This is a genomic window from Pseudomonas medicaginis, assembly GCF_965119365.1.
Classification (GTDB): domain Bacteria; phylum Pseudomonadota; class Gammaproteobacteria; order Pseudomonadales; family Pseudomonadaceae; genus Aquipseudomonas.
Genome location: NZ_OZ221631.1, coordinates 4,576,535 through 4,634,205, shown reverse-complemented (window position 1 = coordinate 4,634,205; position 57,671 = coordinate 4,576,535). Strand labels below are relative to the sequence as shown.

Below are 57,671 nucleotides of genomic sequence, written 5' to 3'. Positions count from 1 at the left end.
GATTGCGGTCCAGCTCCGCCAGGTCGTCTGCCGCGAGCTCATCGTCGAGATTCACCACCGGCACGGCGTGCTCAGGCAGTGCGCCCAGGCACGTCGGTTGCGCCAGCAGTACGACCGGGGTGCTGTCGTCCAGCAGGTAGCCGAGTCGTTCGGCGGGGTAGGCCGGGTCCAGCGGCACATAGGCCGCACCGGCCTTGAGCACCGCCAGTACCGCACAGACCATTTCCACGCCGCGCCGAGCCAGGATCGCCACCCGGTCGTCAGGGCGCACGCCCTGGGCCAGCAGCGTCTGGGCGATGCGGTTGGCCCGGCGATTGAGGGCCTGGTAGCTCAGTTTCGTTTCGCCAAAGACCAGGGCAATGGCCTGGGGCTGGGCGGCGGCGAGTTGTTCGAAGCGCTGATGAATCAACGGTTGCGGGGTGAACACGGCCTTGGGCGGCAACGCCGCTGGCGAGGCCTGGCGCTGTGCAGGACTGAGCAACGGCAAGCCAAGCGCGGGCTGTTCGACATCCGTCACCATGGCTTCGAGCAGGGTCTGGAAATGCTGGGCGAAACGCTCCACGGTGGCGCGGTCGAACAGGTCGCTGGCGTATTCGATCACGCCGGACAACGTGCCGCCGTCATTGCCCAGGGTCAGCATCAGGTCGAACTGCGAGGTTTCATGGGCCTGGGCCACAGGCACCAGGGTCAGGCCGGGCAGGCTCAGTTCGCCACCGCCCGGGGTGTTGTCCAGCGACAGGGCGACCTGGCACAGCGGGTTGTGGCTCAGGGAGCGGGGCGGCTGTACGGCTTCGATGACTTGCTCGAAGGGAATGTCCTGGTGTTCGTGGGCCGCCAGGGTGGTCTGTTTGATCTGCTCCAGCAGTTGCGTCACGCTCGGGTCCTGCGTCAGGTCTACGCGCAGGGCGAGGGTGTTGACGAAGAAACCGATCAGGTTTTCGGTCTCGGTGCGGCTGCGGTTGGCCGTCGGTACGCCGATGACCACGTCCTGTTCGTTGCCCAGGCGCGCCATGAGCACCGACCAGGCACTGAGCAGCGCCATGAACAGGGTCACGTTGTGTGCCTGGCAGAAGTGCTCCAGGCGCTCACGCAATGCCGGGGCGATAGTCACCGCAACGTCGCCGCCCCGATAGCTTTGCATCGCAGGACGGGGACGGTCGGTGGGCAGGGACAGCAGGGACGGCGCGCCTTCCAGGTGCTCTCGCCAGAACTCGGCCTGGCGATTGAGCCGTTCGCCGTCGAGGGCCTTGTGCTGCCAGGCGGCGTAGTCGGCATATTGGATCGGCAATGCGGGCAGGGGATCGGGCTGCTGCTGGGCGAAGGCCCGGTAGAGGGCGGCGAATTCCCTGACCAGCACACCCACCGACCAGCCGTCGGAGATGATGTGGTGCTGGGTGATCAGCAGGATGTGTTCGTCATCGGCCAGGCGTAGCAGGCGTCCGCGAATCAATGGCCCTCGGCTCAGGTCGAACGGCGCCAGGGCCTCGGTGTTGCCGATGCGCGATGCGCTGAGGCTGGCCTGTTCATAGGACAGTGCGCGCAGGTCCTGTTCGGCCAGGGCGAAGCCACAGTCCGCAGGAGCGATGACCTGCACCGGCTGTTCGCCGTGGCGTTCGAAGGTGGTGCGCAGGCTTTCATGCCGGGCCACCAGGCGATCCAGCGCGGCCTTGAGGGCCGCACGGTCGAGATCGCCACGCAGCAGCAAGGCGGCCGGCATGTGATAAGCGCTGCCGGCGCCGGAATCGAGCTGGTCGAGGAACCACAAGCGTTGCTGGGCGAACGACAACGCCAGCGGCCCGTTGCGGTCGACCAGGCCGATGGTCTGGGCCAAGGCGGTGTGCGGGTGACCCACCACCCGTGCCAGTTCTTCCACGGTGGGGTGGCTGAACAGTTCGCGCAGCATCAGCTCGCAGCCCAGTTGCTGGCGCACCCGAGAAACCAATTGCGCGGCCAGCAGGGAATGCCCGCCCAGTTCGAAGAAACTGTCATGGCGACCCACGCGGTCCAGGCCCAGCAGCGCCTGGAAAATCTGCGCCAGGGCGGTTTCGGTGGCGCCCTCGGGGGCCGTGTAGCCGCGCTCGGACATGGCGCCCAGGTCCGGTTCGGGCAAGGCCTCCTGGTCGAGTTTGCCGTTGGCCGTGAGTGGATAGGCGTGCAGGCTGACGAAGGCCGTCGGGATCATGTAGTCGGGCAGGGTCGCGCCCAATTGCTTGCGCAAGGCGGCCACTTCCAGCACCGCGCCCGAACGGGGAATCAGATAGGCGATCAGGCGCTTGCCCTGGCTCGCGTCCTCGCGGGCCAATACCCGCGCTTCACGCACGCCCTCGCAGGCCAGCAACTTGGCTTCGATCTCCCCCAGTTCGATGCGGAAACCGCGAATCTTCACCTGGGCGTCGATCCGGCCCAGGTGAACGATTTCGCCGTTGTCCAGCAGCTTGCCCAGGTCCCCGGAGCGATACAGCCGTTCGCCGGGACGGAACGGGTCGGCAATGAAGCGTTCGGCGCTCAAGGCCGGACGGTTCAGGTAGCCCCGGCCGACCCCCAGTCCGCCGACGCAGATCTCACCGGCCACGCCCACCGGCAGCAGCCGTTGCCGGGCATCGAGCACGTAGGCCACGGTGGTCGGAATCGGCCGGCCGACGTTGGAGATGCCGGCGGCGATGTCCGCCTCGTCAATGGCTTTGTAGGTGACGTGGACGCAGGTTTCGGTGATGCCGTACATGTTCACCAGGGCCACATGCCCGAAGGCACGGTGGAAGGCCTCGAGCTTGCCCAGCTCCAGACTTTCCCCGCCAAAAATCACGTAGCGCAGGTGCGCCAGGCGCACGTCCGGCGTCGCCAGCGCGGCGGCGCTGAGTTGATGGAACGCCGAGGGGGTCTGGTTCAGCACGGTCACCTGTTCGTGCTCGAGGAAGCCCAGCAGCGCTGCCGGATCCCGTCTCAGGGCCTCGGGCACCAGGCTCAGGCGCGCGCCGTAGAGCAGGGCACCGAAGATTTCCCAGACCGAGAAATCGAAGGCATTGGAGTGGAACAACGACCAGACATCGTTGGCGCTGAATTGGAAGTCCAGTCGATTGTTGTGCAACAGGCGCACGACGTTGCGGTGTTCCAGCAGCACGCCCTTGGGTTCTCCGGTGGAACCCGAGGTGTAGATCACATAGCAGAGGTGGTCCGGGGTGTTGACGTGGGTCGGGTTGGCGACGCTGGCATCGACGTTGCCGAGGGTCGGATCAAGGACTTCGATACCCAGCGCCAGCAGCGCCGGCGCCATGTCCTGGCACGCGATGGCCTTGCGGGCGCCGCTGTCGCGCAGTACGTAGGCAATGCGCTCGTGGGGCGAGGCCGGGTCGATGGGCACATAGGCGCCGCCGGTCTTGAGCACTGCCAGGGTGGCGACGATCATCTGCACCGAGCGCTCCAGCGTGATGGCCACCAGTTCCTGGGGCCGCACACCTGCGGCGCGCAAGCGGTGGGCGAGGCGGTTGGCCTGTTCGTTGAGCTGGCGATAGCTCAGCTGTTCCTCGCCGAGGTTGACGGCAATGCGGTCCGGGGTGTGGCGGACCTGCTCCTCGAAAATTTTCTGCAGGGTCAGGGTGTCGGGCCAGGCCGCTTCGCTGTCGTTGAAGTCGATGATCTGCCGCTGCCGCTCGGCGCTGTCCAGCAGGGGAACATCGTCGACGCGCTGTCGGGCATCCTCGACAAAGGCTTCCAGCAGGCGCACGTAGTGACGCATCAACTGTTGGATGAACCCGGCGTCGAAGAACTCCGCGTTGTACACCACATGCCCGGCCCAGCGTTGTTCGCCAGCGCTGATCAGCAGGTGCAGGTCGTTCTTGCCATAGCCCAGGTTGCTTTCCAGGGTACTGACCGCCAGCCCCGCGACCAGCGTGCTGGCGTCGGTGTCGTGCTGGAAGTTGAACAGCACGTCGAACAGCGCCGTGCGGCTCATGTCCTTGGCCGGGTTGAGGGCCAGTACCAACTGGTCGAACTGCATGTGGCGATGGCGCAGGGCCTGGGTCAGGTTGTGGCTGGTCTGTTCCCAGAGCTGTTGCAAGGTGGTGTCGCTGTCGCAGAACCCGCGCATGACCAGCAAGTTGTCCAGCGGCCCGACGACGTCGGCCAGGCCGGGCTCACGGCAGGCGGCCGTGGTGCCGATCACCAGTTCATCGTGGCCGGCATAGCGGCGCAGCAACGCGGTAAAGGCGCTGAGGGCCAGGCTGTCGGTACTCACGCCGACCTCTCGGGCCAGGGCGTCGAGGCGGCGTACCAACGGCGTTTCGAGGGTGAAGGCGTGGGTCGCTTCGGCGAACACATGCACGGCCATGCGCGGGCGATTGAGCGGCAGCTCCAGGGCTTGCAGCTTGCCGCGCAACTGATAGCTCCAATAGGCCCGCAGGTTCTCCAGCACGGCGGCCGGGAGCTGGCGTTGCCAGGCGGCAAAGTCGCCATAGCCCAGGGGCAGGGGCGGCAGTTCGGCGTTGCGCTCGGCGCAGGCCGCGGCATAGAGGGCCAGCAGGTCGCGCTTGAGCAATTGCATGGAGGTGCGGTCGGCCAGCAAATGATGCGCGGCAATCGCCAGCACGGCGGTGCGTTCGTCCGCTTGCACCAGGCTGGCGCGCACCAGGCTGCCACCGTTCATGGCCAGCGGCCGACGGGTCTCGGCCAGGGCCTGAGAGGCGAGGGTGTCCGGGTGACCCTGGATCCGTTCAAGGGCCAGGGTGGCCGGCCCGTCGAAGCACTGCCAGGCACTCGCACCGTCGCTCAGTACCCGGCAACGCAGGATGTCGTGACGGGCCAGCAGGCCATCGAGGGCGGTTTGCAGGGCCGGTTGGTTGATCTCGCCGGTCAGTTCCAGTAGCAATGGGATGTTGTGATAGACCGGGTTGGCGTCGTACAGGTAACCGCTCTCGAAAGTGTCGACGAACCAGAGCCGTTCCTGGTGATAGGACAGGGGCATGCGCTCCGGCATTGGCGTCAGCGCGGTGATTGCCGGCAAGACCAGGGTCGGGTCCAGTTCCAATGCACCGATGCGGGTGTCCGGTGCTTCGGTGAAACATTGCAGCAGGCGTTCGAAGCGCGCCGCGAGGCGCTCGACGGTGGCGGCGTCGAACAGCGCGGTGGAATAGGACAGGCTGCACGACAGGCTCGGGCCACCTTCGTCGATGTGCAGGGACAGGTCGTGCTGGGTGTTGTCCTTGCGCGACGGCAGGAACTCCAGGTCCAGCCCCGGCAGGTGCAACTGGCCGCCGGCCCCCCCAGCGTTGGTGTAGAGCATGGTCTGGAACACCGGGCTGTAGCTGGCGCTGCGTGGCGGCTTGAGGGCTTCGACCACCAGCTCGAACGGGGTGTCCTGGCGACTGGAGGACTCCAGCATCAGGTCCTTGATCTGCTGCAGCACCTGCTCCAGCGTCGGGTTGGCTTCCAGGCGGATGCGCAGGGCCAGGGTGTTGACGAAGAAGCCGATCAGCGACTGCACATCCTGGCGGTCGCGGTTGGCGGCAACGGTGCCGATCACCAGGTCCTGCTGGCCGCTGATCCGTGCCAGCAACACCGCCCAGGCCGCCATCAGGGTCATGAACGGCGTCGCCGCGCGGGACTGGGCGAACCGGGCGATGGCAGCGGACAGTGCGGGCGGCAGGTCGAAGCCCAGGGTTTCACCCCGGTAGCTTTGCACCGCCGGGCGTGGCCGGTCGGTGGGCAGCGCGAGCAACGCCGGGGCGCCGGCCAGGTGGGCGCGCCAGAACTCCACTTGCTGGTCGAGGCGCTCGCCCTGCAGATGACGGCGCTGCCAGGCGGCGTAGTCGGCGTATTGCAGGGCCAGCGGCGGCAGGGGATCGGGTTGGCCGGCACTGAATGCCTGATACAGCGCGGCGAATTCCTTGACCAGCAGGCCAATGGACCAACCGTCGGAGATGATGTGGTGCTGGGTGATCAACAGCCGATGCTCATCGTCGGCCAGGCACAGCAATGTGCCGCGGATCAGCGGACCGTGCAGCAGGTCGAACGCTCGGGCCGCTTCCTCTTCCGCCAGCCGGGCCGCTTGCCGCCCGGCCTCGTCCCGAGGCAGGTGGCGCAGGTCCTGTTCCAGCAGGTTGAAGCCACAATCGGCCGGGGCGATCACTTGCATCGGTTGTTCGCCGTCGCGGCGGAAGGTGGTGCGCAGGCTTTCATGCCGCGCCACCAGACGATCGAGGGCACGCGTGAGCGCAACTCGGTCGAGGGCGCCGCGCAGCACCAGCGAGGCGGGGATGTGATAGGCGGCGCTGGCCGTCGGGTCCAACTGGTCGAGAAACCACAGCCTTTGCTGGGCGAACGACAGCGCCAGCGGCGCGGCGCGGTCGACGGGAGCCATGTCGTCGGTAACGGTTTCGATGACCCGCGTTGCGCCACGTTGCTTGAGCAGTCGCAGCAGGGCGGCACGTTTCAACTGGTCGAGACTATCGTTATGTTCGTTCAATTGTTAAGCATCCTTGGAGACGATAGCGAGCAGTTCGCTTTCAGACAGCGAAGCCATTTCTTGTTGCAGGTCGAGCAATTCATCCGACTCGTACTGCGCCAGTTGCAGGGTATTGATCAGGTCGGCCAGGGCCAGCAGCGACGGGTGTTCGAACAGCCCCCTGAGGGGTACTTCGACGCCGAAGGTTTCCCGCGCCCGGAGCGTGACTTGCACCGCCAGCAGGGAGTGCCCGCCGAGTTCGAAGAAGTCGTCGTGCCGGCCGATCCGTTCCAAGCCCAGCAAGTCGCTCCAGATCTGCGCCAGCAGCGTCTCGGTTTCACCGTTGGGCGCTTCGTACTGGCGGCGGGCGAAGTCTTCGTTGCCGGGCGCGGGCAGGGCACGGCGGTCCAGCTTGCCGTTGGGGCTCAGCGGCAGCCGCTCGACCACCACGAATGCCGCCGGGACCATGTAGTCCGGCAACTGCGAGGTGAGGTAAGGCCGCAGCGTGCTGCTGGCATTGCGACCGGCCAGGTGCGGTTCGACGCTCAGGTAAGCCACCAGGCGCGTGGCCCCCGGTGTGTCTTCGCGAGCGATGACCGCGGCCTCGCGCACCCCCGGCAGGGTCAGCATCAATGCCTCGATTTCACCGGGTTCGATACGGAAACCGCGGATCTTGACCTGTTGGTCGTTGCGCCCGAGGAATTCGACGACCCCATCGGCGCGCAGGCGCACCAAGTCGCCGGTGCGGTACATCCGTGGCTCATCGCCCGGGGCGAACGGGTCGTCGAGGAAGTGCTCGGCGTTCAGCGCCGCCCGGTCCAGGTAGCCTCGGGCAACCCCCGCGCCACCCACGTAGAGTTCGCCGGGCACGCCGAGCGGTACCGGCTGGCGCTGTTCGTCGAGCACGTACAGGCGGCTGTTGGGAATCCCCCGCCCGATGGGCACCGTGTCCACGTCCTCGGCGGTGCAGCGATGCACCGTGGTCCAGACGGTGGCTTCGGTGGGGCCGTATTCGTTGTACAAGGCGATCGCTGGTTCCAGCCCGGTGCATGCCTGCACCAACTGAGCGGGGCAGGTTTCGCCGGCGACGATCATCTCTTGCAGGCAGCCATGGCCGTTGCCGCTGGCAAGGCTTGCCAGCACCAGGCGGCCCAAGGAGGGCACGCACAGCAGCGAGGTGATGGCCCGTTCGCCGATCAAGCGGGCGATGGCGTCGGGGTCGCGGGCGGTCTCGGCATCGGGGATGCACAAGGTACCGCCACTGACCAGGGTACCGAAGACCCCAGCCACGGAGCTGTCGAAGGCAATCGACGACAACAGCAGGAAGCGCTTGCCGGTCGCCGGTCCATACACCGTGCCCCGGGCCAGGGTGGAACTCACCAGGTTGCGGTGTTCGATCATCACGCCCTTGGGCTTGCCGGTGGAGCCGGAGGTGTAGATCACATAGGCCAGGTGCTCTGGGGTCAGGCCGAGGCTATCGGGTTGAGGATCGCGATTGTTCGACGACGTCGCCAGCGCCCGCTCGATGGCCAGGTAGCGAGTGCCTTCGTGCAATGTGCCCACGGCCGCGCGCCCGACCGGATCGGCCAGCAACAGGCGCGGCCTGGCATCCTCGATGATCGCCGCCAGGCGCTCGGCGGGATAGGTCGGGTCCAATGGCACGTAGGCGCCCCCGGCCTTGAGAATCCCCAGCAGGCCAGTGATCATCGCCACGCCGCGTTCGACGCAGATGGCCACCAGATCCCCCGGCAGCACGCCAGCGGCGATCAACTGCTGGGCGAGGCCGTTGGCCTGGGCATTGAGCTCGGCATAGCTGAGGGATTGACGGTCGTCGAGCGATGCACAGGCGTTCGGTGTGCGGCGGACCTGTTCTTCGAACAACTGCTGAATGCACAGGCCCGTCGGGTAGTCCACTTCGGTCTGGTTAAAGGTCTCCAGCAGCAGGGTGCGTTCCTGTGCAGGCAGCACGTCCAGTTGCGTGAGGGGGATCCGTGGCGTGTACATCAACGCCTGGGCCAATTGCTCCAGTGCCCGTTGCATCAAGGCGCAGATGCGTTGCGGGTCCACCGCCTGCACGCTTTGCACGGTCAGGCCGAGGGCATCGCCGTAGTCGTTGACCGACAGGGTCAGCGGGTAATTGGTCCGCTCGGCGCTGTCCAGGATGCGCATCCCTGGCCATTGCAGTTGGCTGTCGTCGCGCTGGTGCCGGTAGTTGAGCAAGGTGGTGAACAGCGGCAAGGCACTGGGCACGCCACTGCAACGTTGCGCCAGGGCCAGGGAGGCCTGTTCGTGATCCAACAACTCGACCAGGTCGCGGTGAGTGGCCAGCACCTGTTCGTTGGCGCCCGCAGTCAATGCCACGCGCACCGGCAGGGTGTTGATGAACACACCCAAGGCCCGTTCTGCGCCGGCCGAGCCTTGCAGGCGACCGGCGACCACGGTCCCGAACACCACGTCGTCGCGGCCGGTGCAGCGGGCCAGCACTTGCGCCCAAGCGACATGGAACAGCGTCGCCGGGGTGATCCCCCGTTCCCGGGCCAGGGCCCGCAGGCGCAGGTTGAGCTCGACGCTCAACGTTGCATGGGCTTCCTCGATGTGGCGGCCGTCGCCTTGCACCTCCAGCAGATCGAAGGGCGCGGTGGGTGCATCCACATCGGCCAGGCGGCGGCTGAAGTAAGCCTCGTGGACCTCGGCGGGAATGGCCTGGGCCTGGGCTATGAAGTCACGATAGGGCTGCGGTGCCGCCAGATGCTCGCCTTGGTCATGAAGGATCCCGTGGATTTCTTCCAGGACGATTTCCAAGGTCACGTGGTCGCTGGCCATATGGTGGTTGAGCAGCGCCAGCATCCAGCGTTCGGCGTGCGGGTCCTGGGCGATGCAGGCACGCATGAGCGGCGCCTGGCGCAGATCCAGCCGCAGTTGCCGGGGATCGCTCAGGGCTTCGAGCTGGCTGAGCGGGTCCTGGTGGCCGTCGAGGGACACGCTGTGCACCGGCAACTTCGCCTGACGCTGGACGACCTGCACCGGTTGCGGCAAACCGTCCCACTGCACGCAGGTGCGCAGGATGTCGTGGCGATCGATCACCTGCTGCAAGGCGCCGATGAAGGCGTCGAGGCGCTGACGGTTGTCGAACTCGAGCATCGAGCGCACCAGATAGGCGTCGCCTTCGTGTCCGAGCAAGTGATGGAACAGGATGCCTTGCTGCAGCGGGGCCAGGGGATAGATGTCCTGGATGTTCGCGGCACCGCCGGGTACCGCAGCGACGATGCGCTCGAGCTGATCCGCCGTCAGGTCCACCAGGGGCAACATGTCCGGCGTCAGAGCGGTGCAATCGGCCGGGATACGGTTGGCCGGGGCCTGGAAGGCCGTACGGGGGGCGTCGGTCAGGGCCGAGGCGAGGTCCCGCAGGGTCGGTGCGCCGAAGACGCTACGCACGTCGGCGTTCAGGCCGTGTTCGCGCAGGCGTTCGATCAGGCTGACCGCCATCAGCGAGTGACCGCCGAGCTCGAAGAACCCATCGTGACGGCCGACTTGTTCGAGGCCCAGCAGTCGTTGCCAGATATCGGCGATGGTCCGCTCCACGGTGCCTTGCGGTGCCTCGTAGGCCTGGCTGGCGTAGGCGTCCTGATCCGGTTCGGGCAGGGCGCGGCGGTCCAGCTTGCCGTTGGGGGTCAGTGGCAGGGCGTCCAACACCACGAAGGCGCTGGGCACCATGTGCTCGGGCAGGCGGCCCACGAGTTCGGCGCGCAACGCTGTGGCGGCCGCCGGTTCGCCGCACAGGTAGGCCACCAGGCGTTTGCCGGTCTGGTGGTCGCGGGCAACGATGGCTGCTTCGCGGACACCGGCGAGGGCGGCGAGGGCGGCTTCGATTTCCCCCAACTCCACGCGCAGGCCACGGATCTTCACCTGATCGTCATTGCGCCCCAGGTACTGCAACGTGCCGTCAGGCAACCAGCGGCCGATGTCGCCGGTCTTGTACAGGCGGGCTCCGGCCCGCTCGCTGAACGGGTCGTCAATGAAACGTTCGGCGCTGAGTTGCGGCAGGTTGAGGTAACCCCGCGCGACACCGACACCGCCGATGTGGATCTCGCCGGGCACGCCCAGGGGCAGTAACTGGCCGTGGCTGTCCAGTACATGCAGTTGCATGTTGCGGATTGGCCGGCCGATGGGGATCGGGCGGGTCCGGTAGGTGTCCAGGTCGGTATCGGCGGTGTGCCAGGCAACGACGTCGCTGCACTCGGTGGGCCCGTAGCTGTTGATGATCGCTGGCCGTGGCAGCGGCAGTTTTTCGAGCATGGCGAGCTGGATCGGCTCGCCGCCCAGCACCACCCGTTTCAGGCAGGCCAGAGCCGCGTGCCGGTCGGCATCCACCAGGGCGTGGAAGGCGCTGGGGGACATATTGAGGTGGGTAATCCCCGCCTCGGCGATCTGGGCGACGATGGCGCCCGGGTTGAACGGTTCTTCGGCCAGGTGCAACGAGGCGCCGACCATCAGTGGGGCGAGGATGTTCTTCTGGGTCAGGTCGAAGTTATAGGACGAGGCCAGCAGCACCGCGTCGCCGGCATGGAAGGCCAGGTCGTCGAGGTACCAGTCCAGCAGGTTGCGCAGGCCGCGATGTTCGACCATCACTCCCTTAGGCAAGCCGGTGGAGCCGGAGGTGTAGATCACGTAGGCCAGGTGGCCGAGATTCAGTTCGCTCACTTGCGGGTCATGGGCCGCGTTCTGCAGCAGCGCCGGGCTGCCCAGTTCGAGGGTGGCCAGCCCTTGGGGCACCGGCACTTCGTCCAGGCCTTGCTGGCGCACCAGGGCCCGCGGCGTGCTGTCGGCGAGCATGTGGGCCAGGCGTTGCGCTGGGTACTGCGGGTCCAGCGGCACATAGGCCGCCCCGGCCTTGAGGATGCCCAGCAGGCCGATGACCATCTCCGGGCTGCGCCGGGCACAGAGGCCGACGGTGTCGTCAGGCCCCACGCCCAGGGCGATCAAGCCGTGGGCCACGCGGTTGGCCTGGGCATTGAGTTCGGCGTAGCTCAGGGTTTGCCCGGCACCGACCAGCGCCACGGCATCCGGTGTGCGATCCGCCTGTGCGGCGAACACCGCATGGGGGAAGCGGCTCGGGCTTTCATCCAAGGCGACGAGGGCAGGGTTGAACGTCTCCAGCAATTGCCGACGTTGCACATCGTCCAGCAAGGGCAGGGTCGCCACCGGTTGCGTGGCGTCGTCGAGCATCCCATCAAGCAGGTGCAGCAGGTGCTGGCCCCAACGGGCGATGGTGCTTTCGTCGAACAGGTCGGTGGCGTACTCGAACTGGCCGCTGATGGTTTCGCCGTCGTCATTGAGGGACAGGCTCACATCGAACTGGGTGGTGCCGGTGGGTTGCGGCAACGGGCTCAGGTTCAAGCCTGCCAGGGCCAGGGCCTGGTCCTGTGGCGTGTTGCCCAGCACCAGCATGGCCTGGAACAGCGGGCTGTGGCCGAGGCTGCGCTCCGGTTGCAGGGCTTCGACCACCTGTTCGAACGGCAGGTCCTGATGGCCGTAGGCGTCGAGGGTGGTGGCCTTGATGCGTTCGAGCAACTGCTCGACGGGACTATCGGCCTGCACGTCGATGCGCAGGGCCAGGGTGTTGACGAAGAAGCCGATCAACGCCTCGGTTTCGCGCCGTGGACGGTTGGCGACGGGCGTGCCGACCACGACTTGCGCCTGATTGCTCAGGCGCGACAGCAAAATCGACCAAGCCCCCAGCAGGGTCATGAACGGCGTCAGGCCACGCTGCTGGCTGAAGCGCCGCAGGCGCGCGCTCAACGGTGCGGGCAGTTGCAGCGCCAGTGCCGCGCCCTGGTAGCTCTGCACCTGAGGCCGTGGGTGGTCGGCCGGCAGTTCCAGCAGCGCCGGGGCACCGGTGAGATGCTCTTTCCAGAATTGTGTCTGGGCGTGCAGGCGTTCGCCTTGCAGGTGCTGTTGTTGCCAGGCGGCGTAGTCGGCGTATTGCAGGGCCAGGGGCGGCAGCGGATCTTCGCGGTCCTGGCTGAACGCGGCATACAGCGCATTGAACTCACCGATCAGCACCGCCACCGACCAGCCGTCGGAGACGATGTGGTGCTGGGTCACCAGCAGGATGTGCTCGTCCTCGGCCAGGCGCAGCAGGCGTCCGCGGATCAGTGGGCCGGTGCTCAGGTCGAACGCGGCGCGGGCTTCTTCCCGGGACAGTTGTTCGACGGCCGGTTGCCGGGCCGCGGCGTCCAGGGCTTGCAGGTCATGCTCCACCAGGGCGAAGCCGATGTCGGCCGGGGCGAAGCGTTGGCGCACTTCGCCGTCCTGGCGCTCGAAGGTGGTGCGCAGGCTTTCGTGGCGGGCGACGATGCGGTTCAGGGCCCGTTGCAAGGCGTCTCGGTCCAGGCTGCCGCGCAGGTGCAGGGCGGCGGGCATGTGGTAGGCGACGCTGGCGGCATGGTCCAGTTGATCGAGGAACCACAGGCGCTGCTGGGCCAGGGACAGTGGCAGCGGTTGGTCGCGGGAGACCACGGTAATCGACTGGAGCCGGGATTGGCCGACCTGTTCGACGTGTCGGGCCAGTTCGCTCAAGGAGGTCTGGGTGAACAGGGTGCGCAGGTCGATATCGGCGCCGAGGTCCTGGTGCAGGCGGGCTTGCAGTTGCACGGTCAGCAGGGAATGCCCGCCCAGTTCGAGGAAACCGTCATGGCGGCCGACCTGGTCCAGGTGCAGTAAACCTTTCCAGATCTCGGCAATGGCGATTTCGGTATCGCCCTGGGGGGCCTCGTAGGTTTTGCTGGCCAGGGATTCCAAGCCGGGCTCGGGCAGGGCGCGGCGGTCGAGCTTGCCGTTGGTGGTCAGGGGCAGGCTGTCCAGGTGCACGAAGGCGCTGGGCACCATGTACTCGGGCAAGTGCTTGAGCAGGGCGCTGCGCAGTTGTTCGGCACTGGTTGGTTCGCCACACAGGTAGGCCACAAGGCGATTGTCGTCCCGGGCAATGACCACGGCTTCGGTGACCCCGGCACAACTGAGCAGCACGTTCTCGATCTCACCCAACTCGATGCGGAAACCGCGGATCTTCACCTGGAAGTCATTGCGCCCCAGGTATTCGAGCGTGCCATCGGCCAGCCAGCGACCGAGGTCGCCGGTCTTGTACAGGCGGGCGTTCGGCTCACCGCTGAACGGATCGGCGATGAAACGCTCGGCGCTCAATTCCGGCCGGTTCAGGTAACCCCGGGCCACGCCGGCACCGCCGATATGGATTTCCCCGGCCACCCCCAACGGTGCCGGTTCGCCACGCGCATCCAGCACGTGGACCTGGACGTTGGCAATCGGCCGGCCGATGCTCGGGCGTTCGCCGAGGTCGCGGATCAGGTCGATAGTGGCGTCCACCGTGCATTCGGTAGGGCCGTACATGTTGTAGAAACGGATGCTCGGGCAGTTGCGCAACTTCGTCCAGGTCGCGGCATTGATCGCCTCGCCACCGAGCAGCACGCTCACCGGCTGATAGCTGCTGCGTTCCAGCAGGCCGGCGGTGAGCAGGGTGTCGAGCTGCGACGGGGTGGAGTCGAAGGCGTGCACCTGGTGCTGTTCGAGGAAGTCCAGCAACTCATGGCCGCTGGCGCGGATCAGTTGCGGGATGATCACCAGGCGATGGCCGGAGAATAGCTGGGCGATGCCCTTGATCGACATGTCGAAGAAGAACCCGGCGTTCAGGGCCACGGTGGCCGGGGCCGGGCAGTGTTGGTGGGTGGTGCGGGTCAGCACGTGCCAGAAGTTGAACACCGAACGGTGCTCGACCATCACGCCCTTGGACTGGCCGGTGGAACCGGAGGTGTAGATCACGTAGGCCAGGTGTTCCGCGCTCAGGCCCGGTACTTGGGGATTGGTATCGAACGCCGAATCGTCCACCGCTTGCAACGATTCCAGGGCGTCCAGCAGCAACACCGGCAGTTCCCCGGACGGCAGGGACAGCGCCGATTGGGTCAACAGGGCCCGGGGCTGACTGTCCTGGAGCATGAACGTCATGCGCTCGGCCGGGTGGGCCGGGTCGATGGGTACATAGGATGCGCCGGCCTTGAGCACGCCCAGCAGGCCGACGATCATGTCCAGGCTGCGCTCGGCGCAGATGGCCACGCGTTGATCGGGTTGCACGCCCAGGGCGAGCAGTTGCCGGGCCAGGTGGTTGGCGCGGCGATTGAGCTGGCGGTAGGTCAATTGCTGTTGTTCGCAAACCAGGGCCACGGCGTCGGGGTTGGCGTGCACCTGGGCTTCGAACAGCTGGTGGATCGGTTGCGCCGGGCCGAAATCGCTGGTGGTGCGGTTGAAGTCTTCGAGCAGCAACTGACGTTCGCTGGCGGGCACGACGTCCAATTGACTGGCGAGGCGTTCCGGGGCCTGTTCAAGGGCCTCGACCAGCGCGGCGACGGCTTGGACCAGGTAGGCGGCGATGCGTTGCGGATCGATGCCGGCGATAGCCTGGGCGGTCACGGAGAAATCATCGCCTTCATCCGCCACGGCCACTTCGATCGGGTAGTTGGTGCGGGCTTCGTTGCTCAGGAAGCGCACACCGTCCCAGGCCAGCACCTGATCGGTGTTGGCCAGCGAGCCGCCGTCGGTTTGATGGCGGTAGTTGAGCAACGTGGTGAACAGTGGCAGGCCGGGGCCGACGCCACTGCAGCGCTGAGCCAGGGCCAGGGAAGCCTGTTCGTGGTTCAGCAGTTCGCTGAGGTCGCGGTAGGTTTCGTCCACCAGCGCGGCCACCCCGAACCCGGCCAGTCGGACCCGCACCGGCAAGGTGTTGATGAACACCCCCAGCGCCCGATCGGCACCTGCCGAGCCTTGCAGGCGACCGGCGACCACGGTGCCGAACACCACGTCGTCACGATCGGTGCAGCGCCCGAGCACCTGGGCCCAGGCGATGTGGAACAGCACGGCGGGCGTGACGCCGGCCGCACGGGATTGTGTACGGATCCGCTGGCTCAGGGCGTGATCGAGGCGCACGCTGGTTTCGGCGACTTGGCTGCCGTCACCCTGGACGTCCAGCACACCGAACGGGGCGGTGGGTTCGTCGACCGTGCCCAGGCGTTGGCTGAAATAGGCTTCATGGGCCTGGGGCGGCGTCGCGAGGACCTGGGCGACGAATTCCCGATAAGGCATCGGCGGCGGCAGGCTGTCGCCCTGGCCTTGCAACAGGGCCTGGACTTCTTCGAGGACGATGCCCAGGGACACATGGTCGCTGATCATGTGGTGGTCGAGCAGGGCCAGCAAGCAGCGTTCGGAGTGCGGAACCCGGGCGACGCAGGCCCGCATCAGCGGCGCCTGCTGCAGGTCCAGGCGCAGGTGCCGGGGATCGCTCAAGCGTTCCAGTTGAACGCGCGGGTCTTCATCGGCGGCCAGGGCGATGTGCTGCAGCGGCAGCGTGGCCCGGCGTTGCACCACCTGTACCGGCTGCGGCTGGCCGACCCACTGCACGGCGCTGCGCAGGATGTCGTGGCGGTCGATCACTTGCTGCAAGGCACCGATAAAGGCTTCGAGACGCGCATGGCTGTCGAATTCGATCAGCGAGCGGACCAGGTAAGCGTCGCCTTCGTGTCCCAGCAGATGATGGAACAGGATGCCTTGCTGCAACGGGGCCAGCGGGTAGATGTCCTGAATATTGGCGGCCCCGCCCGGTACGGCGGCGACGATGCGTTCGAGCTGGGCCTCGGTCAGTTCCACCAGGGGCAACATGGCGGGTGTCAGGGCGGTGCAACCGGCCGGAATCCGGTTGGCCGGCGCGAGGAACGGCGTGTCATGGCTGCGGCTCAGGGCCTGGGCCATTTCCCGCACGCTGGGGGCGGTGAACACGGTGCGCACGCTGGCGCTCAGGCCATGCTGGCGCAAGCGGTCGATCAGGCTCACGGCCAGCAGCGAATGCCCGCCGAGTTCGAAGAAGCGGTCGTGACGGCCAACTTTCTCGATGCCCAACAGGTCTTGCCAGACGTTTGCAACGATCTGTTCGATCTCGCCTCGTGGTGCCTCGTAGGCCCGGCTGGCGAACGCTTCCTGACCCGGCGCGGGCAGGGCGCGGCGGTCGAGTTTGCCGTTGGGGGTCAGCGGCAGCGTTTCAAGCTGGACGAAGGCGCTGGGCACCATGTACTCGGGGAGCGCCGCCAGCAGCGCGACACGCAGTTGCTCCACCGGTACTGGCTCACCGCACAGGTAGGCGATCAGGCGCTTGCTGTCGGATTGACCCGGTTTGCTTTCCTGGGCCACCACCACGGCTTCGCGGACCCCGGCGCACCCGGCGAGGACGGCTTCGATCTCCCCCAGTTCCACGCGGAAACCGCGGATTTTCACCTGGTCGTCGTTGCGTCCCAGGTACTGCAGGGTGCCGTCGGCGCACCAGCGGCCAAGGTCGCCTGTCTTGTACAGGCGTGCGTCCGGATCGGTGCTGAACGGGTCGGCGATGAAACGCTCGGCCGTCAACTCGTGGCGATTGAGGTAGCCGCGAGCGACACCGACGCCGCCGATATGAATTTCCCCGGCGACGCCCATGGGGACCAGGTCGCCGAGGGCATCCAGCACGTGCAGTTGGGTGTTGCGCAGCGGTTTGCCGATGGAGCGGAAATCGTCGTGGTCGCTTTCCATTCGGCGGATCGAGGCGTTTACCGTGGCTTCGGTCGGGCCATAGGCGTTGAACAGCGCCGGGCGATGGCCGGCCCGGGCGAACCACTGGCTTACGGCCTGCTTGCCCACCGCTTCGCCACCGATCATGAATTGACGCAGGCAAGCGGGCAGGGCGACGTGGGCGTCTCGGGCGACCTGTTGCCAGAACACGGTCGGCAGGTTGGCGACACTGATTGCATGCTGTTCGCAGAGTGCGGCGAAGGCGGCGGTGCCGGCGATCCAGGCGTCGCTGCGCAGCACCAGGGTGGCGCCGGACAACAAGGCGCCAAAGATCTCTTCCACCGACATGTCGAAGGTCATGGTGGCAAATTGCAGGATGCGATCCTGGGGGTTGAGGCCGTAGCGTTCCTGCAAGGCGCCGACCTGGTTGCACACCGAGCGATGTTCGAGCATCACGCCTTTCGGCTTGCCGGTGGAGCCGGAGGTGTACATGACATAGGCCAGGTGACGGGAGGTCAGGCCCTCGACCCTTGGGTTGCTGTCGTCCCCGTCAGCCGGGTCGTCGAGCAACAGCTGCGGCATGTGCAGCGCCGGCAGTTGTTCGGCCATTGTTTCGATCAGGTAACCCTGGGTGAGCAGGACGCGCGGTGTACTGTCGTCGAGCATGTGCTGCAAGCGATCCTGCGGATAGTTCGGGTCCAACGGCACGTAGGCGCCGCCGGCCTTGAGAATGGCCAGTATGCCGACGATCATGTCCGGGCTGCGTTCCACCAACAGGGCGACCCGTTCATCGGGGCGCAAGCCCGCGGCGATCAGGCGATGGGCGATGCGATTGGCCCGGGTGTTGAGTTCGGCATAGCTGAGACGGAGCTCTTCGGCCTGCACGGCGATGGCTTGGGGACGCTTCTGGACGTGCTGTTCGAACCAGTCCTGCAGCAGCATGCCTTCGGCAAACGGTGCGTGGGTCTGGTTGAAACCGCCGAGCAGTTGCCGGCGTTGCTGGTTATCCAGCAAGGGCAGGGTCGCCACCGGTTGCGTGGCGTCGTCGAGCATCCCATCAAGCAGGTGCAGCAGGTGCTGGCCCCAACGGGCGATGGTGCTTTCGTCGAACAGGTCGGTGGCGTACTCGAACTGGCCGCTGATGGTTTCGCCGTCGTCATTGAGGGACAGGCTCACATCGAACTGGGTGGTGCCGGTGGGTTGCGGCAACGGGCTCAGGTTCAAGCCTGGCAGGGCCAGGGCCCGGTCCTGTGGCGTGTTGCCCAGCACCAGCATGGCCTGGAACAGCGGGCTGTGGCCGAGGCTGCGCTCCGGTTGCAGGGCTTCGACCACCTGTTCGAACGGCAAGTCCTGATGGCCATAGGCATCGAGGGTGGTGGCCTTGATGCGTTCGAGCAACTGCTCGACGGGACTATCGGCCTGCACGTCGATGCGCAGGGCCAGGGTGTTGACGAAGAAGCCGATCAACGCCTCGGTTTCGCGCCGTGGACGGTTGGCGACGGGCGTGCCGACCACGACTTGCGCCTGATTGCTCAGGCGCGACAGCAAAATCGACCAAGCCCCCAGCAGGGTCATGAACGGCGTCAGGCCACGCTGCTGGCTGAAGCGCCGCAGGCGCGCGCTCAACGGTGCGGGCAGTTGCAGCGCCAGTGCCGCGCCCTGGTAGCTCTGCACCTGAGGCCGTGGGTGGTCGGCCGGCAGTTCCAGCAGCGCCGGGGCACCGGTGAGATGCTCTTTCCAGAATTGTGTCTGGGCGTGCAGGCGTTCGCCTTGCAGGTGCTGTTGTTGCCAGGCGGCGTAGTCGGCGTATTGCAGGGCCAGGGGCGGCAGCGGATCTTCGCGGTCCTGGCTGAACGCGGCATACAGCGCATTGAACTCACCGATCAGCACCGCCACCGACCAGCCGTCGGAGACGATGTGGTGCTGGGTCACCAGCAGGATGTGCTCGTCCTCGGCCAGGCGCAGCAGGCGTCCGCGGATCAGTGGGCCGGTGCTCAGGTCGAACGCGGCGCGGGCTTCTTCCCGGGACAGTTGTTCGACGGCCGGTTGCCGGGCCGCGGCGTCCAGGGCTTGCAGGTCATGCTCCACCAGGGCGAAGCCGATGTCGGCCGGGGCGAAGCGTTGGCGCACTTCGCAGTCCTGGCGCTCGAAGGTGGTGCGCAGGCTTTCGTGGCGGGCGACGATGCGGTTCAGGGCCCGTTGCAAGGCGTCTCGGTCCAGGCTGCCTCGCAGGTGCAGGGCGGCGGGCATGTGGTAGGCGACGCTGGCGGCATGGTCCAGTTGATCGAGGAACCACAGGCGCTGCTGGGCCAGGGACAGTGGCAGCGGTTGGTCGCGGGAGACCACGGCAATCGACTGGAGCCGGGATTGGCCGGCCTCTTCGACGTGTCGGGCCAGTTCGCTCAAGGAGGTCTGGGCGAACAGGGTGCGCAGGTCGATCTCGGCACCGAGGTCCTGGTGCAGGCGGGCTTGCAGTTGCACGGTCAGCAGGGAATGGCCGCCCAGTTCGAGGAAGCCGTCGTGACGGCCGACCTGGTCCAGGTGCAACAGGTTTTTCCAGATCTCGGCGATAGCGATTTCGGTGTCACCTTGCGGCGCCTCGTAGGCTTTGCTGGCCAGGGCTTCCAGGCCGGGCTCGGGCAGGGCGCGGCGGTCGAGCTTGCCGTTGGTGGTCAGGGGCAGGCTGTCCAGGTGCACGAAGGCGCTGGGCACCATGTATTCGGGCAAGTGCTTGAGCAGGGCACTGCGCAGTTGCTCGGCTGGAATCGGTTCGCCGCAGACATAGGCCACCAGGCGCTTGCTCTCGGGTTGGCCGGGCTGGTCTTCCCGGGCAATCACCACCACTTCGCGAACACCGGGGCACAGCGCCAGGGCCGCTTCGACTTCGCCGATCTCGATGCGCAAGCCGCGGATCTTCACCTGGAAGTCATTGCGGCCCAGGTACTCCAGCGCCCCGTTGGCGAGCCAGCGACCCAGGTCACCGGTCTTGTACAGGCGTGCGTCCGGCTCACGGCTGAACGGATCGGCGATGAAGCGCTCGGCGCTCAGTTCCGGCTGGTTCAGATAGCCCCGGGCAACGCCGATGCCGCCGATGTGGATCTCGCCGGCGATCCCCAGCGGTTGCGGTTCGCCGCGAGCATCGAGCACGTGCATCTGGATGTTGGCAATCGGTTTGCCGATGGGCACGCTTTCACCGGGATCGCTGGGGCGGCAGTGCCAGGCGGTCACGTCGATGGCCGCTTCGGTCGGACCATAGAGGTTATGCAGTTCAACGCCCGCCAGTTGCCGTTCGAAACGCCGTTGCAGAGCACGGGGCAGGGCCTCACCACTGCACAGCACACGGCGCAGGGCGGGAAAATCCTGGCTGTCGCGGTGTTCCAGGAACAGGTCGAGCATCGACGGCACGAAGTGCAACATCGTAATGCTCGCCTCGCGCATCACCCGGGCCAGGTAATCCGGCTCCTGGTGGCCACCGGGGCGGGCCATGACCAGCTCGGCGCCGGCCAGCAAGGGCAGGAAGAATTCCCAGACCGACACGTCGAAACCGAACGGGGTCTTTTGCAGGACTCGGTCGCTGGCGTCGACGCCGTATTCGTCACGGGCCCACAGCAAGCGATTGACCACGCCGAGGTGTTCATTCATCACCCCCTTGGGGGTGCCGGTGGAACCCGAGGTATAGAGCACGTAGGCCAAATGCTTCGTTGTCAGGCCCAGGGCCTGCGGGTCCGGGTTGTGTTCGGGTTGTGCGACACGCGCATCGTCATCGAGCAGCAGCACCGGGATCGCCAACGCCGGCAACCGCTCCAGCAGGGTACGGCTGCTCAGTACGGCACGGGGATGACAGTCATCGAGCATGTAGGCCTGGCGTGCGCTTGGCAGGTCCGGGTCGATGGGCACATAGGCGCCTCCGGCCTTGAGAATCCCCAGCAGGGCGACGACCATTTCCGGGCCGCGCTTGAGGCTCACGGCCACCCGGTCATCCGGTTGGACCCCCAGTTCGATCAGGCGATGGGCGAGCTGGTTGGCCTGGCGGTTGAGCTGTTCATAGCTGACCAGCGGCCCGCCGTCGCCACGCACGGCACAGGCGTGGGGACGTTGCTCGGCCTGCTGTTCGAACAGGGTGTGGATCAACACATCCCGCGGATACTCGCGGGCGGTGGCATTGAACTCGATTTGCAGGCGCTGGCGTTCGGCCGCGCTCATCAGCGGGTAGTCGCCCACCGGCGTGTCATGCCGCTCAAGTACCGCTTCTAGCATCGAGACGATGCGTTGTTGCAGCAGACGGGCTTCTTCCACGCTGTAATAGGCGGTGTTGAAGTTGAAGTCCAGGTGCACGTCTTCGAACGGGTGGTAGTCACGCACGAAGATCGCCATGGGCGTCTGTTCGTAGCCGTTGTCCATGGTGATGACGGTGGATGAGGTGCCGCCGAACTGGTCGTCACCGTCCAGGCTTTCGAATGACAGTGCAACGTCGAACAATTGCCGGCGCCCAGCCTGTGGGAGGCGCAGGATGCGGTTGAGTTCGGCAATCGGGAAGCGCTGGTGGCGGTAGCAACGGCGCAGTTGGCCGCCGGCGGCGTGCATCAGGTCCAGCAGCGAGGCGTCGAGGTCGACGGGCAGGCGAATCGGGCTCACCGAGGAAAACATCCCTGCGGTTTCCTTGGTGCGGGCGTTCGTGCGGTTGTGCACGGGCATGCCGATGACCATTTCATCGACGCCCACGGTACGGCAGAAATACGTGGCGACCACGCTGATCAACACATGGGCCACCGACAGGCCGCGTTCGCTGGCGAACTGCGTGAGGGTGTTGTAGAGCGCCCGCGGCAGCATTGCCTGGACTTGAGCGCTGGGGGCCAGTTCATTGGCCTGGCCGGTCTTGAAGTCGGCCCGGCGTTGCAGCAGCGACGGCGGCAACTGTGCGTAGGTTTCCTGCCAGAACTCGCGGTCGCGCTCGTAGCGTGACGATTGCAGGTAGGCGCGGTCATCTTCCAGGAACGACAGGTAGGAATGACCTTGGGCGACTTCGTCGTTGCCGGCCAGCAAGCCGTTGTAGGCGGCCCCCACGGCATGGCCGATCAGCGCCACGCCGATCCCGTCGGTGACCAGGTGGTGGTAACGGTTGAGCCAGTAGTGACGGTTCGGGCCACAACGCACCATGCGCGCTTCCCAGAGCTGGCCGGTCAGCTCCGGGAACGGCTGGCGGAAGGCGCTGCGCAGGTATTCCATCGCCAGTCCGGCATCGGCTTCGGCCTCGGTGAACTCCACGATGTCCAGCTTGACCTTGACCTCGGGCAAGACCCGTTGGCGGCCGATGCCGCCTTCATGGCTGAAGCTCAGCCGCAGGGCGTCATGGTTATTGGCGACCAGCTCGATGGCTTTCTCGAACAGCGGGATGTCGATTTCGCCCTTGATTTCCAGGGACATGCCGATGTTGTAGTAGGGCAGGTCCGGGTGCGCGATCTGGTCGAGCCAGATGCCCTGCTGGACGGAGGCCAGTTCGTGGGTGGCGCAGTCTTGCGTGGGCAGCTTTTCGGTCGACGAATCCATTTCGGAGCACCTGCAGGCAGAATCAATTGAGGTTTGTCTCCGTTCGAATGGCGGTGCATGAGGCCTGGGCGACTGCCAATCGGCGGATGCAAATAGTCGTGGAGAGGGACATCGGGGCCGAGGGCAGGCGCCTGATGCGAGGGGGGCGTCGGGGGGCTGTGGTGCGGCTGTCGATGGGCCGTCCTGCCGTCCGGGCACGCCTGATGTCCCTTCACAAGGTGGGGAAAAATTAGAGGATCCGCATCCCGATGTCTGTCATGGGAAGCAGGGACAACGGCGGGAAACGCGGCTTTGCGGCGCTTGGGCGTGGTCGCGCGAGTCTGTTATACCAACGGCCCTGAGTGAGTTTGCGAGGGTTGAACATGCCATTGATCGCCGAATCGGATCGTCCGGTTTCCAAGTTCTGGAGCCTGTCCCGTTTTCCCAATCACCCGCAGGCAGGGGCGGTCGAAGTGATCGATGCGCTGGCGATTTCCAAGGAGGATTTCACTCGCCGCTACGTCAATCGCAACCGGCCCTGCCTGGTCAAGAATGCGGTACGGCATTGGCCGGCTTTCCATAAATGGCAGCGGCTGGACTACCTCAAGGCGCACTCGCGCAACAGTGCGGTGGTGGTGCGTTCCCAGATCGTCTCGGAGGTCATCGGCTGGTCCAATCCCAAGGTCAAGGCCGAGCTGACCGAGTATGCGAACACGGTCTACCGGGACATGCCGTTTCATGAGTTCCTCGACAACCTGGGCGAGGGTGATTCGCCGCTGGTGGCCGACAGTTGCCGTTTCTCCGAAGGCTCGGCCATCGAGCGGCTGAAGGAGGACGTCGGTGGCCTGCCGTTCATGCCTCACTTGGGCAAGACCCGGGCCTATCCTCCCCATCGCAGTTTCCTGTACCGCAACTCCTACACCGATTGGCATTTCCATGTCACCGACGAGACGTTCATGGCCCAGGTGGTCGGGGCCAAGGAAGTCCTGCTGCTGCCGCCGGACGAAACCAGCTGGCGGGCGTTGCGGCCGGTGATCGAGGAAGCGGGCTACCTGTACGACATCGATACCGGGCGCTTCCCCGGGACGCGGGACCTGCGTGCCCTGCGCACGGTGGTGGAGCCGGGTGATGCGCTGTACATCCCGGTCTACTGGTGGCATGCGGTCCAGTCCATGGACGACGCATTTGGCGCCACGGTCGCGGCCACGTTCCCGACACCCCTGCATGTCAGCGGCAACATCAGCTCGCCCATCGCCAGGCGGGTGCTGCGCAACTACCTGTTTTCCCGCTACGCGCCCCTGGTGGTGGGTGCGGTGGCGTACTCCATGGTCTACCGGTTGATGAGCAAGCTGGTCGATGTCACCACGTCCCGCGATGTGCGCACATGAGCCTGGTGAGCGACCGCAAGGGCTTCGATCTGGGACGGGGTTTCTATTTCCTCTGGTGTGGCGAATCCCTGGCGGTCATCGGCACGGCGCTGATGGAGTTCGCCCTCGGCGTCTGGGTTTACACCCACACCGGTTCGGCGGTGGCGTTCGCCAACGTGGTACTGGCGGCCACCTTGCCGGCGGTGCTGTTCCTGCCACTGGCGGGAGGGCTGGCGGACCGGATCAGCCACCGGGTCATCATTGTCTGTTGCGATGTCAGCCTGGCGGTGCTGCTGTTGGGCGTCATGGCGTTGCTCTGGTTCGAGCGTCTGGAGCCGTTGCACCTGTACATCTTCAATTGCCTGGCATCGATTGTCAGTGCCTTCCGCAAGCCGGCATACCAGGCGGCTGTCAGCACGATTGTCGCCCCGGATAAGTTCACCCGGGCCTCGGGATTGATCAGCATCAGCAAGAACGCTTCGGCCCTGGTGGCGCCACTGCTAGCGGGGGCGATCATGGCGAAGGCCGGGCTGGTGACGATCCTGGCGGTGGACCTGGTGACGTTCTGTTCCGGCACGCTGTTGGTGATCAAGGCGTTTTCCCATGTGCGGCCGCCAGCGGCCCATCACGACGCGCTGGTCAAGGGCACGGTGTTCGGCGGTGCCCTGGGCAATGTCGCCGCGGCGCTGAAGTTCTTCGTCGCCGAACGCCTGATGGCCGGGCTGCTGGTGTACACCATGATGCGCAGCGCGCTGTTGGCCCTGGCGACCTTGATGATGACGCCGTTGCTGTTATCGACCCTGGGCAGTCAGGTACTGGGCATGGCCTACACCTGGGCGGCCCTGGGTGGTTTGGCCGGTGCGGGGTTGTTGATTTCCATGGGCAATCCGCGCCGGTTGATGGCAATGGTAGCGGTGGCCGACCTGTTGCTGGCGGGGTGCGTCGTAGCCCTGGGGATGGTCTCGCAGGCCGTGGCTTACTGCGCCTTGGCATTCGTGGCGATCACCATGGCGAGCATCGCCGACGCCAGTGTGAACTCGTTGTGGATGCGCAGGATCCCCGCCGGCAGCCGCGCCAGTGTGTTTGCCTTGATCAGCATGTTGACCATCGCCACCACCAGCCTGGCGGTGATTGTCGGCGGTTTCCTGGTGGACCATTGGTTCCAGCCGGCGCTGATGCCCGGAGGCCTTTATGCCGACTCGATCGGACGTTGGCTGGGCGTGGGACCGGGACGTGGCGTGGGGATGCTGTTTGTGGTCGCCGGGGCGCTGTTCGCGCTGTTGCCGCTGAGCGTGTTGCTCTACGGACCGATGCGTCGCCTGGACGAGGCGCCCACGCCATTGGCCGTGGTGCCGATGGCCGGCAGCCCGCAGGTCGACCCGCTGTGATGCTGTACCGGATTCCCGTGACAGACAGATCGGGTCCGCCGGGTCAACCTTCCCAGGCTGGTCCGCTGTGCCCTCCATTGCCACCGGAATCGACAACCCTCAACAAAAAGGAGCTCCTATGCGCCCGTCGTTTTATGATCCCAGCCGTTTTCCGCAACTGAAGAACCTGGCCGACAACTGGGAAGTGATCCGCGAGGAATTTCTGGCCCTCGATGCCCCCACCCTGACGATCAATCGCGTGGGCAAGCAGATCGCCGAGATCGTCCAGGAGATCGACGCCCACATGGCGGCTGGGGGCGAGTATGGCTGGCTCTGGGGCTGGGGTGATGACATGGATATCATGCCGGAGTGGACCCAATACGGCCTGGTGGCCTACGACACTCCGATCCCCTACGCCCGTGACGCCATGCCCGGGACCATCGAGTTGCTGAGCAAGATCCCCGGGATCAAGCTCTGCGCCTTGCTGCGCATGGAGCCCAACGTCTTCCTCGGCACCCACTCCCACACAGGCACCTGGGAAGAAGGCCTGTTGCACATGCAACTGACCATCGATGCCCCGACCACCCAGAACTATGCGTACCTCAACGTCAACGGCAACTTCAACCAGAGCACCAACGGCAACCTGGTGATCTTCGACGGCTCTCTCGACCACTTCGCCGTCAATGCTTCACGGGCTCACCGTACAGTGTTGTACCTCGAGTTCTATCGTGAGAAGCATATGGCGGCGTGAGGTTGGGTTGGTTTGATGGGCGTGAGTCTGCTCGCAAGGAGGACGTGTCAGCCGATAGACCGGCCGACTGAACCGATGTCGTCGCGAGCAGGCCTTGCTTTGAGTTGCCATCGATGAACATCAGGTGACGTAAGGGGAAGGCAGTCGCGCGATGCGGCCCGGATCAGGGAAAAAGCCGGGGGGTGTTTCTCGGCGTCCCACCTAGGTTGCATTTTTATTCCTTCGACGAAATAGTCCGTGCTCCCGCGGCCAATGCGCTAAAGCGGCAGTGTTCCACCGGACACCAGCCTCGGGGTCCCCGGTTCAGCCGTTCTTGCGATGCCATGCAGGAGGTGAGGTGCCCCACGAGGCAGAAGCAGAATGTCTCCTGCGCGCATTGGCAGGCGCTGGCCGTCCGGAAACTCGACGCGGCATTCTCCCGCCAACACAATGTGATAGGGCGCTTTTCCCAAGAGCACGCCGCGAAGAAGTGGCGGCCACATTGGCAACCGCCATTTCGCTCGATGCCGGAGCAGCCTGTATCTATTCGTTGCGCACGTTGGAGGCGTACGACTCGCTGAGAAAATAGATACGGCTGGTGTGTGCGTCAGGCCTCCAGCATGACTTTTTCGCTGCATGCGATAAAAGTTGGCACCCTGCTCAAGTCCTGGGTCCTGGGTCCATAGACTTCAGACGGCCATCGAGTCCAGCGTTGATTCAAGGAAGTGGAAGGCCGTCTGTTTCGAGTGGTGGGTCGACTCGAAGAACGCCAGGTGACTGCCATTGCGCTCCACATGCAGCAGGGCATCGCTGATGGACTCGGCAATGTGCTTGGAACCACCGAGGTGAGTGGTTTCATCGGCGTCGCCGGCAACCACCAGCGTCGGCACGCTGATCTGTTCCAGTCGTGACTGCAGCTCGGTCTTGTTCAACGCATCGTTGAGCCGTGCATAGCGGTAGAACAGCTCCTCGTTGACGTAGGGATAGAGCGCCGCATGGGCGATGGAATCCGGAATGGTCGCCAAGGTGGCCTGGTCCAGGAACAACGCTTGCAGGTCGCTGGCCTCGTTGCGGTCCACGGCGGCCGATTCCATCAGCCATTCGAAGTTCTGCTGGTGGGCGGTGCGCAGGCTGTCGTCGCCCAGGTTGTAATCGCCGTGCCACAGGCTCAGGGAATTGACCCGGCCGGTGTGGGTGGCGGCTGCGCTGAGGGCGATCACCGCGCCACCGCAGATACCCATCAGGTGCGCGTTTTCCAGGCCATAGTGGTTCATCACATTGATCAGGTCGCCCACCTGGGCGTCGGTGTCCACGGACAACTGGTCGAACGAGGTGCAGGAACCGAACAGCCCACGGGTTTCCCAGGTGACCACGAAGAACCTTTCGCTCAGCGCATTGAACCAGTCGCGGCACAGGTCGAACGGCATGCCGCAGGGCAGGGCGAGGACGATGGCCGGGCGGTTTCGCTCGGTACTGGCATGCACCGACAGCGCCACGTTGTCGCGGGTGATCAGGTGCAGTGTCTCGACCTCGGGCACGGCACCGCTGAAATCGAAGTGTCTGACCAGGCGCCCGAAGTCCTTGGCACTGTCGACGTCGTCGAAGTGGTCATAGGAAAACTCGAGCGCCTGGCAGATTTTCTTGCTGATGAACATCTCGAAGGAAGACAGCTGCGCCTCGCCATCGTGCACGTACTGCACGGCTTTGACGCCGATGCGTGCGAAGGCGGCGCTGACCGCCCGTTCCGTGGCTCTCACGCTGGGTGAGGCCTGGTCGGGTGGCGGCTCATTTGCCTGGGCGAGGAAGCTCAGGCAAATGGGATCGGGCAGATGGATGGCAAGGTGCCTAAGCATCCTCACGGTCTCACACAGGCGCGTTGCTGCGTCGGTGGAAATAGTCATGGATTGGGGACTCCTGTCAGGCACGTTGCGCATGCCACTGTCTTATGGCACTAAAAAATCAGACCGCTTCGAATTTCTTGCCTCGGGTGGTATGGGTGACAAGGCGGTTATATGCCGGGGTCTTGTCCCCGATCACCTGGACCGCGCCGTATTTCTCAAGGCTGATGCGACCGCCGTATTCCTCGATGTGCTCGGAGTCCGGGTAGATCTTCACGAAGGACGGGACATAGCGCGAGGCGAAGCCCATGCGCATGTCCTGGGACTCGCCGCTGTGGGGGTAGGAGGCGTGCATCAGGGTCGACCAGAAAATGATGAACTGGCCGGCCTTCATCTGCATCGGCACGGCGGCGGATTCGTCAGGCTTGAAGTCCTCGTCGATCTGCAACTGGCGATAGTCGTAGCCGAAGAAACCGCGGCGCACGCCATCCTTGACCACCGCGCTGTTGTTGGCATCGGGATCGTAGGCCATGCGCTTGGTTTCGTCGTAGTTCATGCTGTTCTGGGTGCCAGGAATGAATTGCAGGCAACCGTTGGCGATGTTGGCGTCGGTGAAAGCGGTCCAGACCGTGATGGTGCCGCCGAAGTCTTCATTCTCCGGCCACAGGATCTGCGGCTTGCCCGAGGCGTTGGCGAAGGTGTCGGCCTGGTGCCAGTCGGTGCCTTCGTCGCCCGGGTATTTGGGGAAGAACTCGGTGCGCCAGCACAATACGTCCGGGCCCAGGATGCTTTCGACGCGGTCGCAGATCTGCGGGCGGCAGATGTGGTTGGCGAGGAATTCGTCGTCCAGGTGGCGATCGTAGTTGGCAATGTTGGTGCCGGCGGAGATTGCATCCAGGTCCTGGTAAGCCGCGGCACTGCGATCGAGCAGGCGCAGGCGGGTGCGCTTCCAGGTTTCCTTCATTTCTTCGGGGGTATAGGCGTCGAAAGGACCGATGAAACCGTTCTTCTCAAAGGACGCGCGTTCTTCCGGGGTCAGGGCGAATTTCTTGCTCATGGGCTGTTCCTTTTCGGTCAATGGGCTTGGACAAGGGAGCGCTGGATGCAGTCGGCCAATACCTTGGCGGTCGCACCGTTGGCCAGTACGCCAGGGTCCAGGTTGACTTGGTAATGGGCCTTGAAGGTGCTCAACGAGCGGATCAGTGCCAGGGAGGTGCCGCCAAAGTCGAAGAAGTCATCGTTCAGGCCAATGTTCTTCAGGCCGATGTCCTGGGACCAGACCTTGAGCACGAACTGTTCTTGCTCGGTAAGGCCGTCGACCACGGGTTGTGCCGTGGCTTCGACGGATTCGGGCGAGGGCAGGCGCTGCTTGTCGATCTTGCCGTGGTCGGTGACCGGCAGTTGCGCCAGGACGATGTAGGCCGACGGACGCATGTAGTCCGGCAGGCTGGCGGCCACCAGCGCGGCGACTTCGCTGCGGGTCTGTTCGGTCCAGGCATTCACGCCCTGGGCCGGTACCACGTAGGCGACCAGGCGCCAGTCGCCGTCGCCGTAATCGTGACCGGCCACATGGGCGGCGGCCACGGCGGGGCTGGTTTGCAGGCAGGCTTCGACCTCGCCGGGCTCGATGCGGAAGCCACGGATCTTCAGTTGCTCGTCGCAACGACCGGCGTAGCGGTACTCGCCGTCATCGCCCAATACCACCAGGTCGCCGGTGCGATAGGCGCGGGTTGACGTCCCTGGCAGTTGCACGAAGCGCTCGCTGTTCAGGGCCGGCCGGTTCAGGTAACCCAGCGCCACGCCGGCACCTTCGATGTACAGCTCACCGGCGCTGCCCTGGGGCACGGGTTGCCGATCGGCATCGAGCAAGTTCAGGCGCCAGCCATCCAGCGGGGCACCGATCGAAACCATGGCCGCGCTTTCCAGGTCCTGGCCCAGCACGCGCTTGAAGGTGGTGTGCACCGTGGCTTCGGTGATGCCGTACATGTTGATCAGCGACGGCTTCTGGTCGCCATGACGTTCGACCCAGGGGCGCAATACCGTGGCCGGCAAGGCCTCGCCGCCGAATACCACGTAACGCAGCGTCAGTGGCGCCTTGGCCTGGCGGTCCGCTTCATCGAGGCCACGGAAGGCCGATGGCGTCTGGCTCAGGACGGTCACGCCCCGGTCGACCAGCCATTGAAGGGTGGCGGTTGGCGAGCGCGACACATCGTAAGGCACCACAGCCACGTGGCCGCCGTGGGCCAGCGCGCCCCAGATCTCCCAGACCGAAAAATCGAAGCCGATGGAGTGGAACATCGACCAGACGTCGTGTTCGTTGAACGCGTATTCACGTTGGGTGCTTTGCAACAGGCGGCTGACGTTGGCGTGGGCTACCAGCACACCCTTGGGCTCGCCAGTGGAGCCGGAGGTGTAGATGACGTAGGCCGGTGCCTGGTCGGGGTTGCGGCGGTCGCCATCGTCAAGCGGTTCCAGTGCCGGGCCGGCCAGCAGATCGGCCAGGGGCAGGACGCGCACGGACAAGCTTTGCGCCAGTTCGGCGGGCTCGCCGATCATCAGGCTCAGGCCGCTGTCGCGCACGATGTGTTCGATGCGCTTGCCGGGGTATTGCGGATCGACCGGGACATAGGCACCGCCGGCCTTGAGGATGCCCAGCAGGCTGATGACCAGGTCGACGCTGCGCGTCAGGGACATCCCCACCAGCCTGCCGTCCTTGACGCCTTCCTGGCGAAGACGGGCAGCCAGTTGCGACGAGGCCGCATCGAGTTGCGCGTAGCTCAACGCGCGAGTGGCGTCGGAGACGGCCGTTCGCTCGGGAAATTCACGGGCCCGGGCGGTAAAGATTTCATGCAGGAATGCACCGGGCGTGAGAGGGGCTGGCGCGGGGTTGACCGATCCGCCAGTGTTCTTAATCGGCATGACTAACGCTCCTGTTAATTGCCAGGTGCAGCGTGTTTGCGCGTTTGCGAAAACCGTTGCACTCGAGACGTCACTGCGGCCCACGGGATCGTTTAATGCGCCTGTGCGATTCGCAGCTGCCGCATTTCAGCACCGACTCATGCCGGCGTCTGTCGCGGGAAATGGGGACAAGCCGCTTTGGGATGAACGTCGACACCGATGGGGTAACCCGGGGGTGGGGTCTGTCCCGGTTTGCGGTGCCAGACATCACCGTGGATCAGTGTTTTTATCCTTGCCCGACAGTGGGGCGCATTGGTTTTGCCCCGTACGACGTGGATCCGAGGATCCGTGGTTCAGGAGTGATGCATGAGTCTTCAAACTAACGCTTCGCCCGTGATGAGCGATGACGGGACGGCGGATTCGCTTTCCTGGCCCGGTCAGCCAGTGGAGGGGCAGGTCCGATTGTCGCTGCTCGCCGATGGCCTGAGCCTGCCTGTGGTGATCGAAGCGATCGCCCCTGGCCTGGATCCCTCGCAATGGGCCGGGACCCATCGCGAGGCCATCGAGGCCTTGTTGTGTCGCCATGGCGCGGTGCTGTTTCGCGGTTTTGACCTCGGCTCGGTGCCGGCCTTCGAAGCGTTTGCCGAAGCCTTGTCCCCCGGGCTGCACGGCAGTTACGGCGACCTGCCGAAGAAGGAGGGCGGACGCAACGTCTACCGCTCCACGCCGTATCCCGAGCGCGAGATGATCCTGTATCACAACGAAAGCTCGCACCTGGAAAGTTGGCCGCGCAAGCAATGGTTCTATTGCGAGCAGCCGTCACGGGTGGGTGGTGCCACGCCGCTGGCCGATATCCGCCAAGTGCTGCAAGCCCTGCCTGCGCAAGTGGTGGCCCGGTTCGAGCAAAAAGGCCTGAGGTACAGCCGCACCTTCACCGCCGGCGTCGAGCCGAGCTGGGAATCGTTCTTCGGCACCACCGACCGCGGGGAAGTCGAACAGCGTTGCCGGGAGCAGGGCACTGATTTCGAATGGCTCGACGACGAAACCCTGCAAGTGCGCACCCTCTGCCCGGCGGTGATCCAGCATCCGGTGACCGGGGAACGGGCTTTTTTCAACCAGGTCCAGCTGCACCATCCGTTTTGTCTTGGCGAGGAAATGCGCGAAGACCTGCTCGACATGTTCGGCGCTGATCGTCTGCCGCGCATGGTCAGTTATGGCGATGGAACGCCGATTGAAGACGACGTCATGGCGCTGCTCGGCGACGCCTACGAGGCCTGCGCCGTCAGGTTCGTTTGGCGCAGGGGCGACGTGGTGATGCTCGACAACATGCTGGCGGCCCACGCTCGCGATCCTTACGAGGAACCGCGCCTCATTGTGGTGGCGATGGGCGAGATGACCGCCCGGGGCGACGTATGGCGACCGGCGTGAGCCCTTTCGCGACTCCATTGAAGGATAGCAACCCATGAAAAAAGAGAAGAAAGCGAAGACGCCGAAGAAGCCCAAGGCGGGTTCGGTCATGCGCCTGTTGTGGCGTAACCATCCCTGGCTGACGCTGTTTACGCTGATCTGCGGTGTCATCAGCGGGGTTGCGTCCATCGCGGTGGTGAGCGTGATCAACGACGCCATCCACAACGACGGCTCGCGCCTGCAGGCACTGTATTGGTTCATTGGCCTCAGTGCCACGGCGCTGATCTTGCGCAACGGCGCGGCCTTGTTTCCGGCCTACGCCAGCATGCGGATCATGACCCGGTTGCGCATTGCGCTGTGTCGCAAGATCCTCGCCACGCCGCTGGAGGAAGTGGACCGGCGCGGTCCGCCCAATGTGCTGACGATGTTGACCAACGATATCCCGCAACTGAACACGACGCTGATCGTCATGCCCACGGTGCTGGTGGAAACGACGGTCTTCCTGTTCGGTATCGCCTACCTGGCGTACCTGTCGTGGGTGGTCCTGGCCTTGACGGTTTCGCTGATGATCCTGGGCGTGGGCTTGTACCTGTTCTTTTTCGCCAGCGGCGTGAGGTCCACCAATCGGGTTCGGGACGAGTTCACCGCGTTCAACGAATACACCCATGCCCTGGTGTTCGGCCTCAAGGAGCTGAAGCTCAACGGCATCCGTCGCCGCTGGTTCGGCCGCTCCGCCATCGAGGCGTCTTCGACCCGGGTGGCGCGCTACAACTTCGTCGAGCGCCTGTGGTACACCGCCGCCGATAACGTGGGCCAGTTCACCCTGTCGTTGCTAATCGGTTGCCTGCTGTTCGCCGCGCCGCTGGTCAGCACGGTCGATCCCAAGGTGATGACTGCCAGTGTGCTGGCGGTGCTCTACATCATGGGGCCGCTGTCGCTGTTGGTGGGGGCGATGCCGGTGCTGGCGGCGGGCAAGGTCGCCTGTACCCGGCTCGCGGAATTCGGTTTCTCGATCAATGATCCGCATCCCGAACCCGTTGCGGTCGAAACACCGAAGGTGCATCTGCTCGAGCACAAGAAGACCTGGGACAGCATCGAGTTGAAGGGCGTGCGGATGCATTATCAGGATCCGCATGCTGGAGGCGGTTTCTCCCTGGGCCCCATCGACCTGACGGTACAGGCGGGTGAATTGATCTACATCGTTGGCGGCAACGGTTGCGGCAAGAGCACCCTGGCCAAGGTGTTATGCGGGCTCTACATCCCGCAGAGCGGCGAGGTGCTGCTTGACGGCGTGGCGATCACCGACGAGAGCCGCAGTGAATACCGTGATCTGTTTTCCGCGGTGTTCTCGGATTTTCATCTGTTCAATCGCCTCATTGGCCCCGACGAAGAGGATGGCAGCCCGGACCTGGCGAGCAAATACCTGGAAACCCTCGGGTTGGCCGACAAGATCAAGATCGAAGGGCTCGGTTATTCGACCCTCAAGGCGTTGTCCTACGGCCAGCAGAAACGCCTGGCCCTGGTATGCGCCTACATGGAGGACCGGCCGGTGTACGTGCTTGACGAATGGGCGGCCGACCAGGACCCGCCGTTCAAGAAGTTCTTCTACGAAGAACTGCTGCCCGACCTCAAGCGGCGCGGCAAGACGGTGCTGATCATTACCCATGACGACCAGTACTTCCAGCTGGCCGACCGGATCATCAAGCTGGCGGACGGGCACATCGTCTCCGATATCAACTGCGCCATTCGCGACAAGCGCGCCTGAATGGCTGTTCTGACTGCACCGTCCGGCTGGGGATGTTGTCGCGACAACATCCCCGCCAACCCGTGAAAGACGCCTGACATCAAACCCGCCCGACAGCACCGCCTGCCGGGTGGCGCAGGCTGTCTGCGCGGATCTGCATCATCAACTCCAGGCGTGCCCTGCTGCGTTTGTCCCGGGCAGCACTGACAAATATCTGAGAAGGAACGTATGACATTTTTCTTTGCTGTGGGCGTTGTTATCGCAATGGGCCTTTCGGCCAGCCGTCATCCAGAGCCTGTCGGCGTGCAAGTGACAGGAGGCCGCGTATGAACCAGCCCCTGGAACTTGCCGCGACCTATCCGCTGACGGCGTCCCAGCGGGATATCTGGCTGGACCAGATGACCAAGGGCGATTCGCCCTTGTACACCATGGGTGGCTACCTTCATATCCAGGGTACCGTCGATCCTGAACGTATCCAGCGGGCAGTCGAACTGTTGGTCCGCAAGCACGATGCCTTGCGCACGGTCCTGCACTGCGACGTCGGTGGCGACGGCGTGCCCATGCAGACCTTGGTCGAGTCGCTGGAGGTGCGGGTACCGCTGATCGACCTCTCAACTCGCCCTGAGCCGCAGACTGCGGCCCAGACCTGGGTGCAACAGGGGCTGGAAGTGGCATTTGAGCTCGATAAGGGGCCGCTGTTCCGCTTCTACCTGGTCAAGCTCAATGACGCTTCGTTCTATTTCGTCGTCAACTTGCACCACATTATCCAGGACGGCTGGGGCATCAACCTGATGCTCGCTTCCCTCAGTGACCTGTACAACGCGCTGGAGGAAAACCGCGAGCCTGACCTGTCGGCACCGTCCTATGCCGGGTTCATCGAGGATGATGCCCGCTACCACGACTCGGACCGTTTCCAGCGGGACCAGGCCTACTGGCTCGACAAATACCGGGATGTGCCGGATCCATTGTTCACCGCCCGTTACCGTGATCGCTACGTCGAGCCCGTGGTGCCCAGCGCCCATGCCATGACGCCGTTCCCACAGACGCTGAACGAGCGGATCGACGCCCTGGCGCTGACCCATCAGGTTTCGCGTTTCCCGGTGCTGCTGGCGGCGTTGTACGTGTACTTTGTCCGTACGACCCAGCGCGACGAGCTGGTGGTGGGCCTGCCGATCCTCAATCGCTCCAATCCGACCTTCAAGCAAACCGTGGGGTTGTTCACCCAGGTCAGTGCCATGCGCTTGAGATTCGCCGATGATCTGTCGTTCGGCGAGCTGATCCAAGCGGTGGCGCGCGCGCTCAAGCAGGATTATCGCTACCAGCGGTTTCCTTTAAGCGACATTCACCGCTCCCTGGAGCTGCGGCGTGACAATCGTGCCCAGCTGTTCGATGTGTCGTTCTCTTACGAGGAAGAGAACTACCTATACCGGTTCGGCGACGCCTCGGCCTATTCGGTGAAGAGTTCCAACGGCCAGGAACAGATGCCCCTGGCGATCCATTTCCGGACCAACCCCAACGAGGAAAATGCCTGGGTGCACTGGATCTACAACCAGGCGTTCCTGCAGGCCGATGAAGTCGAAGCAATGGCCGAGCGCTTCGTCCATGTGCTGGAGCAGGGGCTGGGTGACGATACGCGGACGATCCAGGACTTTGTCCTGCCGACACCGGCTGAGGCCCGCTTGCTCCGGGCCTGGAACACGAGCGATGCGCAGCGGTATGAGCACGACCGCACGATCCATGGCCTGTTCGAAGCCCGGGCCGCCGCGCAGCCTGGCGCGGTGGCGGTGGTTCATGAAGGCCAGACGCTGACCTACGGCGAGCTGAATACCCGGGCGAACCAGGTCGCCCATCGGCTGCTGGCCCTGGGGGTATTTCCGGATGACCGGGTGGCCATCTGCGTCGAACGCGGCCTGGACATGATCGTTGGCCTGTTGGGTATCCTGAAGTCCGGTGCCGGCTATGTGCCGCTGGACCCGGCCTATCCCCTGGACCGTCTGGCCTTCATGCTCGAGGACAGCTCGCCGGTGGCGTTGTTGACCCAAGCGTCGCTGCAAGCCCAGGTGCCTGCGCCGGCTATCCCGGTGCTGCTGCTCGATCAGCCAGAAGCCGCAGGTTTTGCCGAGCAGCCACGGCATGATCCGAATATCGGCACCCTGGCATCCCATCACCTGGCCTACGTGATCTACACCTCGGGCTCGACCGGCTTGCCCAAAGGGGTGATGGTCGAGCACCGCAACGTTGCGCGGCTGTTCTCGGCCACGCAACCTTGGTTCGATTTCGGCCCGCAAGATGTCTGGGCGCTGTTCCATTCCTTCGCCTTCGACTTCTCGGTCTGGGAAATCTGGGGCGCGCTGACCCACGGCGGTCGTCTGCTGGTGGTGCCGCAGTTGGTCAGCCGTTCGCCGCAGGACTGCTATGCGCTGTTGTGCGAGGCCGGTGTCACGGTGTTGAACCAGACACCGAGCGCGTTCCGCCAGTTGATCGCGGCCCAGGGTGAAAGTGATCTGAACCACAGCCTGCGCCAGGTGATCTTCGGTGGCGAGGCCTTGGAAACCGGCATCCTCAAACCGTGGTATGCCCGGGCAGTCAATGCCGGTACGCAATTGGTGAACATGTACGGCATCACCGAAACCACGGTGCATGTGACGTATCGTGCGTTGCAAGCGGCCGATGCCCAGTTGGTTGGTGTCAGCCCGATCGGCAAGCGGATTCCCGATTTGCGCCTGTACCTGCTGGACAAGTACGGCAAGCCAGTGCCCAAGGGCGTGGAGGGCGAGTTGTACGTAGGGGGCGCCGGTGTGGCGCGAGGCTACCTGAACCGGCCGGAGCTCAACGCAACGCGGTTCCTGCCCGATCCGTTCGACACCGGTACGAACGCGCGGATGTACCGTACCGGCGACCTCGGTCGCTGGCTGCACAACGGCGAACTGCAGTACCTTGGGCGCAACGATGAGCAGGTGAAAATTCGCGGTTTCCGTATCGAACTGGGTGAAGTCGAAGCGCGGCTGACGGCCTGCACAAAAGTGCGCGAGGCCGTGGTGATCGCCCGGGAAGACGAGCCGGGGGACAAGCGACTGGTGGCCTATGTGCTTGCCGAAGACGGCGCCTGTGTGTCTGCAGGCGAGTTGCGCAGCGAGCTGCTGGGCTCGCTGGCGGACTATATGGTGCCGAGCGCCTTCGTGATGCTCGAAGCCTTCCCGCTGACCACCAACGGCAAGCTCGACCGCAAGGCGCTGCCGGCTCCCGATTCGCAGGCGTTTGCCCGACGCAGCTATGAAGCGCCGGTGGGCCAGGTGGAAATCACCCTGGCCGCTTTGTGGGCCGAGCTGCTTGGCGTCGAGCAGGTGGGTCGTCACGACCGTTTCTTCGAACTGGGCGGCCACTCGCTGCTGGCGGTCAAGCTGATCGAACGCATGCGCCAGTTGGACCTGAACGCCGACGTGGGCGTGCTGTTTGGCCAGCCGACGCTGGAGACCCTGGCCGCTGCCACGAGCACCAGCGGCGCAGTGGTGGTGCCGGAGAATCGGATTCCCCACGACGTCGAGCGCATTACCCCGGACATGCTGCCCCTGGCGACCCTGACCCAGGACGAAATCGATCGCATTGTCGCAACCGTGCCGGGCGGCGCGGACAATGTGCAGGATATCTACGGCCTGGTGCCGTTGCAGGAAGGCATTCTCTATCACCACTTGGCGACCCGCGAAGGCGACCCGTACCTGTTGCAGGCCCTGTTGCGCTTCGGCACCCGCCAGCAGCTGGACGCGTTCGCGCAAGCCTTGCAGGCGGTCATCGCACGGCACGACATCCTGCGCACCTCGGTGGCGTGGGAAGGGCTCGGCGAACCGGTACAGGTGGTTTGGCGCGAGGCGCGCCTGAAGGTCGAAGAGCTGGTCATGGACCCGGCCGAAGGCGATATCGCCGGCCAGTTGCAGGTCCGCTTCGATCCTCGTCACACCCGCTTCGATCTGCGCCAGGCGCCGATGATGCGTATTCACTTCGCCGAAGATGTCGCCAGCGGCAGTTGGGTGGCGGTACTGCTGTTCCATCACCTGATCGATGACGCCACCTCCCTCGGCATGCTGGGCAAGGAAATCGACGCGTACCTGCAAGGTCGTGCGACGGAGCTGCCGGTGTCGGTGCCTTACCGCAATTATGTGGCTCAGGTCCGGCTGGACAATCATCCCGAGCAACATGAAGCGTTTTTCAGCGAGATGCTCGGCGATGTGGACGAGCCGACCCTGCCGTTCGGCCTGCAGGATGTACAGGGCGACGGCAGCGGCATCGAAGAGGCGACGCTGTCGCTGGAGGTCGGGCTGGCCCGGCGTCTGCGTGCCCAGGCCCGGCGCCTGGGGGTGAGCACCGCCAGCCTGCACCACTTGGCCTGGGGCCAGGTGGTGGGGCGCTTGTCCAGCCGTCAGGACGTGGTGTTCGGCACCGTATTGATGGGCCGGTTGCACAGCGGACAGGAGGCCGGACATGCCTTGGGCATGTTCGTCAACACCTTGCCGTTGCGGGTCGAGGCGGGGGACCAGGGGGTGCTGGCCGCGCTGCAGGCGACCCACGGCCGCCTGGCGGCGCTGCTGGGCCACGAACATGCGCCGTTGTCGTTGGCACAACGGTGCAGTGGCGTTGCGGCGCCGGCGCCGCTGTTCAGTGCGCTGATGAACTATCGGCAGACCGCCGTGGCGGCACAGGCGAGCGAGGATGCCGGCCAGGCCAGAATCTGGGCCGGAGCGGAAATTCTCGGCGGCGAAGAACGGACCAACTACCCACTGTCGCTGTCGGTGGATGACCTCGGTGATTCGTTTGGACTGACCGTGCAAGCCGTGGCCGGGATCGGTGCGCAACGGGTTTGCGGCTACGTGCACACCGTGCTCGAAGCATTGGCCGATGCCCTCGACCAGGATGGCAACACCCCACTGCTCACGTTGGCCTTTGTTCCCGCCAGCGAACGCCAGCAATTGCTGCACGATTTCAATGCCTTCGATGCGGTGTACCCGTCGGGGCTACTGGTCCATCAGCTGTTCGAGGCCCATGCCGAAGCTCGGCCTGAGGCCGTTGCGCTGACGTATCAGGGGCAGCGGCTGAGTTACGGCGAGCTGAATCGGCTGTCCAATCAGATCGCCCATCGCTTGATCGAGTGGGGTATCCGTGCCGACGACCGGGTGGCGATCTGCGTGGAACGCAGCCTGGAAATGGTGGCGGGCCTGGTGGGTATCCTCAAGGCCGGGGCCGGTTATGTGCCGCTTGATCCTGCTTACCCGGCCGAGCGCCTGGGCTACATGCTGGAGGACAGCGCACCGAAGGTGCTGCTGACCCAGCGCAGCCTGCAGGAACGCTTCCCGGCGGCGGGCGTGCCGACCTTGCTGCTCGACGGTGAGGACCGTGACGTCGCCGGCATCGACCGGCAGCCGTTCACCAACCCGGACGCACAGGCGAGGGGCCTGAACCCCGACAGCCTGGCGTATGTCATCTACACCTCCGGCTCCACCGGCCAGCCCAAGGGCGTGGCGATGCCTCACCGCGCCCTGGTCAACCTGATGCAGTGGCAGATCGACCAAGCCTCGCAGCAGGGTCGCGCCGCTGCGCGCACCTTGCAGTTTGCCGCACTCGGCTTCGACGTGGCGTTCCAGGAGGTCTTTAGCACCTTGTGTGCCGGCGGTGAGCTGTCGCTGATCCATGCCGACATCCGCCTGAATTTCCATCGCCTGTTCGAGCATATCTGCCAACAGCGCATAGAACGCCTGTACCTGCCATGCATCGCCCTGCAAGCCCTGGCCGAAGCGGTCGTCGGCGAGCGTGAAGGCACTCGGCTGACCTGCGACTTGAAAGATGTCATCACCGCTGGCGAACAGTTGCGCATCACCCCACAGATCCGTGCATTGTTCGAGCGCCTCGATGGCTGTCGCCTGCACAACCACTATGGGCCGACCGAGTCCCACGTTACCACCGCCCTGACGCTGCCGGACGATGTCGCCGCCTGGCCGACGCTGCCGGCCATCGGGCAGCCGGTGGCCAACACCCGTATCCATTTGCTGGATGCACAGCAGCAACCGGTTCCGGTCGGTGTAGCCGGCGAGATCCACATCGGCGGCATCTGTGTTGCCCGTGGCTACCTCAACCGCGATGACTTGACCGCCGAGCGCTTCGTCCGCGATCCGTTCGCGGCCGATGAACAGGCGCGCCTGTACAAGACCGGTGACCTGGGGCGCTACTTGCCCGATGGCCATATCGAGTACCTGGGACGCAACGACGACCAGATCAAGATCCGTGGCTTCCGTGTCGAGCTGGGTGAGATCGAGTCCCGGCTCTGCCAACACGGCGAAGTAAAGGAGGCGGTTGTCGTCGCCCGTGAAGACCAACCCGGCGAGAAACGCCTGGTGGCCTACATCACCGCCCAGGTGGCGGATTCGGCGCCGGAGGCCGATGCCTTGCGTGCGCACTTGCAGGCGCTGCTGCCGGACTACATGGTTCCGGCGGCCTACGTACGCCTGGACAAACTGCCCTTGTCGCCCAACGGCAAACTCGACCGCCGCGCGCTGCCGGCTCCGCAAGCGCAAGCCTTCGCCAGCCGTGCCTATGAAGCGCCACTGGGCGAGGTGGAGACCTCGCTGGCAGGGTTGTGGGCTGATGTGCTCGGTGTCGCGCAGGTGGGGCGACACGATCATTTCTTCGAGCTGGGCGGGCATTCGCTGCTGGCGGTGAAACTGATCGAACTGATGCGCAAGTCTGGGTTGAGCGCCGATGTGCGGGTGCTGTTCGGTCAGCCAACCTTGGCTGCCCTGGCGGCGGCAGTGGGCGGTCGTACCGAGGTGAGCGTGCCGGCCAACGGTATTGCTGCGGGGTGCCAACGAATCACCCCGTCGATGCTGCCGCTGGTGACGCTGGACCAGGAAACCCTCGACCGGATCGTCGCCGGTGTGCCGGGCGGTGCCGGCAATGTCCAGGACATCTACCCGCTGGCACCGTTGCAGGAAGGCATTCTCTATCACCACATCGCTGCCGAAGAAGGCGATCCGTACCTGCTGCAAGCCACCTTCGCCATGGACAGCCGTGCTCAACTCGATGGCTTCGTCGCGGCCTTGCAGGCGGTGATCGACCGGCACGATATCCTCAGGACCGCGCTGCTGCGCGAAGGCCTTGAGGCGCCGTTGCAGGTGGTTCTGCGCCAGAGCCGGTTGACGCTCGAAGAGCAGGCCCTCGATCCGGCCAGGGGCGATATCGCGGCGCAGTTGCAAGGGTTGTTCGATCCGCGCCATTGCCGACTGGACCTCGACAAGGCGCCATTGATGCGCCTGGCCTGCGCCTGGGACAGTGTGCACCAGCGCTGGGTCGCGGTTCTGCTGTTTCACCACATCGCCCTGGACCATACCGCCCTGGACGTGATGCAGGAGGAAATGCTGGCGTTCCTCAATGGCGAGGGCGACCGCCTGGAAGCGGCCATGCCTTACCGTAATTACGTGGCGCAAACGCTGTTGGGCGTGCCGCGTGAGCAACATGAGCGCTTCTTCCGCGACATGCTCGCTGATGTCGACGAGCCGACGCTGCCGTTCGGTCTGCGGGAAGTCCAGGGGGATGGCCGGGGTATCGAAGAGGTCAAGCTGAACCTCGATCCGGATCTTTGCCGGCGTCTGCGGCAGCAGGCACGCCAACTGGGCGTGAGCGCGGCAGCCTTGCATCACCTGGCGTGGGCAAGGGTACTGGGGCGCGTGTCCGGTCGTGAGGACGTGGTCTTCGGCACCGTACTGCTGGGGCGCATGCAGAGCGGCGAGGGCGCGGATCGCGCCCTGGGCATGTTCATCAATACCCTGCCGTTGCGGGTGAACGTGGGCGGGCAGGACGTACGCGCCGGGGTCAAGGCGACACACGCGCGCCTGACGGCCCTGTTGGGCCACGAACACGCCTCGCTGGCACTGGCCCAGCGTTGCAGTGGCGTGCCGGCTTCGCTGCCGCTGTTCAGTGCGTTGCTGAACTATCGCCACAGCCCGCTCCAGGACGGCGACAGTGTCGACCGTTGGGCGGGTACGCAGGTGTTGGAGGTCATGGAGCGGACCAACTATCCGTGCATGTTGTCGGTGGACGATCAGGGCGAAGGCTTCCTGCTGAGCGTGCAGACGGCCGGCGGGGTTGATGCGCGGCAGGTCGGCGCCTACATGCAGACGGCCCTGGCGAGCCTGGTGGAGGCACTGGAGTGTGCGCCAGAGTCCGCGATCAACGATCTGGAAATCCTTTCTGAGCACGAGCGTTGGCAGGTGTTGCAGGACTTCAACAGCACCGCCGCTCATTTCCCTCTCGAGCAGACCATTCACGGGCTGTTCGAGGAGCAGGTGCAGCGCACGCCGGATGCGCTGGCGGTGCTGCATGGCGGGCAGCGCCTGACTTATGCTGAATTGAACGAGCAGGCCAACCGCCTGGCGCATTACCTGCGTGGGCAGGGCGTGCAGCCCGACTCGCGGGTGGCGATCTGTGTCGAGCGTGGTATCGACATGGTCGTGGGCCTGCTGGCGATCCTCAAGGCGGGCGGTGGTTATGTGCCGCTGGATCCGGCGTATCCGCTGGACCGGATTGGCTACATGCTGGAAGACAGTGCGCCGGCGGTGGTGCTGGCCCAGTCGGCAACGGTTGGGTTGTTGGCCGGTGCTTCGATGCCGGTGATCGACCTCGGTAGCGAGCTCTGGCAGGACGAGTCCGTCTCGAATCCTGTGATTGCCGAGCTGACTTCGTCCCATCTGGCCTACGTGATCTACACCTCCGGTTCCACTGGTTTGCCCAAAGGCGTGATGATCGAACACCGCAACACGGTGAACTTCCTGACCTGGGCCCATCGGTCGTTCGATGCCCAGACCCTGTCGAAAACTTTGTTCTCGACCTCGCTGAACTTCGACCTGGCCGTGTATGAATGCTTTGCACCATTGACTAGCGGCGGCAGCATCGAAGTCGTCACTAATGTGCTGGAACTGCAGCAGGGTGAGCACGACATCACCCTGGTCAACACCGTGCCATCGGCGCTCAAGGCGTTGCTGGAAGCCGGTGGGCTGGGCGAGGGCGTGGACACGGTGAACGTGGCCGGTGAAGCCCTCAAGCGCAGCCTCGTGGAAACACTGTTTGAACAGACTTCGGTCAAGCGCTTGTGCAACCTCTATGGTCCTTCGGAAACCACGACCTATTCGAGTTGGGTCTCGATGGCTCGTGAAGACGGTTTTGCTGCCCACATCGGCAAACCGGTCGCCAACACCCAGTTCTACTTGCTGGACGAACATAAACAACCGGTTCCGCTGGGCGTTCCGGGTGAAATCTACATCGGTGGTGCCGGTGTGGCGCGGGGTTATCTCAATCGTGACGACCTCACCGAAGAACGCTTCCTCAAGGATCCGTTCAGCAGTGCCTTAAACGCCCGGATGTACAAGACCGGCGACTTGGGCCGCTATCTCCCGGACGGCAACATCGAATACCTGGGCCGTAACGACGACCAGGTGAAGATCCGTGGTTTCCGCATCGAACTGGGCGAGATCGAAGCCAAGCTCGCCCAACATGATGCCGTGAAGGAAGCGGTGGTGCTGGCCCGCGAAGACGTACCCGGCGACAAGCGCCTGGTGGCCTACTTCACTGCGGCGAACGAAACAGCGGACCTCGAAACCCTGCGCCGCCACCTGCAAGGGCAATTGCCGGAATACATGGTGCCCGTGGCCTATGTGCGTCTCGACGCCATGCCGCTGACCCCCAACGGCAAGCTCGACCGCAAGGCCCTGCCAGCCCCGGACCACGATGCATTGATCAGCCGCGGCTACGAAGCCCCCCGAGGCGAAGTCGAAACCGCCCTGGCGCAGATCTGGCAGGACCTGCTGGGCCTGCAACAGGTCGGCCGTCACGACCACTTCTTCGAGCTGGGCGGCCATTCGCTGCTGGCCGTCAGCCTGATCGAGCGGATGCGACAGGTCAACCTGAGCGCCGATGTGCGCATTCTGTTCGGCCAGCCCACCCTGGCCGCGCTGGCGGCTGCGGTCGGCCGTCATGACGACCGCGAGGTTCAGGTTCCGGCGAACCTGATCGCGCCGGATTGCCAACGCATCACCCCCGATTTGCTGCCGCTGGTGACACTGACCCAGGACGCTATCGACCGCATCGTGGCGAGCGTGCCGGGTGGCGTGGGCAATGTGCAAGACATCTATCCGCTGGCACCCTTGCAGGAAGGCATCCTTTATCACCATTTCGCCGCTGAGCAGGGCGACCCCTACGTATTGCAAGCGCAGTTTGCCTTCGATAGCCGCAAGCGTCTCGACGATTTCACCCAGGCCCTGCAAGGCGTGATCGATCGTCACGACATCCTGCGTACGTCCATGGCCTGGGACGGCCTCGATGAACCGGTGCAAGTGGTCTGGCGCAAGGCCGCGCTGGGTGTCGAACAAGTGGCGTTGCGCCATGAGGACGGCGATATTGCCGATCAACTGCAGGCAGACTTCGATGCGCGCCTGGACATCCGCCAGGCTCCGTTGATGCGTATCCGCTTTGCCGAGGATGCGGTGAACCGGCGTTGGGTGGCGACACTGCTGTTCCATCACATGGCGCTCGATCACACGGCGCTGGAAGTGGTTCGCCATGAAATGCAGGCTCATTTGCTCGGACAGGCCGACCAGATGGGCGAGGCGGTGCCGTACCGCAATTATGTGGCCCAGGCTCGCCTGGGCGTCAGTCCGAAGGCGCATGAGGCGTTTTTCCGCGAGATGCTCGGCGCTGTCGATGAACCGACGCTGCCGTTCGGTCTACAGGATCTGCGTGGCGACGGCAGTAGCGTCGAAGAAGCCAGTCAGGGCATCGCCCCCGATCTGAGCCAACGCTTGCGCAGGCAGGCGCGCCGGTTGGGCGTGAGTGCGGCCAGTCTGCATCATCTGGCCTGGGCTCAGGTGCTGGGCCGGGTATCGGGCCGCGAAGACGTCGTGTTCGGTACGGTATTGATGGGCCGGATGCAGGGCGGCGAAGGCGCAGACCGAGCACTGGGCATGTTTATCAATACCTTGCCAATCGGCGTGCGACTGGGGGCACTCAGTGTGCGTGACGGCGTGTTGGCGACCCATGAACGGTTGACCGGTTTGTTGGGGCATGAACACGCTTCCCTGGCGCTGGCCCAACGTTGCAGTGGCGTGGCCGCGCCCACACCGCTATTCAGCGCATTACTCAACTACCGGCATACGGTGGCCGAACCCCTCGCACTGCAATCGTCATCAGCCTGGCAGGGGATCGAAGCCCTGGGAGGCGAGGAACGTACCAACTACCCGCTGACGCTCTCAGTGGACGACCTGGGCGAGGGGTTCAGCCTCACGGCGCAAGTCCAATCCCCTATTGGCGCCCAGCGCATCTGTGACTATATGCAGGTGGCATTGGAAAGTCTGGTTGATGCGTTGGAGCAGGCACCGCAAGCGCCTTTGCACAGCCTGGACATCCTGCCCCAGGCCGAGCGTCGACAGTTGATCGAGACCTGGAACGCCACGGGTGCGGTGTATGCCGAACAGGCGCTGATTCATCGCCAGGTCGAAGACCAGGCCACCCTGCAGCCTGAGGCGACGGCGGTGGTGTATGAAGGCCGGTCACTGAGCTACGGCGAACTCAACACCCGGGCGAACCAGGTCGCTCATCATCTGCTGGAGCTGGGTGTGCGCCCGGATGACCGCGTGGCGATCTGTGTCGAGCGCAGCCTGGAGATGATCGTCGGGTTGCTGGGCATCCTGAAGTCCGGGGCGGGTTACGTACCGATAGACCCGGCCTATCCGGCCGAGCGCATTGCCTACATGCTGCAGGACAGCGCCCCGGCGGCGGTCCTGGTGCAACTGGCTACCGGCGGCCTCATGGTCGACGTATCGGTGCCGGTGATCGATCTTGAACACGAGATCAGCCCCGACGGCGGCGGTGCCAACCCTCAGGTGCCGGACCTGGAGCCAAGTCATCTGGTCTATGTGATCTACACCTCGGGGTCGACCGGTCTGCCCAAAGGGGTGATGGTCGAGCATCGCAACCTCAACAACCTGGTGGGGTGGCATTGTCAGGCCTTCGAACTGGTGCGCGGCAGCCGCACGTCCAGCGTTGCCGGCTTCGGTTTCGACGCCGCGGCCTGGGAGATCTGGCCCGCCCTGTGCGCCGGGGCCACGCTGTTGCTGCCACCGGCCCATGCGGGCAGCGAGGATGTCGACGCACTGCTGGATTGGTGGCAGGCCCAGGCGCTGGATGTGTGCTTCCTGCCTACGCCGATTGCCGAGTACGCCTTCGGCAGCAACCTCAGCCACGATCGGTTGCGTACGCTGCTGATCGGTGGTGACCGTCTGCGCCGACAGCCCGTCGACCCACGCTTTACGCTGATCAACAACTATGGCCCCACGGAAACCACGGTGGTCGCCACCTCGGGCCGGATCGACGCCGCCCAGGCGGTGTTGCATATCGGCAAGCCGGTGGGCAACACACGGATCTACCTGCTCGATGCACACTTGCAACCGGTTCCGGTCGGTGCGACGGGTGAGCTTTATATCGGGGGCGCAGGGGTCGCGCGAGGTTACTTGAACCGTGCCGAGCTGACCGTCGAGCGTTTCGTGCAAGACCCATTCAGCCCCGTGCAAGGCGCGAGGATGTACCGTACCGGTGACCTTGGACGTTATTTGCCGGACGGCAATATCGAATACCTGGGGCGCAATGATGGTCAGCTGAAAATACGCGGCTTGCGCATTGAACTGGGTGAAATCGAATCCAGGCTCAGTGATTGTGCCGGTGTGCGCGAGGCTGTGGTCATCGCGGCTGGTGACACACCGGATGACAAGCGTCTGGTGGCCTATTACACGTCACACGAGGGCGAATACCCGGCCCTGGCGGCCGACGATTTGCGTGCGCAATTGCAGGTGCATTTGCCCCGGCACATGGTGCCGTCGGTTTATGTGCGCCTCGACGCGCTGCCTTTGACGGCCAATGGCAAGCTTGATCGCCGAGCGCTCCCCGCCCCGGACAGCGCGGCCTATTCGAGCCGCGACCATGAGGCGCCACAGGGCGACATGGAAATGCGCATCGCCGATATCTGGCGTCAGTTGCTGGGCGTGGAGCAGATCGGTCGTCATGACGATTTCTTCGAGCTGGGCGGGCATTCGTTGCTGGCCGTGCGATTGATGTCTCAGGTGCGCCAGCAACTGGGCGTGGAACTGACCCTGGCGGAACTGTTTGCCAACTCCGGATTGATGGGATTGTCAGCCTGGGCCTCCCAGGCGTCGGCAAGCACGTTGCCGCCCATCGAGGCGGTGCCGCGCGACAGTGCGTTGCCCCTGTCGTTCGCACAGCAGCGCCTGTGGTTTTTGGCGCAGATGGACGGCAGCGCTGCTTATCACATCTGCGGTGGCTTGCGTCTCAAGGGCCGGCTGTCACCGCAAGCCCTGCATGGGGCATTGGACCGGATCGTGGCGCGTCACGAAGCGTTACGCACCACGTTCGACAAGGTCGACGGTGAGGTGGTGCAGTGCATCGCCGTCGAAGGGGCCGGCTTTGCCTTGACGTTCCATGACCTGTCCCTGCATACCGACGCCGAAGGCGAACTGGCCCGGTTGGCCGCGGACGAGGCGCGGGCGCCGTTCGATCTGCAACGGGGGCCCTTGATCCGCGGTCGCCTCGTGCGGCTGGCGGACGAGACGCATGTTCTGCTGGTGACCCTGCACCACATCGTCTCGGATGGTTGGTCGATGGACGTGCTGACCCGTGAGTTGGGGAGGCTCTACCAGGCTTGCCTGCATGGCGCGGCCGATCCGTTGTCACCGCTGCCGATCCAATATGCGGACTATGCCGTCTGGCAGCGCCGCTGGCTGAGCGGCGACGTGTTGAGTGAGCAGAATGCCTACTGGCAACGGACACTGGCGGATGCACCGCCTTTATTGACCTTGCCCGTAGACCGTCCGCGACCCGCGCAGCAGGACTATGCCGGAGCGCGTTTGCCGGTGCTCTTCGATGAGGCGCTGACGGCCGATCTCAAGGCGTTGAGCCAGCGCCACGGCACGACCTTGTACATGACGGTGCTGGCCGGTTGGGCGGCGGTGCTTGGCCGCCTCTCGGGGCAGGATACGATCGTCATCGGCTCGCCGACGGCCAACCGTCGGCGCGTGGAGGTCGAGGAACTGATCGGGTTCTTCGTCAACACCTTGGCCGTGCCCGTTGATGTGTCCGGGGGGCCGAGCGTCGAAACGTTGCTGCAACGGGTAAAGGCACAGACGTTGAGCGCCCAGGCCCATCAGGACCTGCCGTTCGAGCAAGTGGTGGAGCGGGTCAAGCCGATGCGCAGCCTGTCCCACAGTCCGTTGTTCCAGGCCATGCTGTCCTGGCAGGCAGCCGTTGAACAGAACCTCGTCCTGGAAGGACTGACGCTGGAGACCGTGGAGGCACCGGGGCATAGCGCGAAATTCGATGTGTCACTGAACCTGGGTGAGGTAGATGGCCTGATTTCAGGCTCCCTGGAGTACGCCACGGCGTTGTTCGACCAGACGACCATGGAGCGTTACCTCGGCTATCTGGAACGCATGTTGCGGGCGATGGTGGCGGATGCTCGCGTCGCCATCAGCGACATCGTGCTGCCGGACGATGCCGAACGTCGTCAGTTGGAATGCTTCAATGCCACTGACGCCGAGTATCCGCTGGAACAGACGATTCACGGGCTGTTCGAGGAGCAGGTGCAGCGCACGCCGGATGCGCTGGCGGTGCTGCATGGCGGGCAGCGCCTGAGCTATCGCGAGCTGAACGAGCAGGCCAACCGCCTGGCGCATTACCTGCGTGGGCAGGGCGTGCAGCCCGACTCGCGGGTGGCGATCTGTGTCGAGCGTGGTATCGATATGGTCGTGGGCCTGCTGGCGATCCTCAAGGCGGGCGGTGGTTATGTGCCGCTGGATCCGGCGTATCCGGCGGATCGGATTGCCTACATGCTGGAGGACAGTGCGCCGGCGGTGGTGCTGGTGCAGGCGGCGACAGTGGGGTTGTTGGCCGGTGCTTCGATGCCGGTGATTGATTTGGGCAGTGGGCTCTGGCAGGACGAGTCCGTCTCGAATCCTGTGATTGCCGAGCTGACTTCGTCCCATCTGGCCTACGTGATCTACACCTCCGGTTCCACCGGTTTGCCGAAAGGCGTGATGATCGAACACCGCAACACGGTGAATTTCCTGACGTGGGCGCATCGGTCATTTGATGCCCAGACCCTGTCGAAAACCTTGTTCTCGACGTCGCTGAACTTCGACCTGGCGGTCTACGAGTGCTTCGCACCGCTGACGTCGGGCGGCAGCATCGAGGTGGTCACTAATGTGCTGGAACTGCAACAGGGCGAGCACGACATCACCCTGATCAACACCGTGCCGTCGGCGCTCAAGGCGCTGTTGGAAGCCGGTGGGCTGGGCGAGGGCGTGGACACGGTGAACGTGGCCGGTGAAGCCCTCAAGCGCAGCCTCGTGGAAACACTGTTTGAACAGACTTCGGTCAAGCGCTTGTGCAACCTCTATGGTCCTTCGGAAACCACGACGTACTCAAGCTGGGTATCGATGGCTCGCGAAGATGGGTTTGCCGCGCATATCGGCAAACCAGTGGCGAACACTCAGTTCTATCTGCTGGATGAACACAAGCAACCGGTACCGCTGGGCGTGCCGGGTGAAATCTACATCGGCGGCGCAGGTGTCGCCCGTGGTTATCTCAATCGTGATGACCTGACGGCTGAACGTTTCCTCAAGGATCCGTTCAGCAGTGCCTTAAACGCCCGGATGTACAAGACCGGCGACCTGGGCCGTTATCTCCCGGACGGCAACATCGAATACCTGGGCCGCAACGACGACCAGGTGAAGATCCGTGGTTTCCGCATCGAACTGGGCGAGATCGAAGCCAAGCTCGCCCAACATGATGCCGTGAAGGAAGCGGTGGTGCTGGCCCGCGAAGACGTGCCCGGCGACAAGCGCCTGGTGGCCTACTTCACTGCGGCGAACGAAACAGCGGACATCGAAACCCTGCGCCGCCACCTGCAAGGGCAATTGCCGGAATACATGGTGCCCGTGGCGTATGTGCGTCTCGACGCCATGCCGCTGACCCCCAACGGCAAGCTCGACCGCAAGACCTTGCCGGCCCCGGACCTGGATTCGGTCATCACCCGCGGCTACGAAGCCCCCCGAGGCGAAGTCGAAACCGCCCTGGCGCAGATCTGGCAGGACCTGCTGGGCTTGCAACAGGTGGGCCGTCACGACCAGTTCTTCGAGCTGGGCGGTCATTCGCTGTTGGCCGTCAGCCTGATCGAGCGCATGCGTCAAGCCGGCCTGAGTGCCGACGTGCGTGTATTGTTCGGCCAACCGACGCTGTCGGCATTGGCGGCGGCAGTGGGCGGGCGCAGCGAAATCGTGGTGCCGGCCAACGGCATTGCCCACGGCTGCATGAAGATCACGCCGCAAATGCTGTCGTTGACCAGCCTGGACCAGGATGCCATCGACCGCATCGTGGCGACGGTGCCGGGTGGCGCGCGCAACGTGCAAGAAATCTACCCCGTGGCACCGCTCCAGGAAGGCATTCTCTACCATCACCTCTCGGCCGAGCAGGGCGATCCCTATGTCTTGCAGGCCCTGTTCGGCCTGCAGGACCGGCAGCGCCTCGACGACTTCATTCGGGCGTTGCAGGGCGTCATCGATCGCCACGACATCTTGCGCACCGCCATCGTGTGGGAGGGTCTCGACGAGCCTCAGCAAGTGGTCTGGCGCGAAGCGCGATTGGGCCTGGAGGCGTTCACGCCGGATCCGCAAGGCGGGGACATCATTGAACAGCTGCACCGGCGTTTCGACGCTCGGCACTATGGGCTTGACATGACCCAGGCACCGCTGATGCGCCTGGCGTTCGCCGAAGACAAGCCCAACCAGCGTTGGGTTGCCTTGCTGCTGTTCCACCACATCGCCCTCGATCACACGGCGCTCAAGGTGGTGCAGCACGAGATGCAGATGCACTTGTTGGGGCAGATCGGACAGTTGGATGCACCGGTGCCTTATCGTCACTATGTGGCGCAGGCACGCCTGGGTGTGAGTCGTGAAGAGCACGAGGCGTTCTTCCGCGACATGCTCGGCGACGTGGATGAACCGACGCTGCCGTTCGGCTTGCAACAGGTGCAGGGCGACGGCAATGACATCGAGGAGGCCAGGCGGCTGCTCGACCGCGACCTGAGCCGCCGTCTGCGACGTCTGGCACGGATGGCCGGCGTGGGGGCGGCCAGTCTCCATCACTTGGCGTGGGCGCAGGTGCTGGCGTGCGTCTCGGGCACACCTGACGTGGTGTTCGGTACGGTGCTGATGGGCCGGATGCAGGGTGGCCAGGGCGCTGATCGTGCTTTGGGGATGTTCATCAATACCTTGCCATTGCGGGTGGCGGTGGGTCAGCAGGATGTGCAGCAGGGCGTCCAGGCCGTTCATGGACGTCTCTCCGCGCTGTTGGGGCATGAACATGCCTCGCTGGCGCTGGCACAGCGCTGCAGCGGGGTGGGTGCGCCGATACCGCTGTTCAGCGCATTGCTGAACTACCGCAATTCCAGCGAACAGTTGGATACGCAGAGTGAGGCCTTGGCCTGGCAGGGCATCGAGACACTGGGCGGTGAAGCCCGCACCAACTATCCGCTGACGCTGTCGGTGGACGACCTGGGTGAAGATTTCGCCTTGACGGTCCTGGCGGCGAACGGTGTGGGCGCTCAACGGGTCTGCGCCTACATGGAGCGCGCACTGCAAAGCCTTGCCACTGCGCTGGAGTCCAGCCCTGCTTCACGTCTGCAGGACCTGACCGTGCTGCCGCAAGCCGAACGTCAACAGGTGCTGGACGCGTTCAATGCAACCGCACGCGACTATCCACGGGACAAGACGGTCCATGGTCTGTTTGAAGCGCAGGTGCGGGCCAATCCCGAGGCGCTGGCGGCCGTGCACGACGAGCACTGTCTGACCTACGCCGAGCTGAACGACCGGGCCAATCGCCTGGCTCGTCATCTGGTCGGCCTGGGCATACAGCCGGGCGACAGCGTGGCGCTGGGGCTGGCGCGTTCGATCGAGCTGCTGGTCAGCCAACTGGCGGTGCTCAAATGCGCTGCCGTCTACGTGCCGCTGGATGTCAGCGCGCCTTTGGAACGCCAACAGTTCATGGTCGAGGACAGCGGGGCGAAGGTGCTGCTGACCCTGGCTGGCATGGACGTGTCTGAAGGCAGGCTGCGTGTCGACCTGGACACCGTGGCGCTGGAGGACGCGTGCACGAACCTCGACCTGACCCAGAGCGCCGAATCCGTCGCCTATATCATGTACACCTCGGGCTCTACCGGCACACCGAAGGGTGTGCTGGTGCCGCATCGGGCGATCAACCGCCTGGTGATCAACAACGGCTACGCGGATTTCAACGCCCGGGATCGGGTGGCGTTTGCCTCCAATCCGGCCTTCGATGCCAGCACCCTGGATGTCTGGGCGCCGTTGCTCAATGGCGGTTGCGTGGTGGTGGTCGAGCAGGAGGTGCTGCTGGACCAGGCGCGCTTTGCCGCGCTGTTGACCGAGCAGTCGGTCAGCGTGCTGTGGATGACTGCCGGGCTGTTCCACCAGTACGCCGACGGCATGCTGCCGGTGTTCAAACAACTGCGCTACCTGATCGTGGGTGGTGATGTGCTGGATCCGGCGGTGATCGGTCGCGTCCTGAAAGATGGCGCACCGCAGCATCTGCTCAACGGCTATGGCCCGACGGAAGCGACCACGTTCACCACCACGCACGAAATCCGCACCGTGGGCGAGGGGGGGATTCCGATTGGTCGTCCGATCGGCAACACCCGCGTCTACGTGCTGGATGCGAATCAGCAACCGGTGCCGGTGGGTGTGGCGGGCGAGTTGTACATCGGTGGCGACGGTGTAGCCCTTGGTTACCTGAACCGCCCCGAGCTGACCGCCGAGAAGTTCGTCGCCGACCCGTTCAGCGCCGATCCGGCGGCCTTGCTCTACCGCACTGGCGACCTGGCGCGCTGGCGTGCCGATGGCGCCGTGGATTACCTGGGGCGTAACGACGACCAGGTGAAGATCCGTGGTTTCCGCATCGAACTGGGCGAGATCGAAGCCCGGTTGGGCCAATGTGCCGGGGTGAAAGATGCCGTGGTACTGGCACGCCAGGACGACAACGGACCCAAACGCCTGGTGGGTTATGTGATCCCTGAAGAGGGGGCCACGGTGTCGGTGCACGACCTGCGCAGCCAACTGGCGAGCACGCTGGCCGAGTACATGGTCCCCAGCGCCTTCGTCGTGTTGCCATCCTTCCCGCTGACCGCCAACGGCAAGCTGGACCGTCGCGCACTGCCGGCACCGGACGCCGAGGCCTACGCCAGCCGCGAATACGAAGCCCCGCAGGGCGAAGTGGAACAGACCCTGGCCCGGCTCTGGGCCGAGGTGCTCAAGGTCGAGCAGGTGGGTCGTCACGACCACTTCTTCGAACTGGGCGGCCACTCGCTGCTGGCGGTGACCCTGATCGAACGCATGCGCCAGGTTGGTTTGAGCGCCGACGTGCGGGTGCTGTTCAGCCAGCCGACCCTGGCGGCACTGGCGGCCGCCATCGGCAGTGGCAAGGAGATTACGGTTCCCGAAAACCTGATTGCGGCCGACTGTGAACGGATCACGCCGGCCATGCTCACGTTGATGGCGCTTGAACAGGAGACCATCGACCGGATCGTCGCGACGGTGCCGGGCGGTGCGCGCAACGTACAGGACATCTACCCGCTGGCGCCGTTGCAGGAAGGCATCCTCTATCATCACCTGGCCGCCGAACAGGGCGATCCCTATGTGCTGAAGATGCTCTTCGATCTGAAGCGTCGTGACCGGCTGACAGCCTTCGTCGACGCACTTCAACATGTCATCGACCGCCACGACATCCTGCGCACCAGTGTGGTGTGGCAAGGATTCGACACACCGGTACAGGTGGTCTGGCGTCAAGCGCAGTTGATGGTGGAAGAGGTGGTACTGGCAGACGCCGCGGGGGATATCGCGACGCAGTTGCAGGACCGCTTCGATCCACGGCATTACCGTCTCGATATCACCCGGGCCCCCATGCTACGTCTGGCTTTCGCGCAAGATGCGGTCAATGGGCGTTGGGTCGCGGTATTGCTGTTCCATCACATGGCGCTGGATCACACCGCCATGGAGGTGGTTCAGCACGAAATGCAGGCGCATCTGCTGGGTGAGGCCGTTCCACTGGCGGCGGTGCCGTATCGCAACTATGTGGCGCAGGCCCGTCTGGGTGTGAGCGAGCAGGAGCATGAAGGGTTCTTCCGCGAGATGCTCGGCGATGTCGACGAACCGACCTTGCCGTTCGGTGTGCGGGAAGTACAGGGCGACGGAGGGGATATCGAGCAAGCCCGCCGGCCGGTCGACGGGGCGTTGAGCCTGCGCCTGAGGGCCCAGGCCCGTCAGTTGGGCGTCAGTGCCGCCAGCCTGGTTCACCTGGCCTGGGCACAGTGGCTGGGTCGTGTGTCCGGCAAGGACGACGTGGTATTCGGCACCGTGCTGATGGGCCGGATGCAAGGCGGCGACGGTGCCGACCGGGCGCTGGGCATGTTCATCAACACCTTGCCGTTGCGCGTGGAGGTGGGTACCCAGGGTGTGCGTGAGGGGGTGAAAGCCACCCACGCCCGGCTGACCGGCCTGTTGGGGCATGAGCACGCGTCCCTGGCCCTGGCCCAGCGTTGCAGCGGCGTGGTCGCACCGATGCCGCTGTTCAGTGCCTTGCTCAACTATCGCCATAGCGCTGGCCTGGCGAGTTCGAGCCAGGCGCTGGCCGGCTGGGAGGGCATCGAGACCCTGAGCAATGAAGAGCGCACCAACTATCCACTGACCTTGTCGGTGGACGATCTGGGCGAAGGTTTCCACCTGAGCGCGCTGGCGGTGCCGCAGATCGGCGCGCAGCGGGTGTGTGATTCCATGCATATTGCCCTGGAAAACCTGGTGGAATCCCTGGAGCAGGCGCCGTCGACGCTGTTGAACAGGCTGTCTATTCTCTCGCCTGCCGAGCATCGGCAGGTGGTGACGGGTTTCAACACGACCGGGCGTTCTTATCCGCAGGACCAGACGGTCAGCGGCCTGTTCGAAGTTCAAGCCGAGGTCCGTCCCCATGCCATCGCCGTGGTACAGGATGGGCAGTGCCTGACATACAGCGAGCTCAATGCCAGGGCCAATGGTCTGGCCCGTCATCTGGTCGGCCTGGGCGTACAGCCGGGCGACAGCGTGGCGCTGGGGCTGGCGCGTTCGATCGAGCTGCTGGTCAGCCAACTGGCGGTGCTCAAATGCGCTGCCGTCTACGTGCCGCTGGATGTCAGCGCGCCTTTGGAACGCCAACAGTTCATGGTCGAAGACAGCGGGGCGAAGGTTCTGCTGACCCTGGCTGGCATGGACGTGCCTGAAGGCAGGCTGCGTGTCGACCTGGACACCGTGGCGCTGGACGGAATCTTTGATGACCTGAACCTGATGCAGAGCGCCGAATCCGTCGCCTATATCATGTACACCTCGGGCTCTACCGGCACACCGAAGGGTGTGCTGGTGCCGCATCGGGCGATCAACCGCCTGGTGATCAACAACGGCTACGCGGATTTCAACGCCCGGGATCGGGTGGCGTTTGCCTCCAATCCGGCCTTCGATGCCAGCACCCTGGACGTTTGGGCGCCACTGCTCAACGGCGGTTGCGTGGTGGTGGTCGATCAGGACGTGCTGCTGTCCCGGGAACATTTTGCCGCGCTGTTGACCGAGCAGTCGGTCAGCGTGCTGTGGATGACTGCCGGGCTGTTCCACCAGTACGCCGACGGCATGCTGCCGGTGTTCAAGCAACTGCGCTACCTGATCGTGGGGGGCGACGTGCTGGATCCGGCGGTGATCGGTCGCGTCCTGAAAGACGGTGCGCCGCAGCATCTGCTCAACGGCTATGGCCCGACCGAAGCCACGACATTCACGACCACCTATGAAATTCAAACCGTGGGCGAGGGCGGTATCCCGATTGGTCATCCGATTGGCAACACCCGCGTCTACGTGCTGGATGCGAATCAGCAACCCGTGCCGGTGGGTGTGGCGGGCGAGTTGTACATCGGTGGCGACGGTGTAGCCCTTGGTTACCTGAACCGCCCCGAGCTGACCGCCGAGAAGTTCGTCGCCGACCCGTTCAGCGCCGATCCGGCGGCCTTGCTCTACCGCACCGGCGACCTGGCGCGCTGGCGTGCCGACGGCGCCGTGGATTATCTGGGGCGTAACGACGACCAGGTGAAGATCCGTGGTTTCCGCATCGAACTGGGCGAGATCGAAGCCCGGTTGGGCCAATGCGCCGGGGTGAAAGACGCCGTGGTACTGGCGCGCCAGGACGACAACGGACCCAAACGCCTGGTGGGTTATGTGATTCCGGAAGCGAACATCACCCTGTCGGTACACGACCTGCGCAGCCAACTGGCGAGCACGCTGGCCGAGTACATGGTCCCCAGCGCCTTCGTCGTGCTGCCATCCTTCCCATTGACCGCCAACGGCAAGCTGGACCGCCGTGCCTTGCCGGCGCCGGACGCGGACGCCTACGCCAGCCGCGAATACGAAGCCCCGCAGGGCGAAGTGGAACAGACCCTGGCCCGGCTCTGGGCCGAGGTGCTCAAGGTCGAACAGGTGGGTCGTCACGACCACTTCTTCGAACTGGGCGGTCACTCGCTGCTGGCGGTGACCCTGATCGAACGCATGCGCCAGGCCGGCCTGAGTGCCGACGTGCGGGTGCTGTTCAGTCAGCCGACCCTGGCGGCACTGGCGGCCGCCATCGGCAGCGGCAAGGAAATCAGCGTGCCGGAAAACCGCATCCCGGCCGAGTGCGAGCACATCACACCCGAGCTGCTGCCTCTGGTCGATCTGACCCAGGACACGATCGATCGCCTGGTATCGACGGTGCCGGGCGGTGCGCGCAACGTACAGGACATCTACCCGCTGGCGCCGTTGCAGGAAGGCATCCTTTACCACCACCTGGCCGCCGAACAGGGCGACCCCTACGTGCTCCAGTCGCAGTTCGCCTTCGACAGCCTCGAACGCTTCGAGGCATTCGTCGGGGCGTTGCAGGTGGTGATCGACCGTCACGACATCCTGCGCACCAGCGTGGCCTGGGAAGGCCTGGACGAACCGCTGCAGTTGGTCTGGCGCCACGCGAAGCTGGAGCCACAGTGCTTCGAAGCCGACGCCATGGCCGGTGACGTCGCCACGCAACTGGCGAGCCGCTTCGATGCGCGCCACTACCGCCTGGACCTGCGCCATGCGCCGATGCTGCAACTGGTCTACAGCCGCGACGAAGCCCAGGACCGCTGGGTGGCGATCCTGCTGTTCCATCACATGGCGCTGGACCATACGGCCTTGGAGGTCGTGCAACAGGAAATGCAGGCGCACCTGATGGGCGAGGCCGGACAACTGGCCGATCCGGTGCCGTATCGCAACTATGTGGCCCAGGTACGACTGGGGACGAGCGAGGCGGAACACGAAGCATTTTTCCGCCAGATGCTCGGCGGGATCGATGAGCCGACGCTGCCGTTCGGACTGGCACAGGTCCAGGGTGACGGGCGTGGCATCGAAGAAGTGACGGTGGCCGTCGATGAGGCGTTGAGCCTGGGGCTGCGCAGTCAGGCCCGGCGCCTGGGCGTGAGTGCCGCGAGCCTGATTCACTTGGCATGGGGCCGGGTCATGGCCCTGGCATCCGGTCAGGAGAACGTGGTGTTCGGCACGGTCCTGTTAGGCCGG

General features: G+C 64.7%; 11 protein-coding genes and 5 pseudogenes (2 of these 16 running past the window's edge). 10 read left to right on the top strand and 6 right to left on the bottom strand.

Annotated features, from left to right (window positions below; translation table 11 throughout):
* Nucleotides 1-6,457, bottom strand: the 5' portion of a protein-coding gene (locus tag ACMTA2_RS20090; RefSeq protein WP_413791436.1) for an amino acid adenylation domain-containing protein. It extends 7,124 nt beyond the left edge of the window; the window shows 6,457 of its 13,581 coding nt (coding positions 1-6,457); its start codon is at nucleotides 6,455-6,457; its stop codon lies off the left edge, out of view.
* Between the two features lie 3 nt (nucleotides 6,458-6,460).
* On the bottom strand, nucleotides 6,461-22,582 hold the full coding sequence (locus tag ACMTA2_RS20085; RefSeq protein ID WP_413791435.1) for a non-ribosomal peptide synthetase: 16,122 nt from the start codon (nucleotides 22,580-22,582) through the stop codon (nucleotides 6,461-6,463).
* 362 nt (nucleotides 22,583-22,944) lie between these two features.
* Here ACMTA2_RS20085 and ACMTA2_RS20080 point away from each other — a divergent pair, with 362 nt between their 5' ends.
* The 3 genes from ACMTA2_RS20080 to ACMTA2_RS20070 all read left to right on the top strand — a co-directional run bounded on the left by ACMTA2_RS20080 (nucleotide 22,945) and on the right by ACMTA2_RS20070 (nucleotide 26,046).
* Nucleotides 22,945-23,949 carry a cupin-like domain-containing protein gene (locus tag ACMTA2_RS20080; protein ID WP_413791434.1) on the top strand — a complete coding sequence of 335 codons (1,005 nt, stop codon included), beginning with the start codon at nucleotides 22,945-22,947 and terminating at the stop codon, nucleotides 23,947-23,949.
* Nucleotides 23,946-25,316, top strand: a complete 1,371-nt coding sequence (locus ACMTA2_RS20075; RefSeq protein ID WP_413791433.1) for an MFS transporter — start codon at nucleotides 23,946-23,948, stop codon at nucleotides 25,314-25,316. The genes ACMTA2_RS20080 and ACMTA2_RS20075 overlap by 4 nt, the downstream gene beginning before the upstream one ends.
* Nucleotides 25,317-25,434: 118 nt before the next feature.
* Nucleotides 25,435-26,046 carry an aspartyl/asparaginyl beta-hydroxylase domain-containing protein gene (locus ACMTA2_RS20070; protein WP_413791432.1) on the top strand — a complete coding sequence of 204 codons (612 nt, stop codon included), beginning with the start codon at nucleotides 25,435-25,437 and terminating at the stop codon, nucleotides 26,044-26,046.
* Nucleotides 26,047-26,306: 260 nt separating this feature from the next.
* On the opposite strand, the pseudogene ACMTA2_RS20065 reads toward ACMTA2_RS20070, so the two are convergent.
* Nucleotides 26,307-26,498, bottom strand: a pseudogene (locus ACMTA2_RS20065) (cupin domain-containing protein); the annotation flags it as partial.
* A 2-nt stretch (nucleotides 26,499-26,500) separates the two neighbouring features.
* On the opposite strand from ACMTA2_RS20065, the pseudogene ACMTA2_RS20060 reads away from it, so the two are divergent.
* A pseudogene (locus ACMTA2_RS20060) lies at nucleotides 26,501-26,614 on the top strand (carboxymuconolactone decarboxylase family protein); the annotation flags it as partial.
* A gap of 100 nt (nucleotides 26,615-26,714) precedes the next feature.
* Here ACMTA2_RS20060 and syrC read toward each other — a convergent pair.
* Genes syrC through syrB1 form a run of 3 tightly spaced genes read right to left on the bottom strand, consistent with a single transcriptional unit; the run spans nucleotide 26,715 to nucleotide 30,782 of the window.
* A complete protein-coding gene (gene syrC, locus ACMTA2_RS20055) occupies nucleotides 26,715-27,926 on the bottom strand; it encodes a syringomycin E biosynthesis aminoacyltransferase SyrC (protein WP_413791431.1) in 1,212 nt (403 codons plus the stop codon).
* Nucleotides 27,927-27,984: 58 nt separating this feature from the next.
* Nucleotides 27,985-28,920, bottom strand: a complete 936-nt coding sequence (gene syrB2 / locus ACMTA2_RS20050) for a syringomycin E biosynthesis L-threonyl-[L-threonyl-carrier protein] 4-chlorinase SyrB2 (RefSeq protein ID WP_413791430.1) — start codon at nucleotides 28,918-28,920, stop codon at nucleotides 27,985-27,987.
* 17 nt (nucleotides 28,921-28,937) lie between these two features.
* Nucleotides 28,938-30,782 (bottom strand): syringomycin E biosynthesis L-threonine--[L-threonyl-carrier protein] ligase SyrB1, encoded by a 1,845-nt coding sequence (gene syrB1 / locus ACMTA2_RS20045; protein WP_413791429.1) that lies wholly within the window; start codon nucleotides 30,780-30,782, stop codon nucleotides 28,938-28,940.
* Nucleotides 30,783-31,127: 345 nt separating this feature from the next.
* Here syrB1 and ACMTA2_RS20040 point away from each other — a divergent pair, with 345 nt between their 5' ends.
* From ACMTA2_RS20040 to ACMTA2_RS31560, 6 genes and pseudogenes are all read left to right on the top strand, one after another.
* On the top strand, nucleotides 31,128-32,189 hold the full coding sequence (locus tag ACMTA2_RS20040; protein WP_413791428.1) for a TauD/TfdA family dioxygenase: 1,062 nt from the start codon (nucleotides 31,128-31,130) through the stop codon (nucleotides 32,187-32,189).
* A gap of 34 nt (nucleotides 32,190-32,223) precedes the next feature.
* Complete coding sequence (locus ACMTA2_RS20035; protein ID WP_413791427.1) at nucleotides 32,224-33,933, top strand: cyclic peptide export ABC transporter; 1,710 nt, start codon at nucleotides 32,224-32,226, stop codon at nucleotides 33,931-33,933.
* A 305-nt stretch (nucleotides 33,934-34,238) separates the two neighbouring features.
* Nucleotides 34,239-40,715: pseudogene (locus ACMTA2_RS31575) on the top strand (amino acid adenylation domain-containing protein); the annotation flags it as partial.
* A 63-nt stretch (nucleotides 40,716-40,778) separates the two neighbouring features.
* Nucleotides 40,779-43,865: pseudogene (locus ACMTA2_RS31570) on the top strand (non-ribosomal peptide synthetase); the annotation flags it as partial.
* Nucleotides 43,839-45,317: pseudogene (locus tag ACMTA2_RS31565) on the top strand (condensation domain-containing protein); the annotation flags it as partial. The pseudogenes ACMTA2_RS31570 and ACMTA2_RS31565, both read left to right, overlap by 27 nt.
* Nucleotides 45,309-57,671, top strand: partial view of an amino acid adenylation domain-containing protein gene (locus ACMTA2_RS31560; RefSeq protein WP_490166889.1) — the 5' portion only. Its footprint extends 5,559 nt past the window's final position; the window shows 12,363 of its 17,922 coding nt (coding positions 1-12,363); the start codon lies at nucleotides 45,309-45,311; its stop codon lies off the right edge, out of view. The pseudogene ACMTA2_RS31565 and the gene ACMTA2_RS31560, both read left to right, overlap by 9 nt.

Bases quoted from the DNA above. Each gene is read 5' to 3' on its own strand.
- ACMTA2_RS20085 (WP_413791435.1), bottom strand. From the start codon at position 22,582: ATGGATTCGTCGACCGAAAAGCTGCCCACGCAAGACTGCGCCACCCAC.
- ACMTA2_RS20080 (WP_413791434.1), top strand. From the start codon at position 22,945: ATGCCATTGATCGCCGAATCGGATCGTCCGGTTTCCAAGTTCTGGAGC.
- ACMTA2_RS20075 (WP_413791433.1), top strand. From the start codon at position 23,946: ATGAGCCTGGTGAGCGACCGCAAGGGCTTCGATCTGGGACGGGGTTTC.
- ACMTA2_RS20070 (WP_413791432.1), top strand. From the start codon at position 25,435: ATGCGCCCGTCGTTTTATGATCCCAGCCGTTTTCCGCAACTGAAGAAC.
- syrC (WP_413791431.1), bottom strand. From the start codon at position 27,926: ATGACTATTTCCACCGACGCAGCAACGCGCCTGTGTGAGACCGTGAGG.
- syrB2 (WP_413791430.1), bottom strand. From the start codon at position 28,920: ATGAGCAAGAAATTCGCCCTGACCCCGGAAGAACGCGCGTCCTTTGAG.
- syrB1 (WP_413791429.1), bottom strand. From the start codon at position 30,782: ATGCCGATTAAGAACACTGGCGGATCGGTCAACCCCGCGCCAGCCCCT.
- ACMTA2_RS20040 (WP_413791428.1), top strand. From the start codon at position 31,128: ATGAGTCTTCAAACTAACGCTTCGCCCGTGATGAGCGATGACGGGACG.
- ACMTA2_RS20035 (WP_413791427.1), top strand. From the start codon at position 32,224: ATGAAAAAAGAGAAGAAAGCGAAGACGCCGAAGAAGCCCAAGGCGGGT.